The sequence below is a fragment of the Pseudorhodoferax sp. Leaf267 genome (genome assembly GCF_001422405.1).
Lineage (GTDB): Bacteria > Pseudomonadota > Gammaproteobacteria > Burkholderiales > Burkholderiaceae_C > Pseudorhodoferax.
On record NZ_LMMV01000023.1, the window covers coordinates 224169 to 281080 of the forward strand.

At 70.1% G+C, this 56912-nt stretch carries 50 protein-coding genes (2 of these 50 cut by a window edge); 30 read left to right on the top strand and 20 right to left on the bottom strand.

Annotation, left to right across the window (positions count from 1 at the left end):
• The 6 genes from ASF43_RS22995 to ASF43_RS23020 form a co-directional block, all read right to left on the bottom strand.
• Window positions 1–128, bottom strand: partial view of an APC family permease gene (locus tag ASF43_RS22995; protein ID WP_235578340.1) — the 5' end (the start) only. Its footprint begins 1279 nt before the window's first position; 128 of the gene's 1407 nt are visible here — the first part of the coding sequence; it begins with the start codon at window positions 126–128; its stop codon lies beyond the left edge, outside the window.
• Window positions 125–1054, bottom strand: coding sequence for a cyclopropane-fatty-acyl-phospholipid synthase family protein (locus ASF43_RS23000; RefSeq protein ID WP_235578341.1), 930 nt, complete (start codon window positions 1052–1054; stop codon window positions 125–127). Before ASF43_RS23000 ends, ASF43_RS22995 begins: the two co-directional genes overlap by 4 nt.
• A 550-nt stretch (window positions 1055–1604) precedes the next feature.
• Window positions 1605–1829, bottom strand: coding sequence for a contractile injection system protein, VgrG/Pvc8 family (locus tag ASF43_RS23005; protein WP_056186261.1), 225 nt, complete (start codon window positions 1827–1829; stop codon window positions 1605–1607).
• Window positions 1830–1909: 80 nt separating this feature from the next.
• Complete coding sequence (locus ASF43_RS23010) at window positions 1910–2233, bottom strand: hypothetical protein (RefSeq protein WP_235578342.1); 324 nt, start codon at window positions 2231–2233, stop codon at window positions 1910–1912.
• Window positions 2234–2459: 226 nt separating this feature from the next.
• Window positions 2460–3443 (bottom strand): type VI secretion system Vgr family protein, encoded by a 984-nt coding sequence (locus ASF43_RS23015; RefSeq protein ID WP_082498099.1) that lies wholly within the window; start codon window positions 3441–3443, stop codon window positions 2460–2462.
• A gap of 21 nt (window positions 3444–3464) precedes the next feature.
• Window positions 3465–5888 (bottom strand): DUF3772 domain-containing protein, encoded by a 2424-nt coding sequence (locus ASF43_RS23020; protein ID WP_056186267.1) that lies wholly within the window; start codon window positions 5886–5888, stop codon window positions 3465–3467.
• Between the two features lie 58 nt (window positions 5889–5946).
• Between ASF43_RS23020 and ASF43_RS23025 the strand changes: the two genes are divergently transcribed.
• On the top strand, window positions 5947–7035 hold the full coding sequence (locus tag ASF43_RS23025; RefSeq protein WP_056186270.1) for an MBL fold metallo-hydrolase: 1089 nt from the start codon (window positions 5947–5949) through the stop codon (window positions 7033–7035).
• Between the two features lie 91 nt (window positions 7036–7126).
• On the opposite strand, the gene ASF43_RS23030 is transcribed toward ASF43_RS23025, so the two are convergent.
• The 9 genes from ASF43_RS23030 to ASF43_RS23075 all read right to left on the bottom strand — a co-directional run bounded on the left by ASF43_RS23030 (window position 7127) and on the right by ASF43_RS23075 (window position 22028).
• Window positions 7127–9112: a DUF2326 domain-containing protein gene (locus tag ASF43_RS23030; protein WP_056186272.1), complete on the bottom strand. Its 1986-nt coding sequence runs from the start codon at window positions 9110–9112 to the stop codon at window positions 7127–7129.
• Window positions 9096–9983, bottom strand: coding sequence for a hypothetical protein (locus ASF43_RS31825; protein ID WP_156373479.1), 888 nt, complete (start codon window positions 9981–9983; stop codon window positions 9096–9098). The genes ASF43_RS23030 and ASF43_RS31825 overlap by 17 nt, the downstream gene beginning before the upstream one ends.
• Window positions 9984–10004: 21 nt before the next feature.
• Window positions 10005–10982, bottom strand: a complete 978-nt coding sequence (locus tag ASF43_RS30945) for a restriction endonuclease subunit S (protein ID WP_156373480.1) — start codon at window positions 10980–10982, stop codon at window positions 10005–10007.
• Window positions 10979–11647 (bottom strand): DUF1016 N-terminal domain-containing protein, encoded by a 669-nt coding sequence (locus ASF43_RS23050; protein WP_082498100.1) that lies wholly within the window; start codon window positions 11645–11647, stop codon window positions 10979–10981. Before ASF43_RS23050 ends, ASF43_RS30945 begins: the two co-directional genes overlap by 4 nt.
• A complete protein-coding gene (locus ASF43_RS23055; RefSeq protein WP_056186287.1) occupies window positions 11644–13284 on the bottom strand; it encodes an N-6 DNA methylase in 1641 nt (546 codons plus the stop codon). The genes ASF43_RS23050 and ASF43_RS23055 overlap by 4 nt, the downstream gene beginning before the upstream one ends.
• A gap of 12 nt (window positions 13285–13296) precedes the next feature.
• Window positions 13297–16701, bottom strand: coding sequence for a type I restriction-modification system endonuclease (gene hsdR, locus ASF43_RS23060; protein ID WP_056186289.1), 3405 nt, complete (start codon window positions 16699–16701; stop codon window positions 13297–13299).
• 152 nt (window positions 16702–16853) lie between these two features.
• Window positions 16854–18401, bottom strand: coding sequence for a CHAT domain-containing protein (locus tag ASF43_RS23065; RefSeq protein WP_056186292.1), 1548 nt, complete (start codon window positions 18399–18401; stop codon window positions 16854–16856).
• Window positions 18402–18412: 11 nt separating this feature from the next.
• Complete coding sequence (locus tag ASF43_RS23070; protein WP_056186296.1) at window positions 18413–20767, bottom strand: PAS domain-containing protein; 2355 nt, start codon at window positions 20765–20767, stop codon at window positions 18413–18415.
• Entirely contained in the window at window positions 20760–22028 is a 1269-nt protein-coding gene (locus ASF43_RS23075) for a toll/interleukin-1 receptor domain-containing protein (RefSeq protein ID WP_056186298.1), read from the bottom strand. The genes ASF43_RS23070 and ASF43_RS23075 overlap by 8 nt, the downstream gene beginning before the upstream one ends.
• Window positions 22029–22225: 197 nt before the next feature.
• Between ASF43_RS23075 and ASF43_RS23080 the strand changes: the two genes are divergently transcribed.
• The 5 genes from ASF43_RS23080 (at window position 22226) to ASF43_RS23100 (ending at window position 25333) form a co-directional block, all read left to right on the top strand.
• Complete coding sequence (locus tag ASF43_RS23080) at window positions 22226–22594, top strand: YciI family protein (RefSeq protein WP_056186301.1); 369 nt, start codon at window positions 22226–22228, stop codon at window positions 22592–22594.
• A 73-nt stretch (window positions 22595–22667) separates the two neighbouring features.
• Window positions 22668–23084, top strand: a complete 417-nt coding sequence (locus ASF43_RS23085; RefSeq protein ID WP_056186304.1) for a YciI family protein — start codon at window positions 22668–22670, stop codon at window positions 23082–23084.
• 14 nt (window positions 23085–23098) lie between these two features.
• Window positions 23099–23629: an SRPBCC family protein gene (locus tag ASF43_RS23090; RefSeq protein ID WP_056186677.1), complete on the top strand. Its 531-nt coding sequence runs from the start codon at window positions 23099–23101 to the stop codon at window positions 23627–23629.
• Window positions 23630–23648: 19 nt separating this feature from the next.
• Window positions 23649–24059 (top strand): VOC family protein, encoded by a 411-nt coding sequence (locus ASF43_RS23095; RefSeq protein WP_056186306.1) that lies wholly within the window; start codon window positions 23649–23651, stop codon window positions 24057–24059.
• Window positions 24059–25333: an RNA polymerase sigma factor gene (locus tag ASF43_RS23100; protein ID WP_056186309.1), complete on the top strand. Its 1275-nt coding sequence runs from the start codon at window positions 24059–24061 to the stop codon at window positions 25331–25333. The genes ASF43_RS23095 and ASF43_RS23100 overlap by 1 nt, the downstream gene beginning before the upstream one ends.
• A 6-nt stretch (window positions 25334–25339) precedes the next feature.
• On the opposite strand, the gene ASF43_RS23105 is transcribed toward ASF43_RS23100, so the two are convergent.
• Window positions 25340–26137: an IclR family transcriptional regulator gene (locus ASF43_RS23105; protein ID WP_056186310.1), complete on the bottom strand. Its 798-nt coding sequence runs from the start codon at window positions 26135–26137 to the stop codon at window positions 25340–25342.
• Window positions 26138–26294: 157 nt separating this feature from the next.
• On the opposite strand from ASF43_RS23105, the gene ASF43_RS23110 reads away from it, so the two are divergent.
• Genes ASF43_RS23110 through ASF43_RS23140 form a run of 8 tightly spaced genes read left to right on the top strand, consistent with a single transcriptional unit; the run spans window position 26295 to window position 34611 of the window.
• On the top strand, window positions 26295–27287 hold the full coding sequence (locus ASF43_RS23110) for a tripartite tricarboxylate transporter substrate binding protein (protein WP_056186313.1): 993 nt from the start codon (window positions 26295–26297) through the stop codon (window positions 27285–27287).
• A 26-nt stretch (window positions 27288–27313) separates the two neighbouring features.
• Entirely contained in the window at window positions 27314–28105 is a 792-nt protein-coding gene (locus tag ASF43_RS23115; RefSeq protein ID WP_056186316.1) for an enoyl-CoA hydratase/isomerase family protein, read from the top strand.
• Between the two features lie 4 nt (window positions 28106–28109).
• Window positions 28110–30197, top strand: coding sequence for an acetate--CoA ligase family protein (locus ASF43_RS23120; protein ID WP_056186318.1), 2088 nt, complete (start codon window positions 28110–28112; stop codon window positions 30195–30197).
• Window positions 30194–31396 carry a 3-oxoadipyl-CoA thiolase gene (pcaF, locus tag ASF43_RS23125; protein WP_056186321.1) on the top strand — a complete coding sequence of 401 codons (1203 nt, stop codon included), beginning with the start codon at window positions 30194–30196 and terminating at the stop codon, window positions 31394–31396. Before ASF43_RS23120 ends, pcaF begins: the two co-directional genes overlap by 4 nt.
• On the top strand, window positions 31393–31590 hold the full coding sequence (locus tag ASF43_RS31830) for a hypothetical protein (RefSeq protein WP_235578343.1): 198 nt from the start codon (window positions 31393–31395) through the stop codon (window positions 31588–31590). Before pcaF ends, ASF43_RS31830 begins: the two co-directional genes overlap by 4 nt.
• A gap of 3 nt (window positions 31591–31593) precedes the next feature.
• Window positions 31594–32379, top strand: a complete 786-nt coding sequence (locus tag ASF43_RS23130) for a tripartite tricarboxylate transporter substrate-binding protein (RefSeq protein WP_235578344.1) — start codon at window positions 31594–31596, stop codon at window positions 32377–32379.
• Between the two features lie 50 nt (window positions 32380–32429).
• Window positions 32430–33257: an alpha/beta fold hydrolase gene (locus tag ASF43_RS23135; protein ID WP_235578345.1), complete on the top strand. Its 828-nt coding sequence runs from the start codon at window positions 32430–32432 to the stop codon at window positions 33255–33257.
• A gap of 13 nt (window positions 33258–33270) precedes the next feature.
• Window positions 33271–34611, top strand: a complete 1341-nt coding sequence (locus ASF43_RS23140) for an MmgE/PrpD family protein (protein WP_056186326.1) — start codon at window positions 33271–33273, stop codon at window positions 34609–34611.
• Between the two features lie 235 nt (window positions 34612–34846).
• Here ASF43_RS23140 and ASF43_RS23145 read toward each other — a convergent pair whose 3' ends face one another.
• The 3 genes from ASF43_RS23145 to ASF43_RS23155 form a co-directional block, all read right to left on the bottom strand.
• Window positions 34847–35881 (bottom strand): endonuclease/exonuclease/phosphatase family protein, encoded by a 1035-nt coding sequence (locus ASF43_RS23145; protein WP_056186329.1) that lies wholly within the window; start codon window positions 35879–35881, stop codon window positions 34847–34849.
• A 158-nt stretch (window positions 35882–36039) separates the two neighbouring features.
• Window positions 36040–36591: a hypothetical protein gene (locus ASF43_RS30950; protein ID WP_156373482.1), complete on the bottom strand. Its 552-nt coding sequence runs from the start codon at window positions 36589–36591 to the stop codon at window positions 36040–36042.
• 87 nt (window positions 36592–36678) lie between these two features.
• A complete protein-coding gene (locus ASF43_RS23155; protein ID WP_056186331.1) occupies window positions 36679–37692 on the bottom strand; it encodes a 2-hydroxyacid dehydrogenase in 1014 nt (337 codons plus the stop codon).
• Between the two features lie 223 nt (window positions 37693–37915).
• On the opposite strand from ASF43_RS23155, the gene fusA reads away from it, so the two are divergent.
• The 5 genes from fusA to ASF43_RS23180 all read left to right on the top strand — a co-directional run bounded on the left by fusA (window position 37916) and on the right by ASF43_RS23180 (window position 43404).
• Window positions 37916–40024: an elongation factor G gene (gene fusA, locus ASF43_RS23160; RefSeq protein ID WP_056186334.1), complete on the top strand. Its 2109-nt coding sequence runs from the start codon at window positions 37916–37918 to the stop codon at window positions 40022–40024.
• A 42-nt stretch (window positions 40025–40066) separates the two neighbouring features.
• On the top strand, window positions 40067–41524 hold the full coding sequence (locus tag ASF43_RS23165) for an ATP-binding protein (protein ID WP_056186680.1): 1458 nt from the start codon (window positions 40067–40069) through the stop codon (window positions 41522–41524).
• On the top strand, window positions 41521–42150 hold the full coding sequence (locus ASF43_RS23170; protein WP_056186336.1) for a response regulator transcription factor: 630 nt from the start codon (window positions 41521–41523) through the stop codon (window positions 42148–42150). Before ASF43_RS23165 ends, ASF43_RS23170 begins: the two co-directional genes overlap by 4 nt.
• An 88-nt stretch (window positions 42151–42238) precedes the next feature.
• A complete protein-coding gene (locus ASF43_RS23175) occupies window positions 42239–42730 on the top strand; it encodes a heme-binding protein (RefSeq protein ID WP_056186338.1) in 492 nt (163 codons plus the stop codon).
• A 23-nt stretch (window positions 42731–42753) separates the two neighbouring features.
• Complete coding sequence (locus tag ASF43_RS23180) at window positions 42754–43404, top strand: ankyrin repeat domain-containing protein (protein ID WP_056186341.1); 651 nt, start codon at window positions 42754–42756, stop codon at window positions 43402–43404.
• 4 nt (window positions 43405–43408) lie between these two features.
• On the opposite strand, the gene tyrS is transcribed toward ASF43_RS23180, so the two are convergent.
• Window positions 43409–44653 (bottom strand): tyrosine--tRNA ligase, encoded by a 1245-nt coding sequence (gene tyrS / locus ASF43_RS23185; protein WP_369803322.1) that lies wholly within the window; start codon window positions 44651–44653, stop codon window positions 43409–43411.
• Between the two features lie 181 nt (window positions 44654–44834).
• Here tyrS and ASF43_RS23190 point away from each other — a divergent pair, with 181 nt between their 5' ends.
• The 11 genes from ASF43_RS23190 to ASF43_RS23240 all read left to right on the top strand — a co-directional run.
• Window positions 44835–46145 (top strand): M23 family metallopeptidase, encoded by a 1311-nt coding sequence (locus ASF43_RS23190; protein WP_056186344.1) that lies wholly within the window; start codon window positions 44835–44837, stop codon window positions 46143–46145.
• Window positions 46146–46155: 10 nt separating this feature from the next.
• On the top strand, window positions 46156–47274 hold the full coding sequence (locus ASF43_RS23195) for an anhydro-N-acetylmuramic acid kinase (RefSeq protein WP_082498104.1): 1119 nt from the start codon (window positions 46156–46158) through the stop codon (window positions 47272–47274).
• Between the two features lie 330 nt (window positions 47275–47604).
• Window positions 47605–48738 (top strand): serine hydrolase, encoded by a 1134-nt coding sequence (locus ASF43_RS23200; protein ID WP_056186347.1) that lies wholly within the window; start codon window positions 47605–47607, stop codon window positions 48736–48738.
• The gene (locus ASF43_RS23205) at window positions 48677–49735 is read left to right on the top strand and encodes a serine hydrolase (RefSeq protein ID WP_056186350.1); all 1059 of its coding nucleotides are present in this window, start codon (window positions 48677–48679) and stop codon (window positions 49733–49735) included. The genes ASF43_RS23200 and ASF43_RS23205 overlap by 62 nt, the downstream gene beginning before the upstream one ends.
• A gap of 79 nt (window positions 49736–49814) precedes the next feature.
• Window positions 49815–50525 (top strand): TetR/AcrR family transcriptional regulator, encoded by a 711-nt coding sequence (locus ASF43_RS23210; protein WP_056186352.1) that lies wholly within the window; start codon window positions 49815–49817, stop codon window positions 50523–50525.
• A 4-nt stretch (window positions 50526–50529) separates the two neighbouring features.
• The gene (locus tag ASF43_RS23215; protein ID WP_056186355.1) at window positions 50530–52326 is read left to right on the top strand and encodes an acyl-CoA dehydrogenase C-terminal domain-containing protein; all 1797 of its coding nucleotides are present in this window, start codon (window positions 50530–50532) and stop codon (window positions 52324–52326) included.
• A gap of 6 nt (window positions 52327–52332) precedes the next feature.
• On the top strand, window positions 52333–52767 hold the full coding sequence (locus ASF43_RS23220; protein WP_056186358.1) for a DUF2147 domain-containing protein: 435 nt from the start codon (window positions 52333–52335) through the stop codon (window positions 52765–52767).
• Between the two features lie 11 nt (window positions 52768–52778).
• Window positions 52779–55178, top strand: coding sequence for a 3-hydroxyacyl-CoA dehydrogenase/enoyl-CoA hydratase family protein (locus ASF43_RS23225; RefSeq protein ID WP_056186360.1), 2400 nt, complete (start codon window positions 52779–52781; stop codon window positions 55176–55178).
• 120 nt (window positions 55179–55298) lie between these two features.
• Window positions 55299–55628, top strand: a complete 330-nt coding sequence (locus tag ASF43_RS23230) for an endonuclease domain-containing protein (RefSeq protein ID WP_235578346.1) — start codon at window positions 55299–55301, stop codon at window positions 55626–55628.
• A gap of 22 nt (window positions 55629–55650) precedes the next feature.
• Entirely contained in the window at window positions 55651–56859 is a 1209-nt protein-coding gene (locus tag ASF43_RS23235; RefSeq protein ID WP_056186689.1) for an acetyl-CoA C-acyltransferase, read from the top strand.
• 19 nt (window positions 56860–56878) lie between these two features.
• Window positions 56879–56912 carry the start of an acyl-CoA thioesterase II gene (locus ASF43_RS23240; protein WP_056186363.1) on the top strand. 776 nt of this gene lie beyond the right edge of the window, so the window shows 34 of its 810 coding nt (coding positions 1–34); it begins with the start codon at window positions 56879–56881; its stop codon lies beyond the right edge, outside the window.

Below are 56912 nucleotides of genomic sequence, written 5' to 3' on the forward strand. Positions count from 1 at the left end.
ACCAGCGAGGGCGCCTTGAAGATGCCGGCGCCGATGACCACGCCCACCGTGATGGCGATGGCGTGGCGCAGGGTCAACGGTGCGGTGGACGCCTGCGTGGCCGCCGCGCCCGCAGGTAAGACGCTCACCGCGCCAGGCTCGCAGCCAGGCTGGCAGAACTCAGCTCGGCCGGGTCAGGCGCGCGCTCGGCGATGGGCGAGGGCTCGCCCTCGCGCGTGGCCTGGAACGGCGTGGCCGCCTGGCCGGGCCGGCTCACGGTGCCCGTGATGCGGTTGCCGGCGACCTTGCCGTCGAAGCTCAGCACCACGCCCGACGGGTCGCGCACCTGGAAGCGCAGCACATCGCCGCTCAGGCGCGGCTGCACGATGCTGGCGCGCAGCGGGCCGAACTCGGCGTCGCCCTCCAGCATCTGGTACTTCTGCGAGAAACGCAGGCCGGCCTCAGCCACGCCCGGCGCCGTCAGCTTCCACTGGCCCGAGGCGTTGGCCGGGATGCGCCACAGGAACACCTCGCCCGTGCCCGCGCGCGCCGTCTCGTCGGGCTGCCAGTCGCCCATCGTGAACGAGTGCGAGACCACGCGCGTGCCCGGCGGCATGGTGAACAGCTTGGGCCGCAGCCGCAGGTTCAGCTCGGGCAGCAGGTACATGGTGACCACGGTGGCACTGGAGAAGTCGGCCACGAAGATGTCGGCCTGGCGGAAGTTCACCTTGTCGGCCACGCCGGCCTCCTTGGCCAGCCGGTTCGACAGTTGCACCATGTCAGGGTTGAACTCCAGCCCGGTGGACCGCGCGCCGTAGTTGCGGCCCGCGGCGATCGCGATCTTGCCGTCGCCCGAGCCCAGGTCGAACACGCGGTCGCTGGCCTTGACCTCGGCCATCTGCAGCATGCGGTTGACCACCTCGTCGGGCGACGGAATCCAGATCACATCCTTGCCGGCCTGGCCGCGCTGTGGCTCGTAGTTGCCGGAGGTCTGCGCGCCGGCCATGGTGGCCAGTGCGGCGAGGGCGATCAGGGCGAAACGGCGGGACGCAGGTCCCAGGAGAGCGGTCGTCACTGTGGTCCTTCGTTCTGGAGAGGGCGCGGCCATTGTGGGGGCCACGGTCGCCGGGCGGAACACGCCCCCAGGGTTCTTATGGAATTGCGCCAGCCGTCGGCTTCACTCCTGGGCCGTTGCATCGAGATCTGTCCTGCGGCGGCTCGAATCGGGTGCTGGCTTTTGAGGCACGTGGGTGCTCGTCCACGGCATCGTCTTGCGCGGCCGCGCATTTGCTCGTCTCTGCCCGTCTCAGGGGCATGACAACGGGCCGGCACTCAAGGGCCGCTGCAAAGCCAATGCAGTGCGTGCACAGGTGGTACGACGGATCGATCGCGGTCGATCTGCGCTGATGCGGATCTCGTCGTTCACGCTGAGGGTGGCCACGCTCTGGTCGGCCCTCAGCTGCAGTGTGTCGGCTGGCGTTGGCGCCCGAGCCCTGGGCTTCGAAGCGCTTGGCGCCGAGCTCCAGCGCGGCCAGAGCCGGGGCGGTGGCGCGCTGGGCGAGCTCGGCGAAGCGGTCGCACATGGCGAGGGTGTGGCGGGCCTGGCCCGAGGCGTCGGCAGCGCGTCACCGTCCAGGTGGCGCAAGTGGTTCGCTTGGGCCCTCCTTGGCCAGCAGCCGCAGTACGAAGGACGCCTGCGCGTAGTGGGCGAAGACCTGCTCGACGATCTGCACCGCCGTCTTGTCCTGGAACATCCGGCTGTCGCGGCGCACGAACAGCAAGGACAGCCACAGGCGCATGCTCAGGCGGTAGCGGGCCCTGAGCGTGCGCGCAGCGTATGCGCTTGCCATGGCAGCCGTCGGCGCCGGGACGGCTCGGCCCTCCAGCGCCGCTGATGAGATGCTGCGCGAAAGCGCCTGATGGTCCGTCGTCAGTCCTGCACGGCGTCCCACTGCCAGATGGTGGCGCCCCAGGCGGACTTCAGGTCAGGCATCACGTCGCCAGCGTCGAACCGTTGACGCGCATTCGCCGCAGCCGGTGTGATCCACCAGCCGGTGCGTGGGCACCGTTCGCCGGCAGCCGCACGCAACCTCACCCCTGCGGCCAGTGCGTCCTGCGCGCCTGGATTGCCACCACCGCTGTCGGCGATGCGCTCGACGAGCGTCCAGGTGGTGACGACCTGTTCGCGCTCCCATTGGGTGCTCGGGTCATAGCCGACGCGAGCAGCGTGCGCGGGCAAGAAGCCGGCGATCATGTAGGCGGGGATGCTGCCATCGGCATCGGGCAGGTAGATGCCGCTGACCTTGACCTCATCGCCGGTGCGAACACGGACTTTCTCGTTGAGGCGATAGACGGGCCAAGTTGGGGGGGCATGAAGCCCCCCCTCGCACGATTAGCGACGTCATCGGTAAGGTCGCCGATCACCCAAGTTCCGTCCACGCTGGCGTTCATGTTCGTGGCATGACGACCTGCCTCGTTCATCAAGGCCTCGAACCTGGCCTCCGCATCCGGGATTGCAGCCACAGCCGCATGCGCAGCTGCCCGCTGGCGTCGTCCAGCACCCACTGGTTGTAGCCCTGCCCGTCCAGGCCCTGGCTGTGCAGGCCGCTGATGACGCCGGGGTGGTTCACGCCCGCGTCCACGCCGGCTGCGAACGGCGGGGTGTCCTGGCCGTTGTGCAGCTGGCCGATGATGAGCGGGCGGTCGATGTCGCCTTCGATGAACTGCACGGCCACCTCGGTGCCCACCCGCGGCAAGAAGACGGCGCCCCAGTTGGCCCCGGCGCTCGGCTGGGCCACGCGCACCCAGGTGCCGCAGCGCTCGTTGCCCGGGGCGTTGCCGCCATCGTGGTGCAGGCCGCCGGCCAGCGGGGCGTCGCCGCGCTGCCAGGGGAACTGGATCTTCACACGCAGGTCGCGCTCGGTGGTGAGCGCCTCGCCGGCAACGCCCACGACGAGTGCGCCCTGCAGGCCCGGGGCGGTGGGCTTGCGGATGAAGGCGGGCACGAGGGCGGCGGCGGCCGGGGCGCAGTGGAAGTGGCACTTGTAGGTGCCGCGCTCCAGCGCGCCGCTCTCCTGCAGCCGGGCGATGCCGCCGCCCAGCTGGCCTCCCAGGTTGTTGCTGGCGTGGTGCTCCACGGCCAGCACGGTGAAGGCGTTGTCGGGGCGGCTGGCGGTGGGGCTGCCGTACAGCGGATGGTCGAACAGCTGGAAGCGGGCGCCCGCCGCGAGGTGGCGCGCGCTGCCCTGGCCTTCGAAGTGCTTGGCGCTCAATTCCAGCGCAGCCAGGGCCAGGTCGGCGGCGCGCTGGGCGTGTTCGGGGTTCTCGTAGCGGTAGGCACCGGCGCCGTCGTAGACCTGCAGGGCCGGGACCTTGCCCAGGTCCAGCGCACTGGCCGCTTCGGCGGCCGTGCCGGCCAGGTGCTTGTAGTTCCACGATCCCAGGGCCACGGCGTTGGACGTCAGGGGCCGATCAGGCCCCGCCGCTCAGGCCGCCGCTGCCGGCGGCGGCGCCACCACCACGGTGGGCGGCGCGGCCATCGCCAGGCCGGCGTCGCGGAACGCGTCCAGCACCGTGAACAGCAGGTCGCTGCGCACGCCGCCGGCATTGCGCGGCCCGTCCACGTAGCAGATGGCTTGGAACACCAGCATGCCGTTTTCCACGCCCTCCAGCGACAGCGAGGGTGCGGGCGTGGCCAGCACCTTGGGGTGCGCGGCGCAGGCGGCCAGCATGAGTTCGCGCACCTTGGGCGCATCCGTGGCCAGCGGCATCGGCAGGCGGATCAGCACACGGCCCTCGGCGTTGCTGAGCGTCATATTGCGCACGGTCTTGGTGATGAACTCGGAGTTCGGCACGATCACGGTGGAGCGGTCGCCCAGCTGGATCTCGGTGGCACGCACGTTGATGCGCTTGATGTCGCCCTCGGTCGTGCCCAGCACCACCCAGTCGCCCACCTTCACGGGCCGCTCGGCCAGCAGGATCAGGCCCGAGATGAAGTTCTGCACGATGGCCTGCAGGCCGAAGCCGATGCCCACCGACAGGGCGCTGGCGATCCAGGCGATGCGGTTCACGCCGATGCCCAGCGCCGACAGCCCGGCCGCGATCACCAGCACCACGCCCACGTAATTGAGCAGCGTGGACAGCGAACTCTGCATGCCCGGCTCCATCGTGGTGGTGGGCAGGTACCGGTCACGCAGCCAGCGCTGGAACACACGCAGCGCCACGAAGCCGCCCACCAGCACGGCCAGCGCACTGAAGATGGCGGCCGGCACCAGCTGGAATTCGCCGATCGCCAGGCCCTGGCCGATGCGGCTGGTCTGCTCGAGCACCTGGTCGGGCCGCGTGCCCAGCGGCGCCAGCAGGGCGATCAGCATGTACAGGAACAGCGCCACGCGCGCCACGGCCGACAGCACCACGGCCGCCTGGTCCAGCGCCGACGCAGAGAAGCCGAAGCCGCGCTGCAGCCGCTGGCCGAAGTCGCTGCGCGAGGCCACCAGCGCCATGCACAGGTCGTCGGCGAACTTGAACAGCACGTAGAAGGTCACGGCCACCAGGCCGGTCCAGGCCAGCTGCAGCGCCAGCAGGCTGGCGATCGACATGTAGCCGGTCAGCACCAGCAGCACCACGCCCAGCACCACCAGGGCCACGGCGCCCAGGCCCAGGCCGACCCACAGCGGGCGATCGACCACGGCGGCCGGCGCGCTGTCAGGGGCCGCCGCGGTCGCTGCCTCGGCGGGGTGCGGGTGCGGCTCGCGCAGGCGCGCCAGCATGCCCAGCATGGGCAGCGCCAGGGCCAGCGCCGTCACGGTCTCGACCAGGTGCACGGCGGCCAGGCTCAGCTCCAGGATTTCGCTGACCTGCGTGGGCAGCCAGACCAGCACGCCGACCAGCGCCACCCACCACGGGTAGGCGCTGAGCCGGCGCGCCTGCGCGTCGTCGATGCGCGGCAGCCGCCATGAGGGCCGGGCATTGGCGAGCAGCGCGCGGCCCAGGCTGGTGACGAAGGCGATGAACAGCACCGAGTCGTCGGCCAGCGCCACGAGCTTGCTCGACACCGGGCCGAACGCCAGGTGGCTCTGCAGGGTCTGCAGCAGGCTGCGCATGGCCACCGCCACCACCAGCAGGTTCACCGCGACGATGGCGATCACCAGCAGCGAACGCCGCAGCCGCCCGCCCGGCAGCAGCCGCTGCGCCGCCGCGGCCAGGCCGCGCTCGGCCAGCACGTCGCCCACCGTGATGGCCAGCAGCGCCAGTGCCAGCGCCAGCAGCACCGGCCCGCGGTGGCCGGGCTCGGCAGCGCGCGCGGCGGCAGCGCGCAGCTCCACGCCCAGCGGGGCGAGCCGGGCCACGTCGTCGGGCCAGGCCGTGGCCAGCTGCTGCCAGAACACCTGGCCCAGCGGCGAGGGCGCGCGGCCGGTCAGCTGCGCCTCGAACAGGTCGCGCTGGCGATTGCGCAGGTCTTCCACGCGCTGCTGCGCATCGACCACCACCAGCCGCGCCAGCCGGATGTCGGCGTCCACGGTGTTGCGCTCGCGGGTCAGGGTCTGGCGCTGGCGCGTGATGTCGGCGTCCTCGCTGCCGCCCGCGGCCGGGGCCGCGCCCAGCTCGCCCAGGCGGGCGTTCAGGTCGTTCAACTGGCCGGTGCGCGCGGCGATGATCTTGTTGGCGCTGGCGGCCAGCGCGTTGTACTGGCCCTGCAGCGCGCGCACGGCATCGGTACCGGCCGCGTTCTCAGGCAGCTTGTCGAGCTGGCTGCGCAGCGTGGCGACATCGGGCAGCACCTCGGGTGCCGGGGCCGATGCTGCGGGCGCCGGCGCGGCGGCGGGTGCCCCGGGCTGGGCTTGCGCCAGCGGCAGTCCCAGGGCGAGTGCGAGCGACAGCAAGGCGGCGAAACGGGGAATCCAGGTCATCGGCGGATCATAGGTAAGCTTGCGGCGGTCTTTTTTGGCCGGCTTCCCGACTGTTTCCATGTTTGCACCTCGTTTGCGCTTCTTTGCACTGGCTGCCGTCCTCCTGCTGACCGGCTGCGCCACCACCCGCGCCTGCGGCCCCGGGCTCGCGGCGTCGCCGCAGTTCCAGGCCGACGGCTGCCGCTTCGCCAATGTCGCCAACCCCGACGCCAAGCCCTCGCAGGAAGGCTGGCGCATCTGGAGCCGCTTCTTCTTCGGCACCAAGGAGGGCACGGTGCCGGTGGACGCGATCCCGGTGCGCCCGCTCACGCGCGCGCAGCTCGACGCGCTGCCCATCGATGCCAACCACATCGTGCGCCTGGGCCATTCCTCGCACCTGCTCAAGCTGCAGGGGCGCTATTGGCTGATCGACCCGGTGTTCGCCGAGCGCGTGTCGCCGTTCAGCTTCCTGGGCCCCAAGCGCTTCCACGCGCCTCCGATCGCGCGCGAGGACTTGCCGCCCATCGAAGGCCTGCTGCTCTCGCACGACCACTACGACCACCTGGACCTGTCGACCATCGAATACCTCAAGGGCCGCGTGCAGCGCTATTTCGTGCCGCTGGGCGTGGGCGCGCGGCTGCGGGACGCGGGCGTGCCGGCCGACCGCATCGCCGAATTCGACTGGTGGCAGTCGGCCACGCATGCGGATGTGCAGCTCACCTCCACGCCGTCGCAGCATTTCTCGGGCCGCGGCCTCACGGACCGCGACAGCACGTTGTGGACCTCCTGGGTCATCGAGGCCGGCGGCCAGCGCATCTACTTCAGCGGCGATTCGGGCTACTTCGGCGGCTTCAAGCAGATCGGCGAGCGCTTCGGCGGCTTCGACATCGCGCTGATCGAGAACGGTGCCTACGACCCCTGGTGGCCCTCGGTGCACCTGTCGCCCGAGGAAAGCATCCGCGCCTTCGAAGACCTGCGCGGCAAGACGCTCTACAGCGTGCACAACAGCACCTTCGACCTGGCCTTCCACCGCTGGCAGGCGCCGATGACCGAGCTGGCGGCGCTGGCCCGGGCCAGGGGGATCGCCCTGGCGACGCCGGAGATCGGCGAAGTGCTGACCGTGGGCGCGACGCGGGAGAACCGGTTGTGGTGGGAGGGGTTGCGGTAGGCGCGCAGGCAGCACACGCGGGACACGGCCGTTCGGCGGCGGCTGGAGCGAGCGCCTGTCATCCGCCTCACCTGAATTCGTGCGCCATCCACTATGGCAGATCGCACCTCAGCAAGCGCTCGGTGGCCGGCGCCCCGTGCAGCTCCAGGCGCAACCAGGGCTCTTGCTGCAACTCCGGCGGCGGCTGCGTCGTCGTGGTCACGATGTACTGGAAGGCCGAATGCGCCGTCTCTTCCAGCGCGGCCACCATCTGGAACAGCCGGTGGTAGACGCTCTGCCCCAGGTCGGCCTCGCGCGGGCTGTCGTGCAGCAGGAAGGCCGGCAGGTGCGTGCCGCCTTCGATGCCCATGCACATCACGGCCAGGTCGAAGGCGATGATCTTCAAGGACTCGATGGCCGGTGTGGAGCGCTCGCCGCCGAACTGCACGCCGAGCTTGAGCCCGTGGCCGTCCAGGCTCACGCGGCCCGATGCCGTCGGGCTCACGGTGAGGCGGATGATGGCGTCGAAATGCGTGGACAGCCGGTCGAACACCGTCGCCTGACGGTCGCGGAACGCAGCCAGTTGATCGCGGTCGGTCTCGATCTGCGTGGCCACCTCCCCCGCCTGCCGCTGCACCTGCTCCCAGGCGTCCCACTCGTCGGCCAGCCGCTGGATGTCGTCCAGCAGCCGGCGCGCATTGAGCCAGGCCGATGAGCGCTGCGTGTGGAGCGTTTCGGCCTTGCCCAGGTCATGCCGCAGGCGGTCCCCGGCGCTGATCGCGGCCGACAGTTGCGGCTTGAGCGAGGCGATGGCCGCCACCACGCCATCGACCACGCCCTGCTGCGCAGCGACCTGCTGGACCACGTCTTCATGCCTGCGTTGCAGTGCTGCGAGATCGGGCAGCTTGTGCGACAGCTTGCACCCCTCGGCCATGACCCGGTCGATGGGCACCTCGCAGATCGGGCATGCAGGCACCTCGGCATCGCGCACGCGGACAGAGATCGACGGCAACTCGCCGCGGAGCTGGGCCAGCAGTTGTCTCTGCAGTGGCAGGCTGGCGTCCAGGGCGGCCTGCTGCTGGCTCAACGCCAGTACGTGCTGGTCCGCCTCGCGGCTGCGCCGCCGCAGGCCGTCGAGGTCGCTCACGTCCACGCCGGGGCTGACCTCGCTCACCCGGGCCAGATGCTGCCGCGCAGACTGGCGCAGCGACTCGATGCCCAGCTTGCCGGCAGGCACTTCGTCAGGCCGCAGGCCCAGCGACTGGACGATGCTGCGCCGGGCCCGGTCGCAGGCCCATTCCCTGCGCGCGCTGTCCTGCAGATGGGCCTTGTGGGTCTCCGTCCTGGCCGCCAGCGCCTCCTGCAGCGCCATCTCGTCCTGGGACATCGCGCCGATCAGCAGGCGCATGGCGTCCAGCTTGCGGGCATTGGACATGTAGCGCACGGGCGATTCGGAATCCGACTCGGCGGCACGCCAGTCCAGCACATGGTCGAAGCGGCATTCCTGGTCGCGCGTGAGCCAGGCCAGCGCCACACGCCAGGCGTCGTGCGGCCGCAGCGAAGGCATGCGCCGGGCCACGGCGGGCGTGAGCACCTGCTGTTCGATGGCCCGCAGCAAGGGCGCCATGCCGGTCGGGGCGTGCAGGCCGTCGAACAACTGCTCGGGCAGCACGCCCTCCACCGCGACATGCCCGCGGCCCACCGCCAGCGGGCGCAGCACGCCCCACAGCCTGCCGTGCAGCAGCACCTCGGCCGACACCCAACCCGTCAGGAACGCGCGGCCGATGCTCTGGCGCTGGCCCTCCGGCGCGAAGCGGTCTTCGCCCAGGCAGTAGCGCAGCAGGCGGCAGAACAGGCTCTTGCCGGCGCCGTGGCCGACGTCGTCCTGGGCGGCATCAGGCGCACGTGGCCCCTGCACGTCGGCCGGGTCCGGCGACCAGACGAAGTTCAGGCCCGGCCGCAGGGGGATGGTGCGCACCGGATCGCCTGGTGCGCGCCAGATCGTGAGCCGGCGCACCCACAGCGCGGGCTCGGTCACGCCCTGTGGCGGTCGGGCCGAGAGCCCGGCGGGGCCGAACAGATCAGGCTGCGCGGGCATCGACGAAGGCCTGCTCCGCAGGCGCCAGCGCAGGCAGGACGGACGCGAGGCCATGGGCACGCAGGTGCGCCACGACGAAGCCGGCGCGGCCATCGGGCCAGCCGGCCGTGGCGATGGCGGCTGCGCCGGGGCCGAGTGCCCAGGTCACGTCGTCACCGGTGCCGGCCTCGACCAGATCGCCCCGCATCCGCATGCCCTGGAAGGCGCGGCCCCAGGGGTGGTTGGAGGCTGGTTGCAGACGGGTCACCTGGGTTGGCAGGGGCGCGGCCGCATCGCCCACCAGGCGCGACCACAGGCTGGCTTGCGCCGCAGGCAGTGCCGGGGTGAGCAGATGCGGTTGCTGGCACAACAGCGTGGCCAGGCGGGCGGTGCGCTCGGGCATGGGTGCGCCCCAGGCCCGCAGCACCGCCGTGATCCATACGGTGGTGGCATGGCCGTCCGGGTCGGCGGGGGCTACCCATGCGCCGTCGGGCAGGGATGCCCAGTCGGTGGGCGGACGGTCGGGAGCCAAAGGCTGCGGCTTGGCCTGGGCACGTGGCCGTCCACGGGATGCGGATGTCTTGGTGGATTGGCTGGCGGTCAGGCGCTGCAGCAGCACGCTGGCGGGCTCGTCTTGGGGATCTTGTTCCACCAGTTCGCCGCGGAAAGCCTTGGCCAGGACTTGCGGGGCGAGGCGTTGGGCATGGATTCGAAGGGCGGCGTAGCGCATTTGGATGCGGTCGGCGAGCTTCAACAGAGCATCGATATGACAAACGACCTCTCGCTGCACGTCCAGGCTTGGGAGCGGGATCCTGATGTTTTCGAGATCTGGCTGCGAGACTTTCCAGATTCCTGCAGTCGTCTTGGCCGCACGCTCGATCTGTTCACGCACAAACCGGCTGGCCCATACGTACTACAGGTAGTCAGGCAACAGTTCGGCGGGGTCTGGACGAACTCGAATCATCGTGTCGGGGAAAGCAATCTCGTCGCTGCATTTGCTGACCAGGCCCCCACGGCCGACCAGTTCCTTGGAGCCATTACCTCGCGACACGAGGTAGTCGCCGTCTTGAATCAGGAACCGCTTGATGTCGGACACGTTCGACCAATCACCTGCTTTCGTCTCCTTCAGATCGATGCCAGAGGACTTGAGGGAAGTGAGGCGCAGAACAGGCATGCCGGTGCCATCACGGACTGATTTGCCATTTCGGAGGGGTCCTACCAGCACTTCCAACAACCGAACCACGCGAAATGAGGCTCCGGGAGTTGCTTCGAGAAGATCTGGAGCCACACATGCATTCAACACAGCCTGCCGAAACCGCTTGAGGATGCCTGGGATGGCATCGAGGTGGTCGTTGCAGGCGTTGACGCGGGCGAGCAGGGTGTCGAGTTGGTCGGCGATGCGATGTTGCTCTGGCAGCGGCGGCAACGCCAAGGGCATGCCTTTGATGTCAGCGCCAGACACGCCGATTTGGCCGGCCGAGGTCTTCAGTTTCTGGTCAAGATACGTCCGCGCCGTATGCGAATTTGCGGCCTTTTCGATGTAGCGCGGAAGGGCGACCGTGCGGTCGAGTCGCACACGAATCAGCTTATCGGGATAAACCAGTGCATGGCTGATCTGGCCTACGCGTGCGCAGGCACCCACCAGATCACGATTGCCGTTGTATCGGGTGAATAAAAGATCATCGGGTGCCAGTTGATACGTCGGACTGTCCACAAAATCAAGCGGCAAGTAACGCACGTCGGAGGTGTCCAGCTTCAGTGGTCGCACTGCTGAGATGCGAAGGATGGGCAGTCCATCATCGGAGCTCGGCTTGGCGGAAATGCCGTTGCGGACTTCAGTGACCAGCTCGCCCAGTTTTGTCATGGCCCAGGTGTCAGGGAGCTCACTCATCTTGGTGCTTCTCTTCCAACAACAGCCCCCGCCGCGCCAACCGCTCCCGCGCCTCCACCAACGCCTGGTGCAACTGCTGCTCCGACTCCGCCCAGGCCCAGGAAGTACAGGAAGTACGGGTCCTTGAAGACGGGGCCGGGCGGCAGACCCTGGCCTTGCACCGTCGCAGGCACCAGCGCGGCGGGTGCCTGGGCGCTGGCGATGGCGCTGCGCTCGAAGGCCTTGCGCTCGATCTGCCGGGCCAGCTCGCGCACGCTCCAGCCGTCCTGCGCCGCCTGTGCCGCGTAGAACTGGCGCGCCGGCGCGGTCTTGAGGCCCACGATGGCCACGAGGTGGCTCCAGCTCAATTGTGTCGACAGCGTCGGCAAAATCCCGGCGTCCGGAAAGGCCTGCGCGAACTTGAGCATGCGGCGCAGGTTGCGGGCCTCGAAGCCGCGCCCGAACTCCTGCGACAACTGCTGGCCAAGCTGCTCCAGCAGGGCCAGGCCGTAGCTGGCGCGCTCGCCGCCCAGCACTTCGGCATCGAGCCGCTGGCCTACCGCCCAGTACAGGCGCGTCAGCTCCGCGTTCACCGCACCGGCCAGGCGCTGGCGGCTGCTGGCGATCAGCGCGCGCAGTTCGGCGTGCAGGCTGGTTGGCACAGCAGGAGCAGGCACACCGCTCATGCCGGCGTTCCTTCCGCGCGGTCTTCGCGGCCTGCACCGCCTGCGCTGTCCTCGGCGTCCGTGCCCGCCACCACGTCCGGCAGCAGTTCTTCCAGCTCGGCGTCCGGGTCTTCGCCCAGCGCCTCCACCAGCGCACGCAAATCGGCCAGCGCCGCCTGCATCTCGCGCATGGCCAGGCGGGCCAGCATGGCGGGTTCTTCCAGTTGCTGTTGCGCGGTGTCCGCGCTGTCGTCCTTGAGCCAGGCCAGGTCCAGGTTGTCGCCGCGCTCGGCGATCTGCGCGCGGGTGAACTTGCGCCAGCGGCCGGTGGGGCCGGCGTCCACGCGCCGGGCCAGGGCCTCGGGGCCGCCTTTCGGATCGGTGCCGAACACGTCTTCGAACTTGTCGCGCGGCACGCTGGCCGGCGCATCGGCCGGCGTGCGGAAGTAGTCGCGCGTGAACGGCGTGCGCTTGCCGAAGGCCGGCATGTTGGCGCGCATGTCGTAGACCCAGACCTCCTGCGTGTTGCCCTTGTCGGCCTTCTCGCCCTTGGTGAAGAACAGCACGTTGGTCTTCACGCCCTGGGCATAGAAGATGCCCGTGGGCAGGCGCAGGATGGTGTGCAGGTTGCATTTGTCCATCAGGTCGCGGCGGATGCTGGTGCCCACGTTGCTCTCGAACAGCACGTTGTCGGGCAGCACCACGGCAGCGCGCCCGCCCGGCGCCAGGTTGCGCACGATGTGCTGCACGAAGGCGAACTGCTTGTTGCTGGTCTCGAAGGTGAGGTCGGTGCGGGTGGGCAGGCCGCCGCCCTTCTTGGTGCCGAAGGGCGGGTTGGAGAGGATGAGCGTGGCGCGCGCCAGCCGCGTGCCCTCCTCGCCCAGCGTGTCGCCGTATTGCACGCCGCCTTCGATGCCGTGCAGCAGCATGTTCATCAGCGCCAGGCGGTGCGTGTCCTGCACCAGCTCCATGCCGTGGAAGGTGCCGTGGCGGTAGCGGCGCTGGGCAGCCTCGTCCAGGCTGTCGAAATCGTGCGTGGCGCGCAGGTGGTTGTTGGCCGCGATCAGGAAGCCGCAGGTGCCTGCCGCCGGATCCTGGATCACGTCGCCGAGCTGCGGCTGCATCACGGCGACGATGCTGTCGATCAGCGCTCGGGGTGTGAAGTACTGGCCGGCGCCGCTCTTCTTCTCGGTGGCGTTACGCTCCAGCAGGTCTTCGTACAGGTCGCCCAGGTCGTCGCGCTGCACGCTGTACCAGTCCAGGCCGTCGATGTCGGTCACCAGCTTGCTCAAGGTGGCAGGCTTGGTGATGAAGGTGTTGGCATTGGCATAGATCTCCAGCACGGCGCCCCGGCCGTGCAGGCCGTAGTCCAGCAGCATTTCCTTGTACAGGTCCAGCCGCTCCGGCGCGGGGGCGTTGAGCAGGTCGTCCCAGCGGATGCCGTCCTGCTCGAACTTGGGCGCGCCCTTCTTGCGCTCGACAGGCTTCAGCACTTTGAGCCGGTCTTCCTGCCCGGTCTCCTTCATCATCTTCAGGAACAGCAGGTAGGTCAGTTCGCTCAGGTACTGGTGGTAGGTGACGCCGTCGTCACGCAGCACATGGCACAGCGACCAGAGCTTGGCGCCGATGTCGTGTGCGGCTTGCGGGGTTGTGGCCATGAAATGTCCGGGTCAGGCACCCTGGGCAGGCTGCGCCCAGAGTGCGTCGTTGAAGGCATCCAGCACAGGCTGGAGTTGGCCGTTGAAAACCTTGTCCAGGCGGGAGAAGCCGCCGCCCTCGCGCTTGAACAGCAGGTCGGGGTCGTCCAGCGCGGAGCGGTCCACCAGCCGGTTGACCTTGGTCTGCGCGGCGATGCGTTTGAGCCAGTCGCGCTGCGGCTGGGTCCAGGGCTTGCCCGTGGGCGGCCTGGCCAGCAGGGTGTGCAGCGCGCGGTCCACGCGCTCGCCGTAGGGCAGCAAGGCGTCGCCCAGCGCGGCCTGGCGAATGTAGCCCACGATGCTGGCGGCAATGTCCTGGTTGCTCATCTCGCGCCAGGCGGTGGCCAGGCGCGCCTCGCTGAAGCCGGCCTGGTCCAGCGCCAGGATCAGTTCCTTGAGCTGCTGGCGCGTCAGGTCACGCGGCCGGGTCAGCACCGCGACGAGGGCCGGCAGCGTGTTGCCCTGGCTGGCGAGGAAGGCCTTGAACGCGTCCAGGTAGTCCTGCGGCTTGCTGGCCTGGCCGTAGCCGCGCTCGGCGCGCAGGAAGGCGTCGGGGTGGTCCGACACGTACAGGGGCTGGCCGCTGCCGGTGGTCTTGCGGTCGAGGATCTCGCCCAGGTCGGGGTGCCGGGTGAACCAGGCCGCCACCTCGGACACGCGCAGTGCCTTGAGCTGGCGGATGAAGGCCTCCGGGGCCATGCCGGCCCGGGTCTCGAAGTCCTGCGCAGCCTGGCCCTGGAGGTGGCGCTTCTTGACCTGCAGCTTGGCCAGGAACTGCGCAAGCAGCAGTTCACGCGCGTCGTCGGTGGGCGCCTGGGCGATCTCGCGTTCGAGCTGCTGGAACGAGATCGAAGGGTTGACGACCACGGGTTTCATCTCGGTCATGTCGCCGATGGCCTCGAACAGGCGCACGGCATCGAAGACGCGGAAGCTGTCCTTGGCCTCGCCGTCGAAACTGCACAGCCGCGTGGCGCGGCCCAGCATCTGGTCGAACAGGATGCGGCTGTTCACCTGCCGCAGGAACACCAGGTTGCAGATCTCCGGCACGTCGATGCCGGTGGTCAGCAGGTCGACGGTGACGGCCACATTGGGCAGGCGCTCGTTCTTGAAGCGGCGGATCAGCTCCAGCGGCTTGTCGGCATTGCCGGTGATCTTGATGACGGCATCGTCTTCCACGCTGCCGTACTGCGTTTGCAACGCGGCCTTGAGCACGTCCACCACCAGGTCGGCATGGTCGCTGCTGACGCAGAAGACCAGGGTCTTGCGCCGGCCGCCGGGGTCGATCTCCTGGGCGAGGTAGCTGCATACGGCCTCGTTGAACGGCCGGGTGATGACCTTGCGGTTGAAGTCTTCGACCTTGAGCGTGATCTCGTCCGGCGCCTTGAACAGGTCGATCTGGCTGCGCTGCGCGTTGTAGACCTTGACCACTTCGCCGACCTTCCAGGTCATGCCCTGCTCGGTCAGCTGCGTGTGGATCTGAATGGGCGGCTCGTAGTCCACCAGATAGCCATCGACCACGGCTTCGCGGTAGCTGTAGCTGTAGGCCGGCGGGCCGAAGATCTCGGTGGTGTGCAGTGCGGGCGTGGCCGTCAGGCCGATCTTGACGGCGTCGAAGTAGTCCAGCACGCGGCGGTACTTGGAGATGTAGTCGTCGAAGCCGCGGAAGCTCAGTTCGGTGTCCGACATCTCGCGGTCCAGCGTGTAGCCGCGGTGGCATTCGTCGATGACGATGCAGTCGTACTGGTCCACCGTGGGCGGCGCCACGCCCTCGGCCGGCATCAGCACGCGGCGCATCATGCCCTGCACGGTGGCGATGTGCACGGCCGTGTCGGCGTCGGGCGCCTGCACATCCAGCTCCTTGATGCCGAAGGTGTCGGCAAAGGTCTGCAGGCGCTCCATGCGCGTGTCCTTGAACGCATTGGCTGCCTGTTCCCCCAGCGCCGAACGGTCGACCAGGAACAGGATGCGGCGAAAGCGCTGGGCCTTCAGCAGGCGGTAGATGAGCGCAATGCAGGTCTTGGTCTTGCCGGTGCCGGTGGCCATGGCCAGCAGGATGTCGCGCTGGCCCTGCGCGATGCGGGCCTCCGTTTCCCGGATCGCATCCTGCTGGTAGTAGCGCAGCGCCAGGCCGTAGATGAAAGGCGTGCTGTCCAGCTCCGCGTGCGCCTTGTCCTCGTCCTGGCGCAGCAGCGCTTGCAGGCCCTCTGGTGAGTACCAGCCATCCAGGGATGCGCTGCGGTTGTGGGGGTGGCGCAGGTCGCAGAACCAGATGCCGCTCTTGGTGGCCAGTTGCCGCAGGTAGGGGCGGCCGTTGGTGGCGAACACGAAGGGCACGCGGAACTCGGCCTGCGCGCCCCAGTTCTGCGCGTGCAACTGCGTCTCGGCGCTGGGCGCGAAGCTGCGGCTGTAGCGCTTGCTCTGCTGCAGATCGGCCGAGACATCCTTGCTGCCCCGCTTGGCCTCCACCACCGCCAGGGGCACCAGACCCTGGAACAGGACGTAGTCGGCCGAATAGCCTTCGCACGGCCATTCGGCGATGGCCAGGTTGCGGCCCTTCACGGGCCGCGCGCCGCGGCTGTAGCGCAGGGTTTCGGTGTCGGCCTCCCAGCCGGCCTGGCGGAGCTGCGCATCGATGATGCGGCGGGTCTGGGGCTCGTCCAATTCGACCAGCGAGGCCGCCTTGTTGGCAGAGTTCACCAGTTCCACCAAGTTGCCGGACGGCGCAGCCTTGGCCTGCGACTGCAGCGCGGTCAACTGCGTGGCCAGCTTGGCCTTGGCCTGGTCGGACTCGGTGGCGATCTGCTCCCATACAGCGCGTTCGTCACTGAGGGCGGTCAGCTGGGTCTGCGCCGCCTGCAGCGCCGACGCGACTTGCGCATGCTGGGCCTGGTACTCCGAGACGACCTCTCGCAGTTTGGCCAGTTCCGCCTGCAGCTCCTCTGACTCGTGCTTCGGAGGAGCGGGCGGCACGAAGGGGCCGGACCGGTAGTCCGGCTGCTTGAAGGTGCGGTGAAACCAGAGCGCCAGCTGCCAGCACAGCTTGAGCGTGGTCAGGGCCTTGCCGTGGTCGCCTGCCAGCGCATGGTTGGCGGCGTTGCCGGTGACGCGGATCTGGTCGAAGACCTGCGTGATTTCGCGGGGCACGAGGTTTTCGCCCTGCAGGCGGCGAATCAGCTCGTACTGGCTTTCCTGCTGGGTGGTGAACATGCCGCCACGAGCGGCCAACGACTGCGCCAGCAGCTCTGCGAATTGCCGGAGCTTGAGCAGGCTGGTGTTGGGGTCTTCGGCGAAGTACCGTTCTGCCAGTGCGCCCAGGCGCCACAACTGGGGCTCATAGGACTTCAGGATGTCGAAGTTCGAGCGGATGTTCTGCTGCATGCCTACCCTCTGCCGATCGGAGGAAACCTCTCCCGCGAAATCAGCCCGACATGGTACCCAGGAGACGGGATGGCCAACCGTTGTCGCGGGTCCATGCGACAACCACGCCACGCATCGTGGCGACAGACCCGCTTTGCCAAGCCGCACTCTCCTCAATCCATCTGCATCAACAACACCGGCGCCACCCACGACGGATGCTCCGGCGCATGCGCATACGCCGCCTTGCGCGCCTTCATGAACGCGTATTCCAGGTACCGGTGGCAGCTGTCCTGGGGGTCGAACAGCAGCCGGTAGAAGGTCTGCGCGAACCGCGACGCCGCCCCGTCGTCGATCGGCCACTGGAAGCCCAGCAGCGCCGGCACATGGTGTTCCACGGCCTGCATCACGACCTTGGCCGATGCGCTGCGGCAGCTGCTGAGGAACAGCAGCTGCGTGCGGCCCAGCTGCCGCACGAGCTGCTGCACGGGCAGGATGCCGCCGCGGTCGGCGCGCAGCACCAGGCCGGCCTGTTGCGCATGGTCGCCGCTCAGGTGGCCGCTGAAATGCACCAGATGCCAGCGGCGCTCGCGCAACAGTTCCAGCACCGGCGTGGCCACGTCGGCGCCCAGGCCCTGCACGCGCAGGTGCGTGACGTCGCAGTTCGCCGCCCGGGTCAGGGTCTGCACGATCTCGCGGCACTCGGTCTCGCAGTGCGGCAGGCGGTCGAAGCCCTGGCCGCCGCCGTGCCCGTCGGGCACGTTGCCGGCCTTGCCGTCGGCCTCGATGACCAGGCAGTTGATCAGGCCGTGCCGGCTCTCGTGGTCCTTGAACAGCGGCGGGTAGGCGGTGGTGGATTCGTAGCGCCGGAACACCGGGGCCTGCAGCATCCAGTAGCTGTCGACGTCGCCGCCTTCGTCCTTCAGCGCCTCGACCAGAACGGGGTGCGTGGCCTGGTTCACGGTCACGCGCACGCGCGTGTTGGCCACGCCGCCCACATGGCGGCGCTGCTCGGAGAAGCGGTCCCAGCAGCCGAAGTTCGGCGTGCCGCCCTTGAACAGCAGCTGGTGCAGGTCGGCCGACAGGCGCTCCATCTTCTTGAGCCAGTCGTCCCGGTGCTCGGCCACACGCGTCTCCAGCTCGGCAGAGTCCTCGATGATGCGTTCGAGCAGCCGCTGGTCCAGCTGCAGCGTGCCGGTGGCCTCGAAGTCGTCGCCGCCGCGGCGCTGCAGTTGCCAACTGGCGGTCTGCATGTTGCACAGGTCGATGTTCAGGCGCAGCCGTGCGGCGCTGGGGCGCGGCTGGCCGGCGCGCAGCCGCTTGAGGGCTTCGGACAGGTGGGCCTGGAAGTCGGCCCCCACCGTGACCAGCGCCGTGTGCTCGAACGCATCGAGGAAGTCGGCGAGCCGGTCGTCCGGTGTGCTGGAGACGACGACCAGCGGCATGTGCCGGGCCAGCGCTTTGAGCCGCTTGATGAACTGCCGCGTCGGCTCGCGGCCGGCCAGGCCCACGCTGGCCTGCTCGTCCTGCGGCATGCCCGAGCCCATGACCACCAGGCTGCAGTCGCCCAGGCCGAAGTCCTGCAGCACCTCGTCGGCGCGCGCCACGTGCTGGGCCTCGATGGGGCGGATGGCGATGTCCTGCGCGCGCAGCGCCTTGCGCAGCGCGCCGATCACCAGGCTGCGGATCTCGTCGTCGTGGTGGGCGATCAGTTGCCAGGGCATGGGGGCGGTCCTCAGGCGGGTTCCAGCACCGGCAGCGCCAGGTGCAGGCGCAGCCCGGCGCGCTGGTCGATGGCGAAGCTGCCGCCCATGCGCCGCATCAGCGCGGTGATCACGGGCTCGGCCAGCGCGAACTCGCGCTCGTGCTCGCTCTTGGCCTCCAGCCGCGTGCTGCTGGGCTGCAGGGTCTGCGCGTCGACGAGCTCGACGCTGAACATCTCGCGCGTCTGCTCGCGCCGCAGGTGGATGCACACGGCGTCGCACTGCGCTTTCATGCGCAGCATGAAGGCCAGCAGGCTGGCGGCGCAGAACTCGAACTCCTGGCGCGCGGCCTGCACCAGCGTGTCGCCGCTCCCGCTGTCCAGCCGCACGGCCTTGGCCTGGGCCTGCGGCAGCTCGTCGATGAGCTTGCGCGCCAGCTCGGGCAGCGACAGGGTCTGCAGCGGCAGCGCCTGGCCCTGGTCCAGCGTGGCCAGGCGCACGGCGCGCTCCAGCGGCAGGTCGGCCCGGCGCAGCTGGCGCCGGGCCTTGTCCAGCGTGCCGGCCAGCGCGGGCTGCGCCGCCAGGGCTTCCTGCAGCTCCTCCAGGTGGGCCGAGATCAGCGCCAGCGGCAGGCGGATCTCGCTGGCCAGCTGGCGGAACACGTTGGCCAGCGTGTGCATGCGCTGGGCCGCGCGGTCGGGCCGCAGGTCGCTGGCCACATAGACCTTGCCACCCAGCTCGCGCGGCAGTGATTCGCCGGACAGCAGCACGGGCACGGCCTCGCCCTTGCCCGTCAGCAGCTCCACCTCGCCCGGGATCAGCTTGTCCATGGCGACCAGGCGCAGCGCGAAGCCGGGCGGGTCGGGCTCGTTGCCGGGCGCGCTGATCAGGCTGCTCAGGTGCTGGCCGATCAGGCTGGCGGCGTCGCGCGCGAGCAGGCGTTCGCAGGCCGGGTTCACGCTCTGGATGTCGCCGCGCGAGCTGGTCTGGATGATGGCGTCGGCCACCGTGTCCAGCACGGTGGCCTTGAACTGCAGTGCCTGCGTGCGGTCCAGGATCAGGCCGGCGACGGCCAGCAGCCGGGCCACGGCCTGCTCCTCCTCGCGCGCGAAGGCCGCGCGCTTGCTGGACTCCACGTTCAGGATCCAGCGCACCGGCTGGCCCGGCACGGGCAGGCACATCTCGGAGACGGTGCCGGCGATGCCCGGCAGGTAGACCGGGTCCTCGTGCACCAGGTCGCGCCGCAGCGGCTGGCCCGAGCGTGCCACCTGGCCCAGCAGGCCCAGCTGGCGCGACTGCGCGTAGTCGGGCGGCAGCACGAAGTCGGGCTGCGCGGACTGGTGCACGAGCGAGATGCTGTCCTCGTCCAGGTTCACGCGGAACAGCGAGACATGCTCCCAGCCGAAGTTCGCGCGCATGCCGTCGGCCAGCTCGCGCGCCACGTCGGCCAGGTTGCCGGCCGCGGCGCCCAGGCGGCCGATGAGTTGCAGGCCGAAGTCCAGCTCGCCCTGGCGGTCCAGCGCCAGCGCCATGTTCACGGCCTCGCCGATGGGCAGCTGGTCCAGCCGCGCCATCTCGCTGGGCGTGAAGGGCCGGTCGTCCCGGCGGCACAACGTGACGATGGCGGCCAGCCGGTTGTCGCGCAGCACCGGGCGGCGCAGCATCTGGCGGTAGCCCAGCGACAGCCAGGCGGCGGTGATGGGGTCGTCCGCCAGCTCGCGGTAGGGCGAAGTGGCGAACATCAGCTGCACATCGTCGGCGCGCGTCACGCGCAGCGATTCCAGGTCGGCGCGCACGAAGGCCGGCATCGGCCACCAGCACCAGGCCGGGCCCTGGGTCAGCGGCGGCTCTTCGTAGAACACGCGCAGCGCGCTGCGGTCTTCGCTGACCAGGCTGATCACGATGGCGTCGAACGGCAGCAGTTCGCGCATGTGCCGGTCCACGGCCTTGAGCAGCGCGCGCCAATCCGAGGCCACGCCGATGGCCTCGTGCACCGCGAGCTGGGCGCCCTGCATGGTGGTGTCGGTCAGGAAGCCGATGGAGCCGATGTAGTGGCCCTCGGCGTCGTACTCGGGCACGGCCGACACGTCCATGTGCAGGTTGGCGCCCAGGTCGGCGCGGTGCAGCACCAGCGCGTAGCTGCCACCGCGCTCGCTGTCGCGCCGCTGCTGCAGCTGCGCTGCCAGTTGCTCGCGGCTGTGCGGCAGCAGCTCCAGGGCCGACAGCGGCATGCCGAGCGCGATGGTCGGGCCGGCCAGGTCGCGCGCGGCCTGGTTCATGTAGCGCAGCCGCTCGTCGTCGGACAGGCGCAGCAGGCCGAGCGGGATGTCGTCCAGCGTGGCCGGGTCCAGGCGCAGCACGACGGGGTCGAACGGGGCATCAGGCATGGGGGGCTCCTCGCGCGGCCAGGCGCTGGGCGTGGGCCTGGCGCAGGTCCATGAGCGGGTCGTCGGCATGCAACTCGGCCAGCTCGGGCGGCGGTGTGACGCCGTTGTCCAGCGGGTGGAACTGCAGGTGCGCCAGGCCGTGCTTGTGAAGCGCGCGCTCCCATTCCCAGCGTACCCAGGTCGAGGCCGCGGCGGCGTCGGACCAGAACAGCAGGAAGGCGTCGCAGCCGTCGATCTCCTGCGCCAGCCGCGGCTGCCAGGCCTGGCCGGGGAACAGGTCGTGGCAGTCCAGAAAGATCTGCAGCGCCGAGGCCAGCCGCACCGAGGCCACGCGGTCCAGCACGCGCTGGCGGTCGGCCGAGGCGTAGGACGCGAAGGCCTTGCGCGCCAGCCGGTGCCCGCTGCTGTGCTGGTCGTCGGCGGCGGGCGTGCTGGTGTCGGTGGCGCATGCGAGCGTCAGGCGGATGCGGGCCAGCACCAGGCCGTCCAGCAGCACGTCCAGGCGCAGCATGCCGCCGTCGAATCCAGCCGTGGGCTCGACCTCGAAATCCAGCCGCTGCACGCCGCCGCGCCACACCAGCCGCTGCACGCAGCGCGGCGCGCCTTCGACCTGCAGGTTTGCACCGCTGACGGCGATGTCCAGTTCCGCGCCCACCGCCACCGGCAGGCCGCCTAAACCGCTCTCGACCTGCTGGCCGGCCGTGTTGCCGAGCCGCGCCAGCGCCTGGGCCTCGTCGGCCTCGGCGTAGGCCAGGAAGCGGGCGACGAGGGCGCGGCCGGGCCGGGCCGTGCGCGGTGCGCTGGCGGCGAAGCGCACCTCGGCGGCCGGCGGCACGACAGGCTGGGCACTGGCGTGCGGTGCCCACGCGGCCGGTGCGGTCGGCGCCACAGGCGTGGCGCAAGGTTGGATGGCCCGGGCGGCTGGTGCCGTGGGCGGGTCGCCACGCCGCGCGCGAAAAATGCCATGGCGCGGCGCCGCCTCGGCGGCCAGCAGGTCCGCCAGCGCCTGGCAGGCCGCCACGGTGGACGCATCCAGGCTGGCGGCTGCGGCGGCCAGCGCGCCTTCGAACTCGGCGACAGCGCCACGCACCGCCTGCGCCATTGCCGGCGCTTGCCCGTCGCCCGGGCCGCCGCGGTACATCGCCTGCAGCCGGTCCAGCGCATCGCACAGGCGCAGGTGCAGGGCGCGGGTGGCCGGTGGCATGTCCGCTGCCTGGTTGTCCAGCGACTGCCGGACCTGGTGGATCCTGTCTTCGATCATGGGCCCTCCTGGGCAGGCGGCCGGCTCATCTGGCCATGTTTCGTTGCGATTAAGCGCCAACTCTTGCAAGTATGTGCATTCCAATCGCATTTGCCAGCGCGCCAATCCTCTGTTTGGCGGACGCAGGCGGGCTCTTATGATCGGCGCGCCGCGCGCCGGCCAGCCGCCGGAAGCCGGTCTCTTGCAAGGGAAACGCGATGTCCTACATGCTGTTGATCCACGAACCCGTCGGCCAGCGCGCCACGCGCACCGAGGCCGAGGGCCGCGCCGCCTACGACGCGATGCTGCGCTTCGGCGCCGACCTGAAGGCGCGCGGCCTGCTGGTGGCCGGCGAGTCGCTCGCTTCCGAGCAGGCCGGCACGCGCGTGACGCGCCGCGGCGGCCAGACGCAGCTGCTGGACGGCCCCTTCGCCGAGGCCAAGGAGATGGTGGGCGGCTTTTTCCTGCTGAGCTGCCAGACGCGCGAGGAAGCGCTGGCGATCGCCGCGCAATGCCCGGCGGCGCAGTGGTGCACGGTGGAGGTGCGTGCGCTGGCGCCGTGCTGGGACGACGGCCGGCGGGCCTGAAATTTTCTGCACGGCCGCTGTCGATTCGGGCGCCCGTGCTTCGTCGTGCAGGCATGGGCAACAGGAGCACCAGATGCGCTTCATGATCATCGTCAAATCCACCCCCGCCTTCGAGGCCGAGACCCAGCCGGTCGCCGACGAGGCGCTGTACGCGGCGATGGCCGACTACCACGAGGAGCTGGCCCGGGCCGGCGTGCTGCTGGACGCGGCCGGGCTGCAGCCCTCGCGCGAGGGCTGGCGCATCCGCTACGGCGCAGGTGACCGGCGCACCGTCATCGACGGCCCGTTCGCCGAGGCCAAGGAACTCATCGCCGGCTACACGCTGATCCAGGTGCGCTCGCGCGACGAGGCCATGGCCTGGGCCCGCCGCTTCCCCAACCCCGTGGGTGCCGGCCAGCCGGCCGAGATCGAGGTGCGCCAGCTCTACGAGGCGGGCGACTTCCCGCCCGGCGAGACCACCGAGCGCTTCAAGTCCATGGGCAGCCTGTGAGCCGGGCCAGCGCCATGCTCAGGAAGATCTCGCTGGCCATCGCGCTGCTGCTGGCCGCCGTGCTGTTGCTCGCCGCCACCCGGCCCGACAGCTTCGCCGTGCAGCGCAGCACCAGCATCCGCGCGCCGGCCGACAAGGTCTACGCGCTGATCCACGACATGCACCGGTTCAATACCTGGAACCCCTACCTGCAGAAAGACCCGAACGTCAAGGGCAGCTACAGCGGCCCGGCCGCCGGCCACGGCGCGCGCTATGTGTTCGAGGGCAACCGGGACGTGGGCAAGGGCAGCCTGGAGATCACCGAGGCCCAGGCGCCGGCCCGCGTGGCCATGCGGCTGCGCATGCTCGAGCCCTTCGCGGGTGAGAACGACGTGGCCTTCACGCTGGTGCCGCGCGGCGACAGCACCGAGGTGACCTGGGCCATGCATGGCGCCAGCCCCTACCTGGCCAGGCTGGCCGGCCTGTTCTTCGACATGGACCACATGATCGGCCGCGATTTCGAAACCGGGCTGCAAAGCCTCAAGTCCAAGGCCGAGAACGGCTGAACCGCCAAGGAGCATCACCATGCCGCAACACGCACAGATCTTCGTGAACCTGCCCATCAAGGACATGGCGCGCAGCCAGGCCTTCTTCCGCAGCCTGGGCTACGAATTCAACCCGCAGTTCACCAACGAGCAGGGCGCCTCGCTGGTGCTGGGCGAGAACCTGTTCGCCATGTTGCTGGTCGAGCCCTTCTTCCAGACCTTCACGAAGAAGGCCATCGTCGACGCGCACCAGAGCGTGGAGGTGCTGGTCTGCCTGTCGTGCGGCAGCCGCGAGGAGATCGACGACCTGGTGAAGAAGGCCAAGGCCGGCGGGGCCACCGTGCCCAACGAACCGCAGGACTACGGCTTCATGTACTCCCACGGCTTCACCGACCTGGACGGCCATGTCTGGGAGCTCGTGCACATGGTGGGCACACCGCCGCAAGCCTGATGCACGCGGCCACGCATGCGTCGATTGCCGCGGTATGGCGCATCGAGTCTGCCCGCATCGTGGCCGTGGTGGCGCGCATGGTGCGCGACATCGGCGTGGCCGAGGAGCTCGCGCAGGACGCGCTGATCGCCGCGCTGGAGCACTGGCCGCAGGACGGCGTGCCCGACAACCCGGGCGCCTGGCTCACCACCACGGCCAAGCGCCGCGCGCTGGACCACCTGCGCCACGCCAGGATGCAGACCGAGAAGCTGGAGCAGGTCGGCCATGAGCTCGAAGTGCAGGAGGCCTTGATCGTGCCGGATTTCGTGGATGCGCTGGACGCCGCGCGTGCCGACACCATCGGCGACGACCTGCTGCGGCTGATGTTCACGGCCTGCCACCCGGTGCTGTCCATCGACGCGCGCGTGGCGCTCACGCTCAAGCTGCTGGGCGGCCTGGGCACGCCCGAGATCGCGCGCGCCTTCCTCGTGCCCGAGCCCACCATGGCGCAGCGCATCGTGCGCGCCAAGCGCACCTTAGGCGAGGCCAAGGTGGCCTTCGAGCTGCCGCAGGGCCAGGCGCTGGCCGAGCGCCTGGCCTCGGTGCTCGAAGTCGTCTACCTCATCTTCAACGAGGGCTACACCGCCACGGCCGGCGACGACTGGATGCGCCCCGAACTCACGCAGGAAGCCCTGCGCCTGGGCCGCATGCTGACCAGCCTGGCGCCAGGCGAGCCCGAGGCCTGGGGCCTGGTTGCGCTCATGGAATTGCAGGCCTCGCGCGCCGCCGCGCGGCTGGACTCCACCGGCCGCCCCGTGTTGCTGGCCGACCAGGACCGCGGCCGCTGGGACCGGCTGCTGATCCGCCGCGGCCTGGTGGCGCTGGAGCGCGTCGCGGCCCTGGGGGGCGATGACGGCTTCTACGCGCTGCAGGCTGCACTGGCCGCTTGCCATGCGCGCGCCGCCACGGCCGCGCAGACCGACTGGGCGCGCATCGCGGCGCTCTACGGCCGGCTGGCACAGGTCGCGCCTTCGCCCGTGGTCGAGCTCAACCGTGCGGTGGCGGTCGGCATGGCCGAGGGGCCGGCGGCCGGGCTCGCGCTGGTCGACCGCCTGTTGGGCGACAAGGCCCTGCGCCACTACCAATGGCTGCCCAGCGTGCGCGCCGACCTGCTGGCCCGGCTGGGCCGGCACGAGGAGGCGCGCGCCGAGTGGCTGCGTGCGGCCGAGCTGGCGCACAACGGCGCCGAGCGGTCCTTGCTGCTGGCGCGGGCCGAGGCCGCGCCCAGGCGCTGAAACGCATCAGTCGGGCGCAGCGCGTTCGTACGCGCGCTGCACGTCGCCCACCAGCTGCAGCAGGCTGGGCGACAACTGCGCGGCGATGCGCGCCATCGGCTCGGCCGTGGACACGCTGACGTTCAACGCATAGATCGCGTCGCCCCACACCAGTGGCGCGGCCAGCGCCACCACCTCGGGCTGCCAGGACGCGGCGCACCAGCCATCGCGCTGCACGCCCGTGCGTGCGGCCTCGATCTCGCGTGCCATCGCGGCCCAACCGGCGCCCCGGCGCTGGCGGAACGCGGCCATCAGCGCCTTGCGCCGCGGCTCGGGCGCGACGGCCAGGTAGGCACGGCCCAGCGAGGTCGGCTCCATCGGGATGCGCTGGCCCGACACCACGTGGCGCAGGACCACGCGGCGGTTGTAGCGGATGGACTCCAGGTAGACCATCTCGTCGCGGTCGGGTGCCGCCAGCCCCACGTTGATATGCATGCGCTCGGCCAGCGCGCGCATCAGCGGCGCGGCCAGCGCCAGCACCTGCGAGCCCGAGCGCATGGCGTGGCCCAGGCCCAGCACGGCCGGTGCCAGCCGGTAGGCGCGCCGGGCCTGGTCCAGCTGCAGCATGCCGGTGCCCACCAGCGTCTGCGTCAAGCGGCTGACGGTGGATTTCGACAGGCCGGTGCGCTCGGCCAGCTCGCCATTGCCCAGCAGCTCGGAGCCCTGGCGGAACGCGCGCAGCAGCTCGATGCCGCGTTCCAGCGAACGGTTGGCAGGCGACAGGCCGGGCTTGTCGTGGGCGAGGGTGCTGCGGATGGCGTGCATGGGTCGGTCTCCAGGGCAGCCGGATCATAGTTCCACTCAGTGGAATTGGGCGGGTTACTTTCGCCGCCCTTGTTTCTAAGCTCCGGGCACGGTGATCGACACACGACGCCGCCAGCAACCCGGGCCGTCCAGCCCTCACCGCATCGGAGACACACACATGCATCCACACGCCCTTCGCCCCCTGCGCACCCTGCGCGCCCTGGCCGGCTTCGTGCTCGCCGGCAGCCTGCTCGTCGGTGGCGCCGCGCCCGCCAGCACCTTTCCCAACAAGCCGGTGCGCATCGTCGTGCCGTTCGCGCCGGGCGGCGGCACCGACCTGATCGCCCGCACGCTGGGCCAGGAGATGTCCAAGGACCTGGGCCAGCCGGTCATCATCGACAACAAGCCCGGCGCCGGCACCATCATCGGCACTGACGCCATCGCCAAGGCCGCGCCCGATGGCTACTCGCTGGTGATGGCCAGCTTCGCGCACGCGGTCAACCCCAGCCTGCAGAGCAAGCTGCCGTTCGACAACGCCAAGGCCTTCGCGCCGGTGATGCTGGTCGGCCGCGGGCCCAACGTGCTGGTGGTGCGCCCGGCCAGCCCGTTCAAGACAGTGGCCGATCTGCTGGCCGCCGCCAAGGCCAATCCTGGCAAGCTGACCTATGCCTCGCAGGGCGCCGGCACCTCGGCACACCTGGCCGGCGAGATGTTCGACAACCTGGCCAAGGTCAAGACCCTGCACATCCCCTACCGCGGCGCCGGCCCGGCGATGACCGACCTCATGGGCGGGCAGGTGGAGATGTTCTTCGGAACGGCCGCGGCCGTCGCGCCGTTCGTGGAGCGAGGCCAGCTGCGCGCCATCGCGGTGACCAGCGCGGAGCCTTCTGCCGCGTTCAAGGGCGTGCCCACGGTCGGCGCCACCATCCCTGGCTACGCGGTGGAAAGCTGGTACGGGCTCTACGCGCCGGCCGGCACGCCGCAGGACGTGATTGCCCGCCTGAACGCCGCTGCGCGCAAGGCCGCGCGCGCGCCGGATTTCGCGCGCAAGGTCGAGCAGGAGGGTTTGAACATCAGCGCCGGCAACCCGGCCGAGCTCGACACCTACGTGCGCGCCGAAGAAGCCCGCTGGGCCCGCATCGTCAAGGAAAACGGCATCAAGGCCGACTGAACGCCCACAACCTCTAGGAGACCGCCATGGCCTACGAACTCATCACCCTGCAGGTGCACGACAGCATCGCCACGCTGACCCTGAACCGCCCGGACAAGCGCAACGCCATGAGCGACGACATGCGCACCGAATTCGTCGATGCGCTGGAACGCGTGGCCGCCGACAAGACCATCAAGGCCCTGGTGCTGACGGGAGCCGGCAAGGGCTTTTGCGCCGGTGGCGACATCGCCGGCATGCAAAAGCGCATGAACGCACCGACCGGCGAAGTGGGCTTCAACGGCTGGCACCGCCAGCAGCGCGTGCACCATGTGCAGGCCCTGCTGCACACCATGCCCAAGCCGGTGATCGCGGCCGTCAACGGCGCGGCCTCGGGCCTGGGTGCGGACACGGCGCTGGCCTGCGACTTCGTCATCGCCAGCGAATGGGCCAGCTTCACCTGGTCGTACATCCACCGCGGCATCATTCCCGATGGCGGCGGCATGTACTTCCTGCCGCGCCGCGTGGGCCTGCCCCGCGCCAAGGAGCTGATCTTCACGGGGCGCGTGGTGAAGGCGGACGAAGCCGTATCGCTCGGCATCGTCGACCGCACCACCAGCGCCGAGACGCTGGTGGCCGATGCGCAGGCCTGGGCCGCCGAACTGGGCAAGGGTTCCGCCACCGCGCTGGCGCTGACCAAGACCATCCTGAACCAGAGCTTCGAGCTGTCCTCGCACAACGTGTTCGCCCAGGGCAGCCAGGCGCAGGGCATCTGCTACACCAGCAGCGAGCACCGCGCCTCGGTCGAAGCCTTCCTCGCCAAGTCCGCCGCCAAGGAGTGATGCCATGACCAACGCCATTTCCCGCCTGCTGCAACCGCGCAGCGTCGCCGTCATCGGCGCCTCGGCCGACGCCGGCAAGACCGCGGGCCGCCCCGTGTCCTACCTCGTCAAGCACGGCTTCGCGGGCGCCATCTATCCCGTCAACCCCAAGGTCGACCGCATCGGCGAGCTGGCCTGCTACCCCGACATCGCATCGCTGCCCGGCGTGCCCGACGTGGGCATCGTGCTGCTGGGCGCCGAGCGTGCCCACCTGGCCGTGCGCGACCTGGCCGCACGTGGCTGCGCCGCCGCCATCGTGCTGGCCAGCGGCTACACCGAGACCGGCGAAGACGGCGCGCGTCGCCAGCGGCAACTGATCGAAGCCGCGGGCAGCATGCGCATCCTGGGCCCCAACACCATCGGCCTGGTGAACCTGACCGACAACATCGTGCTGTCGGCCACCGGCGCGCTGGAGATGGAGCACTTCCCTGTAGGCGGCATCGGCGTGGTGTCGCAGAGCGGCGGCATCCTGGGTGCGCTGCTGTCGCGCGCCGCGGCACGCGGCGTGGGCCTGTCCAAGCTGATCTCCACCAGCAACGAGGTGGATTTGGAGCTGGCCGACTTCATCGACCACCTGGCCGACGACGAAGCGACGAAGGTCATCGCGCTGTATGTGGAAACCGTGCGCGACCCGGCCAAGTTCCGCAACGCCTGCCTGAAGGCCGCGCGCAACGGCAAGCCGGTGGTGGCCTTCAAGATCGGCCGCTCCGAAGCCGGCGCCAAGGCAGCCGTGTCGCACACCGGCGCACTGGCCGGCGCCGACCGCATGTACGACGCGCTGTTCCAGCAGGTCGGCGTGATCCGCGCGCAGACCTTCGGCGAGCTGCTGGACATCCCGGCTGCGCTGGCCACCGGCCGCAAGCTGCAGGGCAAGCGCGTGGCCATCCTCACGTCCACGGGTGGCGCCGGCACATTGGTGTCGGACGATCTGGGCATGGCCGGCTTCGACACTCCCGCGCCCGACGCGGCCACGGCCGAGGCCCTGCGCGCGCTGCAGACCGGCGACCACGCCGTGCTGGACCGCAACCCCATCGACGTGACGCTCGCCGGCCTGCAGCCCGCGCTGCTGCGCGGCGCCATCGACGTGCTGCTCAAGAGCGACAGCTACGACGCGCTGACCATCATCGTGGGCTCGTCCAGCCTGGCTAGCCCCAAGCTGCTGGCCGGCGCCATCCAGGACTGCCTGCCGAACTCCGACAAGCCGGTGATCGCCTATGTGAGCCCGCATGCGCCCGAAGTCGGCGCCCTGCTGACGCAGCGCGGCGTGCCCGCCTTCCCGGCGCCAGAAAGCTGCACGGCAGCGCTGCGCGCGATGTTCCAGGTGGCGCAGCTGCAGCCGCAGGTGGAGGCCAGTGCGCCTGTGGCGGCGGTGGCGGTGGACGACCTGTCATCGGGCTCGCTCGACGAGTACCAGGCCAAGCAGCTGTTCACGCGCTTCGGCGTGCCTTGCGCGGGCGAGCGCATCGTCTCCACGCCGGCCGAGGCCGAGGCCGCGGCGCGCGAACTGGGTGGCCGTGTGGTGCTGAAGATCCTGTCGGCCGAGATCACGCACAAGAGCGACGTGGGCGGCGTGGCCGTGGGCCTGACGGCCGACACCGTCGGCGCGCGCCTGGTGGCGATGGCGGCCGAGGTCGAGGCCAAGGCCGGCGTGCAGCCCAGGCGCTTCCTGGTGCAGGAGATGGTGGGCGGCGGCACCGAGCTGATCCTGGGCATGCACCGCGACGCGCTGGGCACGGCCATCCTGCTGGGCATGGGGGGAGTGACGGCCGAGCTGTTCAAGGACACCACGATGCGCCTGCTGCCGCCCGAGGGGGGCCTGTCGCGCGCCGATGCGCTGGCCATGGCGCAGGCGCTCAAGAGCTGGCCGCTGCTGGACGGCTTCCGGGGACGGCCCAAGGCCGATGTCGAGGCCCTGGTCACGGCCATCGTGGCGTTCTCGCAGATGACGGCGCAGCTGGGCGAGCGACTGGTCGAGGCCGAGATCAACCCGGTGTTCGTGTTGCCGCAAGGGCAGGGCGTGCGCGCGGCCGACGGCGTGGTGGTGCTGGCATGACACAGGCGTTCATCTGCGACGCCGTGCGCACCCCCTTCGGCCGCTACGGCGGCAGCCTCTCGTCCGTCCGCACCGACGACCTGGGCGCCGTGCCGCTCAAGGCCCTGATGGCCCGCCACCCGAACCTGGACTGGGAGGCCGTGGCCGACATCGTCTACGGCTGCGCCAACCAGGCCGGCGAAGACAACCGCAACGTGGCCCGCATGTCGGCGCTGCTGGCCGGCCTGCCCGTGGGCCTGCCCGGCAGCACGGTGAACCGGCTGTGCGGCTCGGGCCTGGACGCGCTGGGCACGGCCGCGCGCGCCATCAAGTCGGGCGAAGCCAGCCTGATGCTGGCCGGCGGCGTGGAGAGCATGAGCCGTGCGCCCTTCGTGGTGGGCAAGGCCGAGAGCGCGTTCTCGCGCGCCGCCAAGATCGAGGACACCACCATCGGCTGGCGTCTGGTCAACCCGAAGATGAAGGCCCTGCACGGCGTGGACAGCATGCCCGAGACGGCCGAGAACGTGGCCACGGACTACAGGATCTCGCGCGAAGACCAGGACCGGATGGCCCTGGCCTCGCAGCGCAAGGCCGTCGCGGCGCAGCAGCGCGGCTTTTTCGACGCCGAGATCGTGCCCGTCACCGTGCCGCAGAAAAAGGGCGACCCGCTGGTGGTGGCACGCGACGAGCATCCGCGCGAGACCAGCCTGGAAGTGCTGGCCAAACTCAAGGGCGTGGTGCGGCCCGATGGCACGGTCACCGCCGGCAACGCCTCCGGCGTGAACGACGGCGCCTGCGCGCTGCTGCTGGCCGACGAGGCCGGCGCCGCCCGCCACGGCCTCACGCCGCGCGCCCGCGTGGTGGCCATGGCCACGGCCGGCGTGCCGCCGCGCACCATGGGCATGGGCCCGGCACCGGCCACGCGCAAGGTGCTGGCCCTGGCCGGCCTCACGCTGGCGCAGCTGGACGTAATCGAACTCAACGAAGCCTTCGCAGCGCAGGGCCTGGCCGTGCTGCGCGACTTGGGCCTGGCCGACGACGATGCGCGCGTGAACCCGAACGGCGGCGCCATTGCGCTGGGCCACCCGCTGGGCGCCTCCGGCGCGCGGCTGGCCACCACGGCCGTCAACCAGCTGCATGCCAGCGGCGGGCGCTACGCGCTGGCCACCATGTGCATCGGCGTGGGCCAGGGCATCGCCGTGGTGCTGGAGCGGGTATGAAGCACATCACCGTATCCCGCCGCGCCTGGCTGGCAGCGCTGGCCGTCAGCCTCGCAAGCCCCTTCGCAGCACCTGTTGCCGCACAGACCTTCCCGAACAAGCCCCTCCGCCTGATCGTGCCCTTCCCCGCAGGCGGCGGCACCGATGCCATGGCACGCGCCCTGGGCGACGCACTGTCGCGCGACCTGGGCTAGCCCGTGATCGTGGACAACAAGTCCGGTGCCGGCACCGTCATCGGCAACGACGCGGCGGCCAAGAGCCCGCCGGACGGCCACACGCTGCTGCTGAACACCAGCGCGATCGCCATCGTGCCCAGCCTGCACCCCAAGCTGCCGTACCCGGCCGAGACCGCGTTCGCGCCCGTCATGCTGCTGGGCCGCGCGCCGAGCGTGGCGGTGGTGCGCACCGAGAGCCCTTTGAGGTCGGCCGCCGACTTCATCGCCCAGGCCCGCGCCAGGCCCGGCCAGATGGCCTATGGTTCGGCCGGCAACGGCGCGTCCACGCACCTGGCGGCCGAGCTGCTCAAGAGCAAGGCCAAACTGTTCGTGACGCATGTGCCGTACCGCGGCGCGGCGCCCGTCATCAACGACGTGATCGCCGGCCAGATCGACCTGGCCTTCGGCACGCTGCCCAGCGTGGCGCCCATGCTCGCGGGCGGCAAGCTGCGCGCGCTGGCCGTGACGGGCGCCAGGCGCTCGCCCCTGCTGCCCGATGTGCCGACCTTCGCCGAAGCCGGCGTGCCGGGCTACGACGCGGACGGGTGGTATGCCGTGTACGTGCCCGGTGCGACGCCAGCGCCCATCGTCGAGCAGCTGCATGCCGCGCTGCGGCGCGCGGCGCAGACCGAAGGCTTCCAGCGCCGCGCCGCCGCCGAAGGGCTGGCGCTGACATTGGACACGCCGCAGGACACCACCCGCATCGTGCGCGCGGAGGAGGCCAAATGGCGCCAGGTGATCAAGGCCCAGTCCATCAAGATGGAATGAGCACCGCCGCGCCCCCCGCAGGTGATCGTGCCGCAGCCGAAGGCCGTCCCGTGATCGCCGCGCTCGACCGTCTGGCCCAGCGCCACGCAGTGGACAGCCACGGTGGCCGCGCGGTCTGGCGCGTGTTCGGCCAGGGCCGCCCGCTGGTGCTGCTGCACGGCGGCCACGGCAGCTGGCTGCACTGGGCGCGCAACATCAAGACGCTGGCCGCGCAGCGCAGCGTTTGCGTGCCCGACCTGCCGGGCTACGGCGAATCCGATGCCACGGCCGAGTCCACGTTGCCCCTGCTGCTGCAGCGGCTGGCCGGCAGCCTGGACACGCTGCTGGGCGGTAGCACGCCGATCGACCTGGCCGGCTTCTCGTTCGGTGGCCTGGTGGCGGCTCACCTGGCGGCCACGCGCGGCGGCGTGGACCGGCTGGCCCTGCCGGGCCCGGGCGGCCACGGCGGCCCGCGGCGGCCAAGGGCGGTACTGGTGAACTGGCGCGCCGCAGCGGCATCAGGCGGCGCCGCCGCGCTGCAAGAGGCCATGCGCCACAACCTGCTGGCCCACATGCTGCACGCCGACACCAGCGTCGACGCGCAGGCCCTGGAGATCCACACACAGGCCTGCCAGCACACGCGCTTTCGCAGCAAGCCGATCTCGCGCGCGGGCGTGCTGCAGGCCCTGCTGCCCCAGGTCGCCCGCAGCCTGCTGCTGGCCTGGGGCGAGCACGACGTGACGGCCGACCCCGTGCCGCTCGCGCCCGCGCTGGCCGCCTGCCATCCCCACTGCCGCACCGCCATCGTGCCCAACGCGGGCCACTGGGTGCAGTACGAAGCCGCACCCGCCATCCACACGCTGCTGGGCCCCTGGCTCGCGGCACCGACCCCCGACTGAAGGAGACACCCCCATGCACGCCACCGAGACATTCGGCCACTACGCCCAGGACTACCACCACACCGCGCTGCCCGACGAGGTGATCCACCACGCCAAGCGCGCGGTGATCGACTGGTACGCCTCGCTGTTCCCCGGCCTGGCGGCCGACCCGCTGGCGCAGCTCGAGCAGGTGCTGGCCGACGACCTGGACCGCGGCCGCGCGCGGCTGGGCAACGGCCGCCGCGCCACGGCCCGCGCCGCCGCGCTGTACAACGGCACGGCCGCCCACGCGGCCGAGGTGGACGACAGCTTCCGCGACGCGATGTACCACCCCGGCGCGGCCACCATCGCCGCCGCGCTGGCCGCCAGCCAGGACGCCGGCGCCAGCGGCCTGGACTTCCTGCGCGCGCTGGTGCTGGGCTACGAGGTCTCCACCCGCATCGGCGTGGTGCTGGGCCGGCCGCACTACCAGTTCTGGCACAACACCGGCACCGTGGGCACCTTCGGCGCTGCAGCCGCAGCCGGTGGCGCCTTGCGGCTCGGCGCCCAGCCCTTCGCGCACGCGCTGGCCACGGCCGCCACCTTCGCGGCCGGGCTGCAGCAGGCCTTTCGCATGGATTCCATGTCCAAGCCGCTGCACGCCGGCCGCGCGGCCGAGGGCGGCCTGCTGGCCGCGCAGATGGCCGCGCGCGGCGTGACCGGCTCGCTGGACGTGCTGGACGGCGACGCCGGCCTGGGCCAGGCCATGAGCAACGGGCCGGACTGGTCGCAGGTCGGCGCCACGCTGGGCCGCGACTTCCACATCACGCGGCTGACCTTCAAGAACCACATCGGCTGCGGCCACACCTTCGCGGCCATCGACGGCGCGCTGGCGCTGCGCGAACAGCACGGCCTGCAGGCCGACGACATCGCCCACGTGCAGGTGGACACCTACCGGCCCGCGCTCGACATCGCCTGCTACGAGAGGCCGACTACCGCCAACGAAGCCCGCTTCAGCCTGCGCTACGTGGTGGCCACGGCGCTGGCGCGCGGCAGCGTGCGGCTGGCGGCCTACGAGCCCGCACAGCTGGCCGACGCACGTGTGCGCGAGCTGATGACCCGCATCGACGTGCGCGTGGACCCGGCGATCGACGCGGCCTTCCCCGGCCAGCGCGCGGCGCGGGTGGAGATCACCACGCGCAACGGTGCCAAGCTCGTGCACCTGCAGCCCAATCGCAAGGGCGACCCGGAATTGCCGCTGTCGGACGGGGAGCTGGAGAGCAAGTTCCTGGAACTCGCAAGCCCGGTGCTGGGCACGGCGCTTGCCCGCGCCATGCTGGCGGAGCTCTGGTCGCTGGAACGCGCCGTCGCGCCCCCGGCCGTGCACGGCCGATGACAACGAAAAAGGCCCGCACGCGGCGGGCCTTGAAGAATTGGCCGTGGACTCTTGCGCGGTCCACGTTTACGACCCTTGGTGAGGATTCATCCGGATGCGCTCCGGAGCGGCGGAAGGATGCCTGCTCTTCGACAGCCCACACCACTTGGTGGGCAAGGGGCGCGTTGCCCAGGACTGCATGATGCCGTGGCCATGTGACCGCGCCGTGTCAGCCGCCGCCGCGACCGGCCGTGCGTCAAACCGGCGATGTCGGCGTCACAGGCCGGTACTTGAACGCGGCGCGGATGACGCCGTGGTCCGTCGTGCCCAGGGCCTTGTGGTCCTCGAAGTTCAGGTGGTCGTTGTTGATCACCAGCCCGTCGAACAGCCAGATGCGCTTGCGGCTGTTGTCGTAGAACTCCTGGCTCACGAGGATGTGGTCCAGCGACTCGCGGATGTCCTGGTGCACATGGGTGTAGTACACGTCGCGCGTGTCGCGGTACTCCTGCAGCGTTTGCGCGGTGTAGAGCGCCACGTCGCCGCCGCCGTCCGAATCGCCGACCAGGTAGCGTGGCTGGTCGGTCAGGATGTTGGCCGTGTTGCTGTGCTGGCCGTCGTTGATGTCGCCCAGCACCACCACGGGCGTGTCGTTGCCCTTCATGGTCTCGCTGAGCAAGAAGCGCAGCGCTGCCGCCTCGGCCGTGCGGCGGATGGTGGACAACGCCGAGCCCAGGCCCTTGGCATGCTTGCCGTAGGTGGTCTTGTCGTACCAGTCTTCCTTGAACACCTGCGTGGGCGCCTTGGACTTGAAATGGCACACGAAGACCTCGACGGCGGGCTTGTCCGTGCGCGGGCGCATGGCGAAGTGCAGCACCGGCCGCGAGAAGCCCTGGATGTTCACGCTGATCTGCGGCGTCTGCGGGTCCTCGCCCTTGGAGCGCAGCACGAAGCCAGGCGGGAACGCGCTGATCCAGTCGGGCGTGCCGATCAGCAGGCCCTTGCGCACGATGGCGGCGCAGACGATCTTGCGGCCATCGGCATCGGGTGGCACGAGCACGTCGTACTGGTCGGCCATGCCCGATGCGGCCAGCGCCTGGACCAGCGCGTCGGCATGCCAGAGCTCCTGGAAGCCGCAGACATCGGGCGCCAGCAGCCGGAGCTGGCTGGCTGCCCATGCGATCTTCTGGTCGTACTGCTCGGGCGTCCAGCCGGCACCCGTGTAGATGCGCCTGCCGGGCAGGTTCAGGTTGAACAGGTTGAAGGTGGCCAGGGTCAGGCGGGACAGTTTCATCGTTTGCTCCTGCAAGGGTGGCATGCACGCTAGTGCGCGGATGTGACAGCCTGATGCGGGTGCCGCACATGCACGGGGCGGCCTTGCGCCACCTGGCAGGCTACGCGCCTGGCACCCCGCGCGCATCCACCGTTCGCAGGAGGGCGCCGCGCTGTGCGTCAGGCCGCGGCGGGGCGGCCCAGCTTCAGCGGCGCCAGCGCGTCCAGCACGCTGCGCAGCTGCGCGTCGCTGAGCTTCTCGAGCACGACCAGGCCGGCGCGCAACAGCTCGCTCTTCTTGGTGGGGCGCTTGAAGTCCAGCGTGCGCTCCTTCAGCGTGGCGATGCGGTCGAAGTCCTCGCGCGGCATGGTGAAGCTGTCGCGCACGAGCTTGGTCTTGGACTTGGCCTTCACGGGCTCGGCCGCATGCGCGGTGCGGTCCTGCTTCCTGGACTTGGCCACGGTGGCCGGCGCCGGCACGTGTGCGGGGCTGGCCTTCTTCGCCGACACGGTGGCGGCCTTGGCGGGGCGGGACTTCACGGGGGCTGGCGTGCGCGCGGCCTGCGTTGCCCGGCTCTTCGCAGCCCCCGCCTTGCGCGGCGCGGCCTTCTTCGCGGGGGATGGGGTGGCCGCGGGTGCGGCCGCAGCCACGGCAGCAGGCGCTGGCGCGTTGGCAGTCAGGGGAGCGGCTGGGCTGCAAGCCTGGGTCGTGTCGGTGGTGTTCGGTTGCATGGGGATAGATTGGTCGATGGAAAGGTGTAAATGATTTACACCTTATTCTAGGCGCGCACTCCGCTGCGCCCCTGTGGCGCGCCGATGTCACGAACGTGGGTGCGTGCCGATCTGGTGGGCGCAGGTGGTGCCGGTGGCGAAGTCGCGCAGGTTCGCCAGCGTGACCTGCGAGATCTCGCGCAGCGCCTCCACCGTGAAGAAGCCCTGGTGGCCCGTGACCAGCACGTTCGGGAAGGTCATGAGCCGCTGGAACTGGTCGTCTTCGATGATGTCGCCCGAGCGGTCCTGGAAGAACAGCGCGCCCTCCTGCTCGTAGACGTCGATGGCCAGGTGGCCGAGGTGGCGCGACTTCAGCGCGGTGATCACGGCTGCGGTGTCCACCAGCGCGCCGCGCGAGGTGTTGACCAGCATGGCGCCAGGCCGCATGCGGGCCAGGGCGGCGGCGTCGATCAGGTGGCGCGTGGCGTCGGTCAGCGGGCAGTGCAGCGAGACGATGTCGGCGCGCTGCAGCAGCGCGTCCAGCGGCACCATCGTGCCCAGCGCGGCAAAGGCGGGCGAGGGCGCCGGGTCGCAGCCCAGCACCACGCAGCCCATGCCGTGCAGGATGCGCGCGGTGGCCATGCCGATCTGGCCGGTGCCGACGATGCCCACGGTCTTGCCGTGCAGCGTCACGCCGAGCAGGCCGTCCAGCGCGAAGTTGCCCTCGCGCACGCGGTTGTAGGCGCGGTGGGTGTTGCGGTTCAGCGTCATGATGAGGGCCAGCGCATGCTCGGCCACGGCTTCGGGCGCATAGGCCGGCACGCGGGCGACGAACAGCCCCAGCCGCGCAGCCTCGGCCACGTCCAGCTGGTTGAAGCCGGCGCAGCGCAGCAGCACGGCGCGCACGCCGCCCTGGGCCAGGGCCTGCAGCGTGGGCGCATCCAGCCGGTCGTTGACGAACACGCAGACGGCCTCGCAGCCCATCGCCAGCGCCGCCGTCTCGGGGGCCAGGGCGGCGTCGAAGTACCGGCATTGCAGGCCGGCGGGGCCGGCGCCCCGAGCACGGGCTTCCTCCAGGAAACGCCGGTCGTAGAGGCGGGCGCTGAACACGGCAAGTTGCATGGGGACTCCTGGCGGACGGAAGGGGCAGCTTAGCCCCTTGAAATCGCGGCATGCAGCATTACCTGGATTCGTCTAAGCTCTTTGCCTTACCTGGAGTCTCCGATGTACCAAGTCGCCCCCCTGCCCACCCGCCCTTGAGCCGACTCCGCGCGGCTCTCCCGTTTGTTCGGGACCGGCCGCCGCTTTTTTTGTGCGGTCCGGTCCACCCTGCAGTGAGACTGCCATGACCCGCAAGACCCCCATCCAGCATTACCGCAACATCGGCATCAGCGCACACATCGATGCCGGCAAAACCACGACCACCGAGCGCATCCTCTTCTACACGGGGGTGAACCACAAGCTCGGCGAGGTGCACAACGGCGCCGCCACCATGGACTGGATGGAGCAGGAGCAGGAGCGCGGCATCACCATCACCTCGGCCGCCACCACCGCCTTCTGGAAGGGCATGGCCGGCGACTACCCCGAGCACCGCATCAACATCATCGACACGCCCGGCCACGTGGACTTCACCATCGAGGTGGAGCGCTCCATGCGCGTGCTGGACGGCGCCGTCATGGTCTACGACGCGGTGGGCGGCGTGCAGCCGCAGAGCGAGACCGTCTGGCGCCAGGCCAACAAGTACAAGGTGCCGCGCATCGCGTTCGTCAACAAGATGGACCGCGTGGGCGCGGACTTCCTGCGCGTGCAGCGCCAGATCAGCGAGCGGCTCAAGGGCAACGCCGTGCCGATCCAGATCCCCGTGGGCGCCGAGGACGACTTCCACGGCGTGGTCGACCTCGTGCGCATGAAGGCCATCGTCTGGGACGACGCCAGTCAGGGCGTGCTGTTCACCTACGGCGAGATCCCTGCGCACCTGCAGGCGCTGGCCGAGGAGTGGCGCGGCAAGATGCTGGAGGCTGCGGCCGAGGCCAGCGAGGAGCTGCTGGACAAGTACCTGAACGGTGTCGAGTTGACCGAGGCCGAGATCAAGGCTGCCCTGCGCCAGCGCACCATCGCGGGCGAGATCGTGCCCATGCTGGCCGGCAGCGCGTTCAAGAACCGCGGCGTGCAGGCCATGCTGGACGCGGTGATCGACTACCTGCCGTCCCCGCTGGACATCCCGGCCATTGCCGGCCACGACGAGCACGTGCACGAGACGCTGGTGGAGCGCCACCCGTCGGATGCCGAGCCGTTCTCGGCGCTGGCCTTCAAGATCATGACCGACCCCTTCGTGGGCCAGTTGGTGTTCTTCCGCGTCTACTCGGGCGTGGTGAAGTCGGGCGACACGGTCTACAACCCGGTCAAGGGCAAGAAGGAGCGCATCGGCCGTATCGTGCAGATGCATGCCAATGCGCGGCAGGAGATCGAGTCCGTCTACGCGGGCGACATCGCTGCGGCCGTGGGCCTGAAGGACGTGACGACCGGCGACACGCTCTCCGACCCTGCCAAGGTGGTGCTGCTCGAGCGCATGGTGTTCCCCGAGCCCGTGATCTCGCAGGCCGTGGAGCCCAAGACGCAGGCCGACCAGGAAAAAATGGGCATCGCCTTGAACCGGCTCGCGCAGGAAGACCCGTCTTTCCGCGTGCGCACGGACGAGGAATCGGGCCAGACCATCATCTCCGGCATGGGCGAGCTGCACCTGGAGATCCTGGTGGACCGCATGCGGCGCGAGTTTGGCGTTTCGGCCAACGTGGGCAAGCCCCAGGTGGCCTACCGCGAGGCCATCCGCAAGACGGCCGAGGACGTGGAAGGCAAGTTCGTCAAGCAGTCCGGCGGCAAGGGCCAGTACGGCCACGTGGTGCTCAAGCTGGAGCCGCAGCCGGCCGGCAAGGGCTTCGAGTTCGTCGACGCGATCAAGGGTGGCGTGGTGCCGCGCGAGTTCATCCCCGCGGTGAACAAGGGCGTGGTCGAGGCCTTGAAGGCCGGCGTGCTGGCGGGCTACCCGGTGGTGGACGTGAAGGTCACGCTGACCTTCGGCTCTTACCACGACGTGGACTCGAACGAGAACGCGTTCCGCATGGCCGGCAGCATGGCGCTGCGCGAGGGCCTGCGCCGTGCCACGCCGGTGCTGCTGGAGCCCATGATGGCCGTGGAGGTGGAAACGCCCGAGGACTTCATGGGCAACGTGATGGGCGACCTCTCGTCGCGCCGCGGCATGGTGCAGGGCATGGAAGACATCCCCGGCGGCAGCGGCAAGCTGGTGCGCGCCGAGGTTCCGCTGTCGGAGATGTTCGGCTACTCGACCACGCTGCGTTCACTGACGCAGGGCCGGGCGACCTACAGCATGGAGTTCCGGCACTACGCGCAGGCCGCGAAGGACGTGGCCGAGAAGGTGATGGCCGACCGGCATTGAGTGGCCAGCGGGGGCGCTGGCCGCCTGCGCAAGAATGCGCGCATGGTGCGCAAGCATTCCCCGTTGCTGTGGTGGCTGCTGGCCTGGGCCGTGCTGAGCCTGGCCGGCAGCCTGCTGCTGGCGCGCCTGGCGCTGGAGCGCCACCATGCCGCGTTCGAAACCGAAGCGCGCATCGTGCACCGGCTGCTGAGCCAGCGCGTGGTCGCGCACGACGCGGTGCTGGCCACGTTGGCGCTGCTGCAGCCCGGTGGCGACGACGCGATGGCGCGGCTGCCCTCGGTCTACCCGCAGATCCTGTCCGTCAGCCGCAGCATTGCGGCCACGCCATGGGCCGACGCCGCGCTGCGCGAGGCCCAGGCCATTTCCCGCACGGCCAAAGGGCCGGTTCTGGCCGACATGGACATCGCCCAGGGCCGCTACCGCATGGTGCTGGCGGCCGAGCCCGCCGCCTATGCGCTGCAGGTCGACATCCGCAGCATGGTGCCCTGGAGCGAATGGCCCATGGCGCCGGCCGACAGCCCCGTCGCCATCGCGCTCGAGCTTGGCGGCCAGCGCCTGGCGCTGCAGCCCGGCCGCATCGCGGAGCGCGGCTGGTCCTACGACTTCCACAAGACGCTGGCTGCGGCCAGCCAGCCCTTCGACGTGGTGGCCCGGCGCACCGTGCGCTGGGCCGAGCTGCCCTGGGGCCAGATGCTGGCCTGGTCGGCCATGCTGGCCGCCGCGCTGGCGGTGGCGCGCTGGCTGCAGCAGCAGGCGGCCGCGCGCCGGCGGGCCGAGGCGCTGCTGCGCCTGGGGCAGGTCGGCCGCCTGAACGCGCTCGGCGAGCTCGCGGCCGGCATGGCGCATGAACTGAACCAGCCGCTGACCGCGCTGCTGGCCAATACCCAGGCCGCGCGCCGGCTGATCGCCGAGGAGCCGCCCGAGCTCGACACGGCGCGCAACGCCATGGGCCAGGCCGTGGAGCAGGCGCGCCGCGCGTCCGAGGTGGTGGGCCGGCTGCGCCGCGCCGTCGAGCGGCCCGAGCTGGGCGCCGCCGTGCAGCCGGTGGACCTGCACGCCGCGGTGCTCAAGGCGCTGGACCTGCTGGAGCCTGAGCTGCGCCGGCGCGGTGTCGCGCTGCAGGTCGATGGCATGGCCGGGCTGCGCGTGCTGGCCGACCCTGTCGCGCTGGAGCAGATCGTGCACAACCTGCTGCTCAACGCGCTGCAGGCGCTGGAGCAGACGCCGGCCGCCGGCCGCAGCCTGGCCTTGTCGCTCGCGCGCGAGCCGGCGCAAGGCGTGCTGGCCGTGCAGGACAGCGGCCCCGGCCTGCCGGCCGAGGTGCTGCCCCATGTGTTCGAGCCGTTCTTCAGCACGCGCGCGGGCGGGCTGGGCCTGGGCTTGAGCCTGTGCGAAAGCCTGGCCAGCGGCATGGGCGGCAGCCTGAGCGCGGCCAATGCGGCGTTGCGCGGGGCCGTGTTCCGCCTGCGCCTGCCCTTGGCCGAGGGCGCCGCTGCATGACGCCGAACACCCACGCGCCGCTGGTGCACCTGATCGACGACGACGCAGCCGTGCGCGAGGCGCTGGCGCTGCTGATCGCCACCATCGGCCTGCGCGTGCAGGCCTGGGCCGACCCGGCGGAGTTCCTTGCGCGCTTCGACCGCCAGGCCATCGGCGCCATCGTGCTCGATGTGCGCATGCCCGGCATCGGCGGGCTCACGGTGCTGGAGCGGCTGGTGGACGAGGGCGTGGACCAGCCGGTGATCCTGCTGACCGGCCACGGCACGGTGGAGATGTGCCGGCGCGCGTTCAAGGCCGGCGCGGCCGAGTTCCTGGAAAAGCCGGTCGACGAAGACCTGCTGATCGAGACGCTGCAGAACGCCGTGCGCCAGCATGTGCGCTCGCGCGAGCGGCACGAGGCAGACCGCGCCGCGCGCGAGCGCTATGCCCAGCTGTCCCCACGCGAGCGCGAGGTGCTGGGCCTGATCGTGGGAGGGCTCACCAACAAAGAGATCGGCCGCGCACTGGGCCTGTCGCCGCGCACGGTGGAGGCGCACCGCGCGCACCTGTTCGACAAGCTCGAGGCCGCCTCGCTGGCGCATCTGATCCGCGGCTACGCCAGCCTGGCGGACGCCGACCCCGCGTAGTTCTACGCAGGGCCGGGCGTAGCCGCCCGCATGGCGGCGCGGCGGCGGCATTCCTACAGTGCAGGCTCTTCCAACGGAACACACTTTCATGCACGCCAAGACCCTTCTCGCCGCCAGCCTGCTGGCCTTCGCCGCCCACGGCGCCAACGCCCAGGCCGTGCGCACCGAGCGCAACATGTCGCTGGAGCTGGCCAACCAGGTCGCCAGCGCAGCCGTCGCCGCCTGCGCCGCCAATGGCTACGCCGTGGCCGCCACCGTGGTCGATCACGCCGGCAGCGTGCGCGCCGTGCAGCGCGCCGACAACGCCGGCCCGCACACGCTGGCATCGAGCGAGCGCAAGGCCTTCACCTCCGCCTCGGCCAAGAGCCCCACGCAGGCCATGATGGAGGGCGCGCAGAAGAACCCCGGTGGCGCCAACCTGGTCTATCTGCCGGGCTTTCTGCTGCTGGGCGGCGGCGTGCCGATCAAGGTCGGCAACGAGACCATCGGCGCGGTCGGCGTCGGCGGTGCGCCCGGCGGGCACCTGGACGAGCAGTGCGCAGTTGCGGCCATCGCCAAGGTGCAGGACCTGCTGAAGTGAGGCGGCTACTCGCGGCCTGTGCCATGGCCTGGGCCGTCGCCGCTGCGGCGCAGACCGCGCCGACGTTGGAGGAGGCCGCGCGCTACACCGGCCTGCTGGCCGCTGCCCAGCGCGGCGACGTCGCCAAGCTCGACCGGCTGCTGGCCGCCAACGCCGACGTGAACGCGCGCGACGGCCACGGCCGCACGCCCCTGCACGTGGCCACGTTCGCGCGCCAGCACGCGGCCATCCGCCGCCTGGCCGCGGCCGGCGTCGACCTGGGCGCGCTGGAGAACGACCGCTACGACGCCGTCACCATCGCCGCCGTCGCAGGCGACGAGGACACGCTGCGCCTGCTGCTGTCGCTTGGTGCCAGTGCCAGGCTGGTCACCAGCCGCTACGACGGCACGGCGCTGATCGCGGCGGCCCACCTGGGCCATGCCGGCGTCGTGCGCCACTTGATTGCGGCCGGTGCGCCGCTGGACCATGTGAACAACCTGCACTGGACGGCCGCGATCGAGGCCGTGGTGTTGGGCGACGGCGGCCCGCGCCACCAGGAGACGCTGGCCGCGCTGATCGCCGCAGGCGCCAACCTCCAACTGGCCGACCGGACGGGCCATACGCCACTGGCGCTGGCCCGCGCGCGAGGCTATGCGGCCATGGTGGCGATGCTGGAGCGGGCCGGCGCGCGTTGAGCGATCAGCCCAGCGTCACACGCGCGAACTTGCGCTTGCCCACCTGCACCACATAGGTCCCTGCCGCCAGCTTCAAACCCTTGTCGCTGACCACACTGGAATCCACGCGCACACCGCCGCCGTCGATCAGCCGGTTGCCTTCGCCGGTGGAGGCCGCCAGCCCGGCTGCCTTCAACAGCGCGCCGATGCCCATGGGCGCGCCGCTGAGCTGCACCTCGGGAATCTCGTCCGGCACGCCGCCCTTGCTGCGGTGGATGAAGTCCTGCTCGGCCGCCTCGGCCGCCTGGGCGCTGTGGAAGCGCGCCGTGATCTCCTTGGCCAGCGCGACCTTGGCGTCCTTGGGGTTGCGGCCGGCCTCGACCTCGGCTTTCAGCTTCGCGATCTGCGCTTCGCTCTGGAACGACAGCAGCGTGTACCAGCGCCACATCAGCACGTCGCTGATCGACAGCACCTTGGCGAACATGCTGTTGGGCGCCTCGGAGATGCCGATGTAGTTGTTCTTGCTCTTGGACATCTTCTCCACGCCGTCCAGCCCTTCGAGCAGCGGCATGGTGAGGATGCACTGCGGCTCCTGGCCGTATTCGGCCTGCAGGTGCCGGCCCATCAGCAGGTTGAACTTCTGGTCGGTGCCGCCTAGCTCCAGGTCGCTCTTGAGCGCCACCGAGTCGTAGCCCTGCATCAGCGGGTAGAGGAACTCGTGCACGCTGATCGGCGTGCCGGCATGGAAGCGATCGTGGAAGTCGTTGCGCTCCATCATGCGCGCCACGGTGTACTTGGCGGCCAGCTGGATCAGGCCGCGCGTGCCCAGCGGGTCGCTCCACTCGCTGTTGTAGCGGATCTCGGTCTTGCTCGGGTCCAGCACCAGGCTGGCCTGCTGGTAGTAGGTCTGAGCGTTGGCCTCGATCTGCTCGCGCGTGAGCGGCGGGCGCGTGCTGTTGCGGCCCGAGGGGTCGCCGATGGTGGTGGTGAAGTCGCCGATCAGGAAGATGACCGTATGGCCCAGGTCCTGCAACTGGCGCATCTTGTTCAGCACCACCGTGTGGCCGATGTGGATGTCGGGGGCAGTCGGGTCCAGGCCCAGCTTGATACGCAGCGGTCGGCCGCTGGCTTCGGCCTTTTGCAGCTTGCGGACCCAGTCGGCCTGGGGGATCAATTCGTCGACACCACGCAGCGTGACGGCCAAGGCTTCCTGTATGCGATCAGTAAGAGGTAACGAAGACACAACAGATGTGTCCACAGTCGAATCCATAGGGGCTTTCCATTTGTTGCGGGCAGGTGACATGGCTATACTGCGCCCGGGTTTTGCATCGATTTTAGGTTGCGCTGTAAGACGAAACCCCGACTTCCAGCAATCTGCGCTCGCGGATTCGCCTCGTTCTCTGTCAGCCATTCTGGGGATACAGCTTTTGAAAAACGGATGGGTTGCCGTGATGGATTCTGTTGTGCCAGCATTGCAGCGCCATCCCAAACGTCTCACGGCCTTCGTCGCGGCACTGCTGCTGTGCGGTGGCGGTGGCGCCTTCGCCGTGGCTTCGCTGGCCCCCGATGCCGCCGACATGCCGGTCCGCGAAGTGGCCTATGCCGTCGATACCCTGCCGCTGCAGGCGCAGGTCGATGCGCTGGACGTGCACCGCTTCAACCTGTACCGCTCCGAGACCACGCGCTCCAGCGACACCGCGCGCTCGCTGCTCGATCGCCTGGGCATTCAGGACGCCGCAGCCGTGGCCTACCTGAGCAGCGACGCGCGTGTGCGCCAGGCGCTGCTGGGCCGCGCAGGCCGCGCGGTGACGGCCGAGGCCACCGACGACCACCGCCTGCACAAGCTCAGCGTGCGCTGGGCGGCCGATGGCAACAATTTCCAGCGCCTGGTCATCGAGCGCGGCGAGCGTGGCTTCGCATCGCGCGTCGAGCAGGCGCCGCTGGTCGCCAGCAGCCAGCTGGCCAGCGGCACGATCCGCAGCACGCTGTTCGCCGCGACCGATGACGCCGGCCTGCCCGAGTCCGTCGCGACGCAGGTGGCCGAGATGTTCGCGGCCGACATCGATTTCCGCGCGCTGCGCAAGGGCGACCGCTTCTCCGTGGTCTACGAGACGCTAGAGGCCGACGGCGAAGTGCTGCGCGCCGGCCGTGTGCTCAGCGCCGAGTTCGAGAGCAACGGCAAGACGCACCAGGCCATGTGGTTCCAGGAGCCCGGCCAGAAGGGTGGCTACTACGCGCTGGACGGCCAGAGCCTGCGCCGCGCGTTCCTGACCTCGCCCATGGAGTTCTCGCGCATGACCAGCGGTTTTGCGAACCGCTTCCACCCCATCCTGCAGACCTGGCGTGCCCACCTGGGGGTGGACTACGCGGCACCGATCGGGACCGCCGTGCGCACGGTGGGCGATGGCGTGATCGAGTTCGCCGGCGTGCAGAACGGTTTCGGCAACGTGATCTATGTGAAGCACCGCAACGACATGGTCACGGTTTATGCCCACCTGAGCCGCATCCTCGTCAAGAAGGGCGAGTCCGTGGAGCAGGGCACCGAGATTGGCGCCGTCGGCATGACGGGCTGGACCACCGGCCCGCACCTGCACTTTGAATTCCGCGTGAACGGCGAGCACCAGGACCCGACCACGATCGCCAAGCAGTCCGAGGTCGGCACCGTCTCGGCTGCGGCCAAGGCGCAGTTCGAGCGCACGGCCTCCGTGATGCGCCAGCAGCTGTCCTCGGCGGCCGCGATCCAGCAAGCCAGCGCCGAATAAGGCGCGCACCGTGGCCGGGCGCTACATCGGCCTGATGTCCGGCACCTCGCTGGACGGCGTGGACGGCGTGCTGGCCCACCTCGATGGCGACGCGGTGCAGGTGCAGGCCCACGTGGCATGCGCTTTCGATCCCGCCCTGCGCCAGGAGCTCCTGGCCCTCAATTCCCCCGGCCCCAATGAGTTGCACCGCGCCGCGCTGGCCGGCAACGGCGTAGCGCGCGCCTATGCCGACGTGGTGCAGCGCCTGCTGCAGGCCACCGGACTGCAGCCGGCCGACGTGGCCGCCATCGGCGCTCACGGCCAGACCGTGCGCCACCAGCCGCTGGCCTTCGACGGCGTGGGCTACACGCTGCAATTGATCAACCCCTCGTTGCTGGCCGAGCTGGTCGGCATCGACGTGATCGCGGATTTCCGCAGCCGCGACCTGGCGGCCGGCGGGCAGGGCGCACCGCTGGTGCCGGCGTTCCACCAGGCCGTGTTCGGCGGTGACGCTGCCGCGCTGGCCGTGCTGAACCTGGGTGGCATCTCCAACCTCAGTGTGCTGCCGGGACGCGGGCACGGCGGTGCCATCCTCGGATTCGATTGCGGGCCGGGCAACGCGCTGCTGGACATGTGGTGCCAGCGCCATCGCGGCCAGCCCTACGACGCGGGCGGTGCCTGGGCCGCCAGCGGCACGGTTGTGCCAGGCCTGCTGGCCGCGTTGTGCGCCGAGCCCTACCTCGCACTGCCGCCGCCCAAGAGCACCGGCCGCGACCTGTTCCATCCCGGCTGGCTAGATGCCCACCTGGCCGCCTGGCCCGGCCTGGCACCGGCCGACGTGCAGGCCACGCTGGCGGCGTTCACGGCCGAGGCCTGCGTGCAGGCCGTGCGCCGCCACGCACCGGCGGCGCGGCGCCTGGTGGTCTGCGGCGGCGGCGCCTTCAACGACGACCTGATGCAGCGCCTGCAGGCGGGCCTGCCGACGCTGGCCGTGCAGTCCTCACAGGGGCTGGGCCTGCCGCCGCAGCAGGTCGAGGCCGCGGCCTTTGCCTGGCTCGCCAGCCGCACACGCGAGCGCCTGAGCGGCAACCTGGCCAGCGTGACCGGCGCGCGCGGGCCGCGCATTCTGGGCGCCACCTATCCGGCCTGAGCGGCGGCGTCTGTAGGCCAATGCCCCGAGGTGGGCGCAGTCTCGCAACCGTTTGTTTTAGAAGCCTTTTTTCGCGCGGGTGAACCAGTGCGCCGGTTTGGTGATGTCGCGACTCGGTGTCATCATTTCCCACCGTGGTCGGCCACCTTCGCGGTGGCCGCCGTCACGACAGGAGTGGATTGTTCATGTGGTTGTTGGTGCTCGTGGTCGGGCTGAGCGGCATCGCCGTTGCGGTCTTTACTTGGTATGTGCAGTGGCGCAAGGCCAGGAGGATCGAGCACGCGCGCCTGTGGCGTGAGCACCATGACTGGCAGGAAACCACGAAGCGGGATGGGCCTTAGGGGCAGCGCCGGCAAGGGCTGGCTCACCGTCCTGCTGGCCTGCGCACTGGGCGTGTCGTCGGCCTGGTCGGCAAGCGGCGACAGCCTCGCGCGGCTCGGCCCGGAGCTGGCGCGCATCGATGCCGAGGGCGGTCCGCGCATCGGCGTCTACGTGCGTGATCTGGCGACCGGCGCGTCGGCCTCGCACCATGCCAGCGAGCACTGGTACCTCGCCTCCACGGTCAAGGTGCCCATCGCCATCGCCGTGCTGCGCGGCATCGCGCGCGGCGACTACGACCTGGAGACGCCCATCACCCTGCGCGCGACCGACTACGTGGACGGTGCCGGCCGCACCAACAGCCAGCCCGTGGGCACGGGTTTGTCGATCCGCTTCCTGATGGAGCAGATGATCATCCACAGCGACAACACGGCCAGCGACATGCTGATCGGGCTGGTCGGGCTGCCTCAGGTCAATGCGGTGGTGCAGGCCATCGCGCCCGATGCCTTCGGCCCGATCACGACGCTGGCCGAAGTGCGGCGCGCCACCTACGGCCACCTGGTGCCCGGCGCGCAGCGCCTGGCCGGGCGCGATTTGCTGGTGCTGCGCCAGCAGCGCACGGACGACGAGCGCCTGCAGTACCTGGCGCGCGTAGTGCGCGTGCCGGTGGCGCAATTCCAGTTGCCCACGCTGGAGCAGGCCTACACGGCCTACTACGCGAGCGGCCTGAATGCGGGGCGGCTCGATGCCTACGGCGAGCTGCTGGCGCAGCTGGTCGACGGCAAGCTGCTGGCCCCCGAGCAGACACGCTACCTGATGGGCCTGATGGAGCGCGTGGCCACCGGCACGCAACGCATCCAGGCCGGCCTACCGCCAGGCGCGCGCTTCGCCCACAAGACCGGCACGCAGCGTGCGCGATTCTGCGATGCCGGCATCGTCCGCACGGCGACCGGCTCCTACGAGCGTGGCGTGCTGGTCGTGGCGTGCACGCAGGGCGATCTCTCGCTGGTCCGCGCGGAACGCGCCTTGCGGCAGGTCGGCACTGCCCTGTGCCGTTCCGGCCTGTTGACCCAAGGAGTTCCCGATGCGCCTGCCTGCCCCGTTGTGCCGCCTGCTCGTACTGTGCCTGCTGCTGGCGGGGGCTGAGGCCGCGCGCGCGGCCGACTGGCGCGAGGCGCTGCAGCAGGATGTCGAGCGGCTGGACCGCGACACCCCGGGGGAACTGGGCGTCTATGTGAAGAGGCTGGCCGATGGCACGACGATGTCATACGGCGCCGACAAGCCCTGGTACCTGGGCTCCACGGCCAAGCTGCCGATCGCCGTCGCCGTGCTGCAGCAAGCCCAGGCCGGCAGCCTGCGGCTCACCGATGAACTGCGGCTGCAAGACACGGACAAGGTCGACGGTTCCGGCCCGCTGGTCTGGAACAAGGCGGGCACCGCCTACAGCATCGACACGCTGCTCACGCGCATGCTGGGCGACAGCGACAACACGGCCGCCAACATGCTGGTGCGCGCGGTGGGGCCTGAGCGCCTGGAGCGCAGCGCCACGGCGGCATTCGGCGCGCGCGCCACCCTGACCGACTTCACGCAGGTGCGCCGCGACGTCTACGCCGAGCTGCACCCCGATGCACGCCGGCTCACGAACCGCCAGCTGGTTGAGATTGCGGCCGCGCCCATGGGGCCCAGGCGCGTGGATGCGGTGCGCCGCGCGCTGCAGCTCCAGCCTGCCGACCTGCAGCGCAGCGACATCGCCGAGGCCTATGCGCGCTATTACGCGAGCGGCCGCAACAGCGTGAGCCTGGTCGCCTATGGCGGCCTGCTGGAGCGCCTGGTGCGCGGCGAGCTGCTGGCGCCGGCCGGCACCGCGCGCCTCTTCAAGGCCTTGAAGTTCGAGACCCGCGGCGACTACCGGCTGGAGGCCGGCTTGCCGCCTCAGGTGCGCTTCATCCACAAGACCGGCACGCAATTCGAACGCGCCTGCCACATGGGCGTGATCGATCCGCAGGACGGCGGCGCGCAGGCCATCGTGCTGGCCGTCTGTGCGGCCGGCCTGGACGAGCACCGGGTCGCGGGCCGGCTGTTCGAGCAGGTCGGCACCGCGATCAGCCGGGCGCTGCTGCCGACAGGCGCCGCAACGAAGTAAGCACACGAACAACGGGGTGCATTGCGCCCAGACCAGGTTCTCATGCAAAATAGCACGACCGTTCGATTCATTGAGAACCATGCGTACCCCTCCTACCGCTCCACGCACACGCCGCGCCGGCAATGCCGCCACGCCGCGTGAGGGCAAGGGCCAGCAGACCAAGGCCGCCATCGTCGATGCCGCCCTGAGCCTGGCCGCGCAGATGGGCCTGGAGGGCCTGTCCATCGGGGCCGTGGCCGAGCTCACGCAGATGAGCAAGTCCGGCGTGTTCGCGCACTTCGGCTCGCGCGAGGAGCTGCAGATCTCCGTCGTGCGCGAGTACTACCATCGCTTCGAACACGAGGTGTTCTACCCGGCGCTGCAGGTCGAGCGCGGCCTGCCGCGCGTGCGCGCGCTCTTCGCCAACTGGATGCAGCGCGTGGCCGTGGAAATCCAGTCCGGCTGCATCTTCATCAGCGGGGCGGCCGAGTTCGACGACCGGCCCGGCCCGGTGCGCGACGCGCTGGTCGGCTCGGTCAAGTCCTGGCTGGCCGCGATGGACAAGGCCGTGGCCCAGGCGCGCGAGGTCGGCCACCTGCGCGCCGATGCGGATGCGCGCCAGATGGCCTTCGAGATCCACGGCCTGATCCTCGCGCTGCACTACGAAGAGCGCTTCCTGCACAACCCCGGCTCCATCCACCGCGCCGAAGCCGGCTTTCAGCACATCCTGGAGCGCTACGGCGCCCCGCCTCCTTCTGCTGCGCCCCGTCGCGCACGCACCGCCAAACCCGTATCCCGCCCCAAGGAGTAAACCCATGCCCAGCTACACCCCGCCTCTGCGCGACATGCAATTCGTGCTGCACGAAGTGCTGCGCGTCACCGACGAGTTCAAGGCCATGCCTGCCTATGCCGAGGTCGATGCCGACACCATCAACGCCGTGCTGGAAGAGGGCGGCAAGTTCGCCGCCCAGGTCACCTTCCCGCTGAACCAGATCGGCGACGAGCAGGGCTGCACGCTCGACAAGGCCACCCATGAGGTCAAGACGCCCGCGGGCTTCAAGGAGGCCTACGCGCAATTCATCGAAGGCGGGTGGGCCGCCGTCAGCAGCGACCCGGAGTACGGCGGCCAGGGCCTGCCGCTGGTCGTGAGCCAGTGCTTCTACGAAATGCTGAACTCGGCCAACCAGGCCTGGACCATGTACCCCGGCCTGTCGCACGGCGCGCACGCCGCGTTGCATGCGCACGGCACCGATGCGCAAAAGGCGCTCTACCTGCCCAAGCTCACGAGCGGCGAATGGACCGGCTCCATGTGCCTGACCGAGCCGCATTGCGGCACCGACCTGGGCCTGCTGCGCACCAAGGCCGAGCCGCAGCCAGACGGCAGCTACCGGCTCACCGGCAACAAGATCTTCATCTCGGCCGGCGAGCACGACATGGCCGCCAACATCGTGCACCTGGTGCTGGCCCGCCTGCCCGACGCGCCCCCGGGCAGCAAGGGCATCAGCCTGTTCGCCGTCCCCAAGTTCAATGTCAACGCCGACGGCAGCGTGGGCAGCCGCAACGGCATTTATTGCGGCGGCATCGAACACAAGATGGGCATCCACGGCAACTCCACCTGCCAGATGGTGCTGGAGGACGCGGCCGGCACGCTGGTCGGCGAGCCGCACAAGGGCCTGGCCGCGATGTTCGTGATGATGAACGCCGCACGCCTGGGCGTGGGCAACCAGTCGCTGGGCCTGACCGAGGTGGCCTACCAGAACGCGCTGGCCTATGCGAAGGACCGTCTGCAGATGCGATCGCTCTCCGGCACCAAGGCCAAGGACAAGCCGGCCGACCCCATCATCGTGCACCCCGACGTGCGCAAGATGCTGCTGACCGCCAAGGCCTACGCCGAGGGAGGCCGCGCACTCATGATGTTCTGCGGCGTGCTGCTCGACAAGGAACACCACCACCCCGACGCCAAGGTGCGCAAGGACAGCGGCGAGATCCTCGCGCTGCTCACGCCCATCGTGAAGGCCTTCCTCACCGACAACGGCTGGGCCGCCACCACGGGCTGCCAGCAAGTGTTCGGCGGCCACGGCTACATCCGCGAATGGGGCATGGAGCAATACGTGCGCGACGCGCGCATCAACATGATCTATGAAGGCACCAACACCATCCAGGCGCTGGACCTGCTGGGCCGCAAGGTGCTGTCCAACAACGGCGCCTCGCTGCGCAAGTTCGGCAAGCTGGTCGGCGCGCTGGTCGAGGAGGAGGGCGTTAACGAGAAGATGGCCGAGTTCATCAACCCGCTGGCGATGCTGGGCGAGCAGATGACCAAGTTCACGACCGAGCTGGGCTTCAAGGGCCTGCAGAACCCCGACGAGGTGGGTGCCGCTGCCGTGGACTACCTGCGCGTGGCCGGACACCTGGTGTTCGCCTACTTCTTTGCGCGCATGGCGCAGACCGCGCTGCGCGCTATCGCGGCCGGCAGCACCGATCCGTTCTACACCGCCAAGCTGCAGACCGCGCGCTTCTATTTCGCCAAGCTGTTCCCCGAGACGGCAAGCCTCATGCGCACCGCGCGCGGAGGCAGCAAGGCGCTGATGGATACCGAGGCGGCACTGGCCTGAATTGCCATGAAGAAGACCCTCCTGCTGGCCGTGATCGGCCTCGCGTCGGCCGCTTCCTGGGCACAGATGACCCCCGTGGGCCGCTGGCACAGCATCGACGACAAGACCGGCGAGACCAAGGCGCAGATGCTGATCGCCGAGAGCGGCGGCGTGCTGAACGGCCGCATCGAGAAGCTGCTGCGCAAGGGTGCCGATCCCGAGGCCCGCTGCACCGCCTGCACCGACGAGCGCAAGGACCAGCCCATGGTGGGCCTGGAGATCATCCGCGGTGCCAAGAAGGCCGAGGGCGCGCAAGTGTGGGAGGGCGGCAAGATCCTCGACCCCGAGTCCGGCAAGAGCTACACACTGCGGCTCACGCCCATCGACGGCGGCGCCAAGCTCGAAGTGCGCGGCTCCTTCGGCCCCTTCGGCCGCACCCAGACCTGGGTCCGCGTTCCTTGAAAGCACCAGACATGACGAAATTCCAAGTGAAGAAGGTGGCCGTGCTCGGCGCCGGCGTGATGGGCGCGCAGATCGCGGCCCACCTCGTGAACGTGCGCGTGCCTGTCGTTCTATTCGATCTCCCAGCCAAGGAAGGCCCGAAGAACGGTATCGTCACGCGCGCCGTGGAGGGCTTGAAAAAGCTCAAGCCGGCGCCGCTCGCGGTGGCCGACGACGCCGCGCTGATCCAGCAGGCCAACTACGAAGAGCACCTGGCACAACTGGCCGAATGCGACCTCGTGATCGAGGCGATCGCCGAGCGCATGGACTGGAAGCGCGACCTGTACGCCCGGATCGCGCCGCACCTGGCGCCGCATGCCATCGTGGCGTCCAACACTTCGGGGCTGTCGATCACGCAGCTCTCCGAATCGCTGCCCGAGGCGATCCGCCCGCGTTTCTGCGGCATTCATTTCTTCAACCCGCCGCGCTACATGTACCTGGTGGAGCTGATCGCCACACCGTCCACCGCGCCGCAGGTGATGGACGACCTGGAGACCTTCGTCACCAGCACGCTGGGCAAGGGCGTGGTGCGCGCCAAGGACACGCCCAACTTCATCGCCAACCGCATCGGCATCGCCGGCATGCTGGCCACGATGAAGGAAGTCGAGAACCACGGCCTCAGCTACGACGTGGTCGACGACCTGACCGGCAAGAAGCTGGGCCGCGCGAGTTCCGGCACCTTCCGCACGGCCGACGTCGTGGGCCTGGACACCATGGGCCATGTCATCAAGACGCTGCAGGACACGCTGAGCGCCGAGACCGACCCGTTCTATGCCAGCTTCGAGACGCCGCCCGTGCTCCAGGCGCTGCTGGAGCTGGGCCACCTGGGCCAGAAGACCAAGGGCGGCTTCTACAAGAAGGTCGGCCGCGACGTGCTGCGCTTCGAGCTGGAGAGCCGCAGCTACGTGCCGGGCGGCGAGAAGGCCGACGAGGTCTACGGCCGCATGCTGAAGAAGCCGGCCGCCCAGCGCCTGAAGCTGCTGCGCGAGGCCGAGGGTCCGCAGGGTCGCTTCCTCTGGGCCATCCTGCGCAACAGCTTCCACTACGCCGCCGTGCATCTGGCCGGCATCGCCGAGACCGCGCGCGATGTGGACTTCGCGATGCGCTGGGGCTTCGGCATGCAGCAGGGGCCGTTCGAGCTGTGGCAGGAAGCCGGCTGGCTGCAGGTGGCGCAGTGGGTGCAAGAAGACATCGACGCTGGCAAGGCGCTCTCCACCGCGCCGCTGCCCGCCTGGGTCTTCGAAGGCCCGGTCGCGCAGGCCGGCGGCGTGCACACGGCCGAGGGCTCGTGGAACCCGACCAGCGGCCGTTTCGAGCCGCGGCGCCAGTTGCCCGTGCACGCGCGCCAGCTGTTCCCCGAGACCGTGCGCGGCAGCGGTGCGCAGGGCTTCGCCACATCCGGCAAGACCGTGCACGAGACCGATGCCGTGCGGCTGTGGACGCTCGACGACGAGGTGCTGATCGCCAGCATCAAGACCAAGATGCACGCCATCAGCCCCGAGGTGGCCGAAGGCGTGGCGCTGGCCGTCGAGCTGGCCGAGAAGGACTACCAGGGCGTGGTGATCTGGTCCGGCGACGAGCCGTTCTCGGCCGGCGCCGACCTGCAGGCCATGCTGCCGGCCTTCATGGCCGTGGGCGTGGCCGCGATCGAGGATGCGGAAGGCTTTTTGCAGCACACCATGCTCAAGCTGCGCTATGCCGGCGTGCCGGTGGTGTCGGCCGTGCGCGGCCTGGCGCTGGGCGGCGGTTGTGAACTGGCCGTGCACTCCGCCCGCCGCGTGGTGGCGATGGAGAGTTACATCGGCCTGGTCGAGGTCGGCGTGGGCCTGGTGCCCGGTGCCGGTGGCCTCACCTACATCGCGCGCCGCGCGGCCGAGAACGCGGCCACGTCGACCGACAAGGATCTGCTGAAGTTCGTGAGCGAAGGCTTCACGGCCGCGGCCATGGCCAAGGTCGGCACCAGTGCGCTGGAGAGCCGCAAGCTGGGCTACCTGCTGGACTCCGACATCGTGGTGCCGAACAAGGACGAACTGCTGTTCGTGGCCATCGCCGAGGCCAAGGCCCTGGCGAACAGCGGCTGGCGCCCGCCCATGAAAAGGCTGTTCCCCGTGGCAGGCCGCAGTGCCAAGGCCACCATCCTCGGCCAGCTCGTGAACATGCGCGACGGCGGCTTCATCAGCGCGCACGACTTCCACATCGCCGGCCTGATCGCCGGTGTGCTGACGGGCGGCGATGTCGACGCCGGCACGCTGGTCAGCGAGGACTACCTGATGACGCTGGAGCGCAAGGCCTTTTGCTCGCTGATCGTGCACCCGAAGACGCAGGAGCGCATCTTGGGCATGCTGAACACGGGCAAGCCGTTGCGGAATTGAGCAAGCCCCCCGCCCCTTCCCCCTTTGGGGGAAGGTTGGGATGGGGGCACGCCCGCCAACCACATGCAACACCAAGCCACCAGCACAGCCCAGGCGCATGCCCGCGCGTTGCGCCACGCCATGACCGATTCGGAACGGCGCCTGTGGTCGCGGCTGCGCCTGGAACAGCTCGGTGTGAAGTTCCGGCGCCAGCACCCCATAGGCCCCTACATCGCCGACTTCGCTTGCCTGTCGCGCCGTTTGATCGTGGAGCTGGACGGTTCGCAGCATGCGGCGCAGGCCAGTGCCGACGCGCGTCGTGATGCATTCCTGAACGGGCAGGGCTTCTTCGTTCTTCGCTTCCCGTCGGACGCGCCACTGCGCAACATGGACGGGGTGCTGCAAACGAACGTTCAGTGGCTGGCCGACAGCCCCCATCCCAACCTTCCCCCAGAGGGGGAAGGAGCTTGACCCCCTTTCAAGGAGTTTGACCATGAGCAAACAAATCCAGGACGCCTACATCGTCGCCGCCACCCGCAGCCCCATCGGCCGCTCGCACCGCGGCACCCTGCGCAACCTGCGGCCCGACGAACTGCTCGCCGCCGTGCTGCGCGCCGCCATGGCCCAGGTGCCAGGGCTGGACCCCAAATCCGTCGAAGACGTGATCTGCGGCTGCGCCATCCCCGAGGCGCAGCAGGGCCTGAACGTGGCGCGCATCGGCGCCGTGCTGGCCGGCCTGCCGCACAGCGTGGGCGGCATCACCGTGAACCGCTTCTGCGCCTCGGGCCTGTCGGCCGTGCAGATGGCGGCCGACCGCATCCGCGTTGGCGAGGCCGACGTGATGATCGCCGCCGGCACCGAGAGCATGAGCATGGTGCCCATGATGGGCAACTCGCCCTCGCTGTCGCCCACCATCTTTGCCGACACGCAGAACATCGACGACTACGGCATCGCCTACGGCATGGGCCTCACGGCCGAGAAGGTGGCGCAGCAATGGAAGGTCGGCCGCGAGGCGCAGGACGCCTTCGCCGTCGAGTCGCACCGGCGCGCGCTGGCCGCGCAGCAGGCCGGCGACTTCGCGGGCGAGATCACGCCCATCGAGGCCACGGACCGCACGGCCGACCTGGCCACGGGCGAATCCATCGCCAAGACGCGCACGCTGGCGCTGGACGAAGGCCCCAGGCCCGACACCAGCCTGGAGGGCCTGGCCAAGCTACGCCCGGTGTTCGCCGCGCGCGGCTCGGTCACGGCAGGCAACAGCTCGCAGACCTCGGACGGCGCCGGTGCGCTGATCCTCGTGAGCGAGCGCGCGCTCCAGCAATACGGCCTCACGCCGCTGGCCCGCTTCGCCGGCTACGCCAGCCGCGGCGTGCCGCCCCACCTGATGGGCATCGGCCCCATCGAGGCGATCCCCGCGGCGCTGCGCAATGCCGGCCTGCAACTGAACGACATCGACTGGATCGAGCTCAACGAAGCCTTCGCCGCCCAGTCGCTGGCCGTGATCAACACCCTCGGCCTGGACCCGGCCAAGGTCAACCCCCTGGGCGGTGCCATCGCGCTGGGCCATCCGCTGGGCGCGACGGGCGCTATCCGGTCCGCGACAGTCGTGCATGCCCTGCGCCGCAAGAATCTGAAGTACGGCATGGTCACGATGTGCGTGGGCATGGGCCAGGGCGCCGCTGGTATCTTCGAGCGGGTGTGAACCAGAACGAGGGGGAGACATGGACGCGCATTTCGTCGACCAGGGCGTGGCAT

Excerpts from the sequence above, each read along its gene's own strand:
- ASF43_RS23005 (WP_056186261.1), bottom strand. The coding sequence starts at position 1,829 with ATGGCAAGCGCATACGCTGCGCGCACGCTCAGGGCCCGCTACCGCCTG.
- ASF43_RS23010 (WP_235578342.1), bottom strand. The coding sequence starts at position 2,233 with ATGATCGCCGGCTTCTTGCCCGCGCACGCTGCTCGCGTCGGCTATGAC.
- ASF43_RS23020 (WP_056186267.1), bottom strand. The coding sequence starts at position 5,888 with ATGACCTGGATTCCCCGTTTCGCCGCCTTGCTGTCGCTCGCACTCGCC.
- ASF43_RS23025 (WP_056186270.1), top strand. The coding sequence starts at position 5,947 with ATGTTTGCACCTCGTTTGCGCTTCTTTGCACTGGCTGCCGTCCTCCTG.
- ASF43_RS23030 (WP_056186272.1), bottom strand. The coding sequence starts at position 9,112 with ATGCCCGCGCAGCCTGATCTGTTCGGCCCCGCCGGGCTCTCGGCCCGA.
- ASF43_RS30945 (WP_156373480.1), bottom strand. The coding sequence starts at position 10,982 with ATGAGTGAGCTCCCTGACACCTGGGCCATGACAAAACTGGGCGAGCTG.
- ASF43_RS23050 (WP_082498100.1), bottom strand. The coding sequence starts at position 11,647 with ATGAGCGGTGTGCCTGCTCCTGCTGTGCCAACCAGCCTGCACGCCGAA.
- ASF43_RS23055 (WP_056186287.1), bottom strand. The coding sequence starts at position 13,284 with ATGGCCACAACCCCGCAAGCCGCACACGACATCGGCGCCAAGCTCTGG.
- hsdR (WP_056186289.1), bottom strand. The coding sequence starts at position 16,701 with ATGCAGCAGAACATCCGCTCGAACTTCGACATCCTGAAGTCCTATGAG.
- ASF43_RS23065 (WP_056186292.1), bottom strand. The coding sequence starts at position 18,401 with ATGCCCTGGCAACTGATCGCCCACCACGACGACGAGATCCGCAGCCTG.
- ASF43_RS23070 (WP_056186296.1), bottom strand. The coding sequence starts at position 20,767 with ATGCCTGATGCCCCGTTCGACCCCGTCGTGCTGCGCCTGGACCCGGCC.
- ASF43_RS23075 (WP_056186298.1), bottom strand. The coding sequence starts at position 22,028 with ATGATCGAAGACAGGATCCACCAGGTCCGGCAGTCGCTGGACAACCAG.
- ASF43_RS23080 (WP_056186301.1), top strand. The coding sequence starts at position 22,226 with ATGTCCTACATGCTGTTGATCCACGAACCCGTCGGCCAGCGCGCCACG.
- ASF43_RS23085 (WP_056186304.1), top strand. The coding sequence starts at position 22,668 with ATGCGCTTCATGATCATCGTCAAATCCACCCCCGCCTTCGAGGCCGAG.
- ASF43_RS23090 (WP_056186677.1), top strand. The coding sequence starts at position 23,099 with ATGCTCAGGAAGATCTCGCTGGCCATCGCGCTGCTGCTGGCCGCCGTG.
- ASF43_RS23095 (WP_056186306.1), top strand. The coding sequence starts at position 23,649 with ATGCCGCAACACGCACAGATCTTCGTGAACCTGCCCATCAAGGACATG.
- ASF43_RS23100 (WP_056186309.1), top strand. The coding sequence starts at position 24,059 with ATGCACGCGGCCACGCATGCGTCGATTGCCGCGGTATGGCGCATCGAG.
- ASF43_RS23105 (WP_056186310.1), bottom strand. The coding sequence starts at position 26,137 with ATGCACGCCATCCGCAGCACCCTCGCCCACGACAAGCCCGGCCTGTCG.
- ASF43_RS23110 (WP_056186313.1), top strand. The coding sequence starts at position 26,295 with ATGCATCCACACGCCCTTCGCCCCCTGCGCACCCTGCGCGCCCTGGCC.
- ASF43_RS23115 (WP_056186316.1), top strand. The coding sequence starts at position 27,314 with ATGGCCTACGAACTCATCACCCTGCAGGTGCACGACAGCATCGCCACG.
- ASF43_RS23120 (WP_056186318.1), top strand. The coding sequence starts at position 28,110 with ATGACCAACGCCATTTCCCGCCTGCTGCAACCGCGCAGCGTCGCCGTC.
- pcaF (WP_056186321.1), top strand. The coding sequence starts at position 30,194 with ATGACACAGGCGTTCATCTGCGACGCCGTGCGCACCCCCTTCGGCCGC.
- ASF43_RS31830 (WP_235578343.1), top strand. The coding sequence starts at position 31,393 with ATGAAGCACATCACCGTATCCCGCCGCGCCTGGCTGGCAGCGCTGGCC.
- ASF43_RS23140 (WP_056186326.1), top strand. The coding sequence starts at position 33,271 with ATGCACGCCACCGAGACATTCGGCCACTACGCCCAGGACTACCACCAC.
- ASF43_RS23145 (WP_056186329.1), bottom strand. The coding sequence starts at position 35,881 with ATGAAACTGTCCCGCCTGACCCTGGCCACCTTCAACCTGTTCAACCTG.
- ASF43_RS30950 (WP_156373482.1), bottom strand. The coding sequence starts at position 36,591 with ATGCAACCGAACACCACCGACACGACCCAGGCTTGCAGCCCAGCCGCT.
- ASF43_RS23155 (WP_056186331.1), bottom strand. The coding sequence starts at position 37,692 with ATGCAACTTGCCGTGTTCAGCGCCCGCCTCTACGACCGGCGTTTCCTG.
- fusA (WP_056186334.1), top strand. The coding sequence starts at position 37,916 with ATGACCCGCAAGACCCCCATCCAGCATTACCGCAACATCGGCATCAGC.
- ASF43_RS23165 (WP_056186680.1), top strand. The coding sequence starts at position 40,067 with ATGGTGCGCAAGCATTCCCCGTTGCTGTGGTGGCTGCTGGCCTGGGCC.
- ASF43_RS23170 (WP_056186336.1), top strand. The coding sequence starts at position 41,521 with ATGACGCCGAACACCCACGCGCCGCTGGTGCACCTGATCGACGACGAC.
- ASF43_RS23175 (WP_056186338.1), top strand. The coding sequence starts at position 42,239 with ATGCACGCCAAGACCCTTCTCGCCGCCAGCCTGCTGGCCTTCGCCGCC.
- ASF43_RS23180 (WP_056186341.1), top strand. The coding sequence starts at position 42,754 with ATGGCCTGGGCCGTCGCCGCTGCGGCGCAGACCGCGCCGACGTTGGAG.
- tyrS (WP_369803322.1), bottom strand. The coding sequence starts at position 44,653 with ATGGATTCGACTGTGGACACATCTGTTGTGTCTTCGTTACCTCTTACT.
- ASF43_RS23190 (WP_056186344.1), top strand. The coding sequence starts at position 44,835 with ATGGATTCTGTTGTGCCAGCATTGCAGCGCCATCCCAAACGTCTCACG.
- ASF43_RS23200 (WP_056186347.1), top strand. The coding sequence starts at position 47,605 with ATGGGCCTTAGGGGCAGCGCCGGCAAGGGCTGGCTCACCGTCCTGCTG.
- ASF43_RS23205 (WP_056186350.1), top strand. The coding sequence starts at position 48,677 with ATGCGCCTGCCTGCCCCGTTGTGCCGCCTGCTCGTACTGTGCCTGCTG.
- ASF43_RS23210 (WP_056186352.1), top strand. The coding sequence starts at position 49,815 with ATGCGTACCCCTCCTACCGCTCCACGCACACGCCGCGCCGGCAATGCC.
- ASF43_RS23215 (WP_056186355.1), top strand. The coding sequence starts at position 50,530 with ATGCCCAGCTACACCCCGCCTCTGCGCGACATGCAATTCGTGCTGCAC.
- ASF43_RS23220 (WP_056186358.1), top strand. The coding sequence starts at position 52,333 with ATGAAGAAGACCCTCCTGCTGGCCGTGATCGGCCTCGCGTCGGCCGCT.
- ASF43_RS23225 (WP_056186360.1), top strand. The coding sequence starts at position 52,779 with ATGACGAAATTCCAAGTGAAGAAGGTGGCCGTGCTCGGCGCCGGCGTG.
- ASF43_RS23230 (WP_235578346.1), top strand. The coding sequence starts at position 55,299 with ATGACCGATTCGGAACGGCGCCTGTGGTCGCGGCTGCGCCTGGAACAG.
- ASF43_RS23235 (WP_056186689.1), top strand. The coding sequence starts at position 55,651 with ATGAGCAAACAAATCCAGGACGCCTACATCGTCGCCGCCACCCGCAGC.